49 protein-coding genes and 1 pseudogene (1 of these 50 running past the window's edge) are annotated in these 57671 nt (G+C 34.4%); 20 read left to right on the top strand and 30 right to left on the bottom strand.

Annotated features, from left to right (window positions below; all coding sequences use genetic code 11):
* Window positions 1–303, top strand: partial view of a chloride channel protein gene (locus VF726_RS27355; protein WP_440173367.1) — the 3' end only. The gene continues 930 nt to the left of window position 1, outside the view; 303 of the gene's 1233 nt are visible here — the last part of the coding sequence; the start codon falls outside the window, past its left edge; it ends in the stop codon at window positions 301–303.
* 41 nt (window positions 304–344) lie between these two features.
* Here the strand turns inward: VF726_RS27355 and VF726_RS27350 are convergent, their stop codons facing one another.
* Window positions 345–1040 (bottom strand): YjjG family noncanonical pyrimidine nucleotidase, encoded by a 696-nt coding sequence (locus VF726_RS27350; protein ID WP_440173365.1) that lies wholly within the window; start codon window positions 1038–1040, stop codon window positions 345–347.
* 106 nt (window positions 1041–1146) lie between these two features.
* Between VF726_RS27350 and VF726_RS27345 the strand changes: the two genes are divergently transcribed.
* Complete coding sequence (locus VF726_RS27345) at window positions 1147–1818, top strand: transcriptional regulator YeiL (RefSeq protein ID WP_440173364.1); 672 nt, start codon at window positions 1147–1149, stop codon at window positions 1816–1818.
* Between the two features lie 63 nt (window positions 1819–1881).
* Here the strand turns inward: VF726_RS27345 and VF726_RS27340 are convergent, their stop codons facing one another.
* From VF726_RS27340 to VF726_RS27330, 3 genes are all read right to left on the bottom strand, one after another.
* Window positions 1882–2508 carry an FMN-dependent NADH-azoreductase gene (locus tag VF726_RS27340; protein ID WP_063223945.1) on the bottom strand — a complete coding sequence of 209 codons (627 nt, stop codon included), beginning with the start codon at window positions 2506–2508 and terminating at the stop codon, window positions 1882–1884.
* A gap of 190 nt (window positions 2509–2698) precedes the next feature.
* Window positions 2699–3346 (bottom strand): response regulator, encoded by a 648-nt coding sequence (locus tag VF726_RS27335; protein WP_098089684.1) that lies wholly within the window; start codon window positions 3344–3346, stop codon window positions 2699–2701.
* A 20-nt stretch (window positions 3347–3366) separates the two neighbouring features.
* On the bottom strand, window positions 3367–4938 hold the full coding sequence (locus VF726_RS27330) for a sensor histidine kinase (RefSeq protein ID WP_440173362.1): 1572 nt from the start codon (window positions 4936–4938) through the stop codon (window positions 3367–3369).
* A 134-nt stretch (window positions 4939–5072) separates the two neighbouring features.
* Here VF726_RS27330 and pdxK point away from each other — a divergent pair, with 134 nt between their 5' ends.
* Entirely contained in the window at window positions 5073–5897 is an 825-nt protein-coding gene (gene pdxK / locus VF726_RS27325; RefSeq protein ID WP_000174252.1) for a pyridoxine/pyridoxal/pyridoxamine kinase, read from the top strand.
* 79 nt (window positions 5898–5976) lie between these two features.
* On the opposite strand, the gene VF726_RS27320 is transcribed toward pdxK, so the two are convergent.
* The 8 genes from VF726_RS27320 to VF726_RS27285 all read right to left on the bottom strand — a co-directional run bounded on the left by VF726_RS27320 (window position 5977) and on the right by VF726_RS27285 (window position 15251).
* Window positions 5977–7032, bottom strand: coding sequence for a GGDEF domain-containing protein (locus VF726_RS27320; RefSeq protein WP_440173360.1), 1056 nt, complete (start codon window positions 7030–7032; stop codon window positions 5977–5979).
* A gap of 147 nt (window positions 7033–7179) precedes the next feature.
* A complete protein-coding gene (locus tag VF726_RS27315; protein WP_016085393.1) occupies window positions 7180–7383 on the bottom strand; it encodes a YbdD/YjiX family protein in 204 nt (67 codons plus the stop codon).
* Window positions 7376–9451, bottom strand: coding sequence for a carbon starvation protein CstA (gene cstA / locus VF726_RS27310; protein WP_440173358.1), 2076 nt, complete (start codon window positions 9449–9451; stop codon window positions 7376–7378). The genes VF726_RS27315 and cstA overlap by 8 nt, the downstream gene beginning before the upstream one ends.
* A 121-nt stretch (window positions 9452–9572) precedes the next feature.
* The gene (locus tag VF726_RS27305; protein ID WP_440173356.1) at window positions 9573–10289 is read right to left on the bottom strand and encodes a LytR/AlgR family response regulator transcription factor; all 717 of its coding nucleotides are present in this window, start codon (window positions 10287–10289) and stop codon (window positions 9573–9575) included.
* A gap of 209 nt (window positions 10290–10498) precedes the next feature.
* Entirely contained in the window at window positions 10499–11698 is a 1200-nt protein-coding gene (locus tag VF726_RS27300; RefSeq protein WP_440173354.1) for an MFS transporter, read from the bottom strand.
* 217 nt (window positions 11699–11915) lie between these two features.
* Window positions 11916–12656, bottom strand: coding sequence for a WecB/TagA/CpsF family glycosyltransferase (locus VF726_RS27295; RefSeq protein ID WP_166704412.1), 741 nt, complete (start codon window positions 12654–12656; stop codon window positions 11916–11918).
* Between the two features lie 15 nt (window positions 12657–12671).
* A complete protein-coding gene (locus VF726_RS27290) occupies window positions 12672–13772 on the bottom strand; it encodes a glycosyltransferase family 4 protein (RefSeq protein ID WP_440173353.1) in 1101 nt (366 codons plus the stop codon).
* A gap of 78 nt (window positions 13773–13850) precedes the next feature.
* The gene (locus VF726_RS27285; RefSeq protein WP_440173351.1) at window positions 13851–15251 is read right to left on the bottom strand and encodes an O-antigen ligase family protein; all 1401 of its coding nucleotides are present in this window, start codon (window positions 15249–15251) and stop codon (window positions 13851–13853) included.
* A gap of 271 nt (window positions 15252–15522) precedes the next feature.
* Here VF726_RS27285 and VF726_RS27280 point away from each other — a divergent pair, with 271 nt between their 5' ends.
* The 3 genes and pseudogenes from VF726_RS27280 (at window position 15523) to VF726_RS27270 (ending at window position 17587) form a co-directional block, all read left to right on the top strand.
* Window positions 15523–16155 carry a trimeric intracellular cation channel family protein gene (locus VF726_RS27280; protein WP_429607155.1) on the top strand — a complete coding sequence of 211 codons (633 nt, stop codon included), beginning with the start codon at window positions 15523–15525 and terminating at the stop codon, window positions 16153–16155.
* Between the two features lie 130 nt (window positions 16156–16285).
* Window positions 16286–16783: pseudogene (locus VF726_RS27275) on the top strand (protoglobin family protein); the annotation flags it as partial.
* Window positions 16784–16846: 63 nt separating this feature from the next.
* A complete protein-coding gene (locus tag VF726_RS27270; protein WP_429607255.1) occupies window positions 16847–17587 on the top strand; it encodes a methyl-accepting chemotaxis protein in 741 nt (246 codons plus the stop codon).
* Between the two features lie 88 nt (window positions 17588–17675).
* Here VF726_RS27270 and VF726_RS27265 read toward each other — a convergent pair whose 3' ends face one another.
* The gene (locus tag VF726_RS27265) at window positions 17676–18989 is read right to left on the bottom strand and encodes an ArnT family glycosyltransferase (RefSeq protein ID WP_440173348.1); all 1314 of its coding nucleotides are present in this window, start codon (window positions 18987–18989) and stop codon (window positions 17676–17678) included.
* Between the two features lie 313 nt (window positions 18990–19302).
* Between VF726_RS27265 and VF726_RS27260 the strand changes: the two genes are divergently transcribed.
* The 5 genes from VF726_RS27260 to VF726_RS27240 all read left to right on the top strand — a co-directional run bounded on the left by VF726_RS27260 (window position 19303) and on the right by VF726_RS27240 (window position 25883).
* Entirely contained in the window at window positions 19303–19815 is a 513-nt protein-coding gene (locus tag VF726_RS27260) for an acyl-CoA thioesterase (RefSeq protein WP_048527968.1), read from the top strand.
* 176 nt (window positions 19816–19991) lie between these two features.
* Window positions 19992–20972, top strand: coding sequence for a glycosyltransferase family 2 protein (locus VF726_RS27255; RefSeq protein ID WP_440173347.1), 981 nt, complete (start codon window positions 19992–19994; stop codon window positions 20970–20972).
* A gap of 93 nt (window positions 20973–21065) precedes the next feature.
* Window positions 21066–22487, top strand: a complete 1422-nt coding sequence (locus tag VF726_RS27250; RefSeq protein WP_440173345.1) for a flippase — start codon at window positions 21066–21068, stop codon at window positions 22485–22487.
* Between the two features lie 294 nt (window positions 22488–22781).
* Window positions 22782–24335, top strand: a complete 1554-nt coding sequence (locus VF726_RS27245; RefSeq protein WP_000055404.1) for an ABC-F family ATP-binding cassette domain-containing protein — start codon at window positions 22782–22784, stop codon at window positions 24333–24335.
* A gap of 90 nt (window positions 24336–24425) precedes the next feature.
* Window positions 24426–25883, top strand: coding sequence for a glycosyltransferase family 39 protein (locus VF726_RS27240; protein WP_440173343.1), 1458 nt, complete (start codon window positions 24426–24428; stop codon window positions 25881–25883).
* A 78-nt stretch (window positions 25884–25961) separates the two neighbouring features.
* On the opposite strand, the gene VF726_RS27235 is transcribed toward VF726_RS27240, so the two are convergent.
* A complete protein-coding gene (locus VF726_RS27235) occupies window positions 25962–27422 on the bottom strand; it encodes a glycosyltransferase family 39 protein (protein ID WP_440173342.1) in 1461 nt (486 codons plus the stop codon).
* Window positions 27423–27791: 369 nt separating this feature from the next.
* Between VF726_RS27235 and VF726_RS27230 the strand changes: the two genes are divergently transcribed.
* Together VF726_RS27230 and VF726_RS27225 are read left to right on the top strand one after the other, a co-directional pair.
* Window positions 27792–28175, top strand: a complete 384-nt coding sequence (locus VF726_RS27230) for a GtrA family protein (protein ID WP_000413281.1) — start codon at window positions 27792–27794, stop codon at window positions 28173–28175.
* Window positions 28176–28211: 36 nt separating this feature from the next.
* Window positions 28212–29183: a glycosyltransferase family 2 protein gene (locus VF726_RS27225; RefSeq protein WP_440173341.1), complete on the top strand. Its 972-nt coding sequence runs from the start codon at window positions 28212–28214 to the stop codon at window positions 29181–29183.
* 30 nt (window positions 29184–29213) lie between these two features.
* Here the strand turns inward: VF726_RS27225 and VF726_RS27220 are convergent, their stop codons facing one another.
* A complete protein-coding gene (locus tag VF726_RS27220; RefSeq protein ID WP_440027437.1) occupies window positions 29214–30086 on the bottom strand; it encodes a TetR/AcrR family transcriptional regulator in 873 nt (290 codons plus the stop codon).
* 191 nt (window positions 30087–30277) lie between these two features.
* On the opposite strand from VF726_RS27220, the gene VF726_RS27215 reads away from it, so the two are divergent.
* Window positions 30278–33394, top strand: a complete 3117-nt coding sequence (locus tag VF726_RS27215) for an efflux RND transporter permease subunit (RefSeq protein WP_440173340.1) — start codon at window positions 30278–30280, stop codon at window positions 33392–33394.
* Window positions 33395–33422: 28 nt separating this feature from the next.
* Here the strand turns inward: VF726_RS27215 and msrB are convergent, their stop codons facing one another.
* From msrB to lytS, 6 genes are all read right to left on the bottom strand, one after another.
* A complete protein-coding gene (msrB, locus tag VF726_RS27210; RefSeq protein ID WP_098344643.1) occupies window positions 33423–34388 on the bottom strand; it encodes a peptide-methionine (R)-S-oxide reductase MsrB in 966 nt (321 codons plus the stop codon).
* A 101-nt stretch (window positions 34389–34489) separates the two neighbouring features.
* A complete protein-coding gene (locus tag VF726_RS27205) occupies window positions 34490–35524 on the bottom strand; it encodes an AI-2E family transporter (protein ID WP_440173339.1) in 1035 nt (344 codons plus the stop codon).
* A 328-nt stretch (window positions 35525–35852) separates the two neighbouring features.
* Entirely contained in the window at window positions 35853–36545 is a 693-nt protein-coding gene (gene lrgB / locus VF726_RS27200; RefSeq protein ID WP_000168869.1) for an antiholin-like protein LrgB, read from the bottom strand.
* Between the two features lie 36 nt (window positions 36546–36581).
* Window positions 36582–37013 carry an antiholin-like murein hydrolase modulator LrgA gene (gene lrgA / locus VF726_RS27195; protein WP_440173337.1) on the bottom strand — a complete coding sequence of 144 codons (432 nt, stop codon included), beginning with the start codon at window positions 37011–37013 and terminating at the stop codon, window positions 36582–36584.
* Window positions 37014–37147: 134 nt separating this feature from the next.
* Entirely contained in the window at window positions 37148–37888 is a 741-nt protein-coding gene (locus VF726_RS27190; RefSeq protein WP_440173335.1) for a LytR/AlgR family response regulator transcription factor, read from the bottom strand.
* Complete coding sequence (lytS, locus tag VF726_RS27185) at window positions 37866–39635, bottom strand: two-component system sensor histidine kinase LytS (protein WP_440173333.1); 1770 nt, start codon at window positions 39633–39635, stop codon at window positions 37866–37868. Before lytS ends, VF726_RS27190 begins: the two co-directional genes overlap by 23 nt.
* Window positions 39636–39963: 328 nt before the next feature.
* On the opposite strand from lytS, the gene VF726_RS27180 reads away from it, so the two are divergent.
* On the top strand, window positions 39964–41262 hold the full coding sequence (locus VF726_RS27180; protein ID WP_440173332.1) for an MFS transporter: 1299 nt from the start codon (window positions 39964–39966) through the stop codon (window positions 41260–41262).
* Between the two features lie 96 nt (window positions 41263–41358).
* Here the strand turns inward: VF726_RS27180 and VF726_RS27175 are convergent, their stop codons facing one another.
* On the bottom strand, window positions 41359–42927 hold the full coding sequence (locus VF726_RS27175) for a BCCT family transporter (RefSeq protein WP_440173331.1): 1569 nt from the start codon (window positions 42925–42927) through the stop codon (window positions 41359–41361).
* Window positions 42928–43291: 364 nt separating this feature from the next.
* Window positions 43292–44362: a nitric oxide synthase oxygenase gene (locus VF726_RS27170; protein ID WP_440173330.1), complete on the bottom strand. Its 1071-nt coding sequence runs from the start codon at window positions 44360–44362 to the stop codon at window positions 43292–43294.
* A 216-nt stretch (window positions 44363–44578) separates the two neighbouring features.
* Here VF726_RS27170 and sodA point away from each other — a divergent pair, with 216 nt between their 5' ends.
* A complete protein-coding gene (gene sodA / locus VF726_RS27165; RefSeq protein WP_440173329.1) occupies window positions 44579–45205 on the top strand; it encodes a superoxide dismutase [Mn] in 627 nt (208 codons plus the stop codon).
* An 88-nt stretch (window positions 45206–45293) separates the two neighbouring features.
* On the opposite strand, the gene VF726_RS27160 is transcribed toward sodA, so the two are convergent.
* Entirely contained in the window at window positions 45294–46175 is an 882-nt protein-coding gene (locus VF726_RS27160) for an NAD-dependent epimerase/dehydratase family protein (RefSeq protein WP_440173328.1), read from the bottom strand.
* A 105-nt stretch (window positions 46176–46280) separates the two neighbouring features.
* Window positions 46281–46871, bottom strand: a complete 591-nt coding sequence (locus VF726_RS27155) for an AmiS/UreI family transporter (RefSeq protein ID WP_000540540.1) — start codon at window positions 46869–46871, stop codon at window positions 46281–46283.
* Window positions 46872–47297: 426 nt separating this feature from the next.
* Between VF726_RS27155 and VF726_RS27150 the strand changes: the two genes are divergently transcribed.
* Window positions 47298–47699: a hypothetical protein gene (locus tag VF726_RS27150; protein WP_440173327.1), complete on the top strand. Its 402-nt coding sequence runs from the start codon at window positions 47298–47300 to the stop codon at window positions 47697–47699.
* A 124-nt stretch (window positions 47700–47823) separates the two neighbouring features.
* Here the strand turns inward: VF726_RS27150 and galE are convergent, their stop codons facing one another.
* Window positions 47824–48840 carry a UDP-glucose 4-epimerase GalE gene (gene galE / locus VF726_RS27145; RefSeq protein WP_440173326.1) on the bottom strand — a complete coding sequence of 339 codons (1017 nt, stop codon included), beginning with the start codon at window positions 48838–48840 and terminating at the stop codon, window positions 47824–47826.
* Window positions 48841–49062: 222 nt separating this feature from the next.
* The gene (gene trhA / locus VF726_RS27140; RefSeq protein ID WP_440173325.1) at window positions 49063–49710 is read right to left on the bottom strand and encodes a PAQR family membrane homeostasis protein TrhA; all 648 of its coding nucleotides are present in this window, start codon (window positions 49708–49710) and stop codon (window positions 49063–49065) included.
* A 164-nt stretch (window positions 49711–49874) separates the two neighbouring features.
* Here trhA and VF726_RS27135 point away from each other — a divergent pair, with 164 nt between their 5' ends.
* Window positions 49875–50435, top strand: a complete 561-nt coding sequence (locus tag VF726_RS27135; RefSeq protein ID WP_440173323.1) for a DUF1836 domain-containing protein — start codon at window positions 49875–49877, stop codon at window positions 50433–50435.
* A 37-nt stretch (window positions 50436–50472) separates the two neighbouring features.
* On the opposite strand, the gene dbpA is transcribed toward VF726_RS27135, so the two are convergent.
* Both dbpA and VF726_RS27125 read right to left on the bottom strand, forming a co-directional pair.
* A complete protein-coding gene (dbpA, locus tag VF726_RS27130; RefSeq protein WP_440173321.1) occupies window positions 50473–51918 on the bottom strand; it encodes an ATP-dependent RNA helicase DbpA in 1446 nt (481 codons plus the stop codon).
* Between the two features lie 187 nt (window positions 51919–52105).
* The gene (locus tag VF726_RS27125; protein WP_440173319.1) at window positions 52106–53137 is read right to left on the bottom strand and encodes an acyltransferase; all 1032 of its coding nucleotides are present in this window, start codon (window positions 53135–53137) and stop codon (window positions 52106–52108) included.
* A gap of 240 nt (window positions 53138–53377) precedes the next feature.
* On the opposite strand from VF726_RS27125, the gene guaC reads away from it, so the two are divergent.
* Entirely contained in the window at window positions 53378–54361 is a 984-nt protein-coding gene (gene guaC / locus VF726_RS27120) for a GMP reductase (protein WP_048527944.1), read from the top strand.
* Window positions 54362–54496: 135 nt separating this feature from the next.
* Window positions 54497–56314 carry an oligoendopeptidase F gene (gene pepF / locus VF726_RS27115; RefSeq protein WP_440173317.1) on the top strand — a complete coding sequence of 606 codons (1818 nt, stop codon included), beginning with the start codon at window positions 54497–54499 and terminating at the stop codon, window positions 56312–56314.
* A 38-nt stretch (window positions 56315–56352) separates the two neighbouring features.
* On the opposite strand, the gene VF726_RS27110 is transcribed toward pepF, so the two are convergent.
* Window positions 56353–57231, bottom strand: coding sequence for a radical SAM/SPASM domain-containing protein (locus VF726_RS27110; RefSeq protein WP_429601705.1), 879 nt, complete (start codon window positions 57229–57231; stop codon window positions 56353–56355).
* Window positions 57232–57671 lie beyond the last annotated feature (440 nt).

Raw genomic sequence — 57671 nt, 5'->3', positions numbered from 1 at the left:
TTAAAATTATTTATTACTGCCGTTTGTTTAAATACAGGTTGGCGCGGCGGACATATTTTCCCAATCATATTTGCTGGATCTAGTATCGGATATGCTATAGCTTCCATTATCCCGATAGATCCAATCGCTTCGGTAGCCGTCGTCACGACAGCAATTTCAAGCTATGCATTAAGAAAACCAATTGCTATAACATTACTACTACTCATGTTTTTCCCGCTCAATTTATTATTACCGATGCTTGGAGCGGCAGCGATTGGTAATGCATTTCCACTTCCTAAAAACAACGAAGCTACAAACGAATAAAAATAGGCAGTAGGGACTAAAGTTCCACTGCCTATTTTTTATTACACACGTTGCTTCAATAACGCGTATAACTCTTCAAAATTTTGCACTTCATATGTCGGCACAATCTTGCTATCATTTAATTTCTTTTCTGGATTAAACCAACAAGTATCAATTCCCGCTACATATCCACCTTTCATATCAGCACTTAACGAATCTCCAATAATGAGCCCTTCTTCAGGGGAAAAATTAGGAATTCGTTCAAAAACGTAATCAAAATACTCTTTCATCGGTTTTTGGAATCCCGTATCTTCAGAAACGAAAATATCTTTAAACAAGGCATATAATCCTGCATTACGTAAACGTTTATCTTGTGTCTTAGAAATACCGTTTGTCACTATATATAAATCATACTCACTTTGAATTTGACTTATAAATTCAAATGCGCCTTGCATGAGCTGATTTCCTTCTTCTAAGTAGCTGCGATAATTATTTTCGAATAATATTCCATCTACCTCTTCCCCGTATTCTTTCAACAAAATCGAAAAACGTGTATTTACAACCTCCTCACGGTTTATTTCACCTTCCTCAAAAGCATCCCAAAGGCTTTTATTAATTTTTTTATACCGCCCTTCAACCTCGCTAGTTAGAGGAATCCCTTTCTCTTCAAACAGCATACGTAACGCCACTTTCTCCGCCTTCTGAAAATCTAACAATGTATCATCTACATCAAATAACAGTGTTTTATATTTTTTCATAAGCCCCTCACACTCTCTTTTCTACAAAAACAAATTTACGTAAATCGTATCATTCCTTCTTGTAAAAATAATAGGAGATATCTCATACTAAACATGAGGTGAAAACATGAAAGTTAGCAAAAATAACGAAGAAATCTCTCATTACATGCAAACTTCCAACTTCCATACTCTTTTTTCTTTTAATGTCTTACCGTATGCTGAACTACATTCCTTTCAAAAGAAAGAAAGGATATGTAGTGAAGGAGTTGACGTTCCTTATCTTTATTACTTAATTTCCGGGAAGGCGAAAATATATATGAGTCACAAGAACGGGAAGGTCTCCTTAATTAACTTTATTCAAGCACCTTCGTTCATTGGAGAATTAGGGTTAATTGGGGTGGAATCTGTTACAAAAACGGTAGAAGTGATTGAAGATTGTATATGCTTAGCTCTTCCTCTTAAAGATTGTCAGCACCTTTTGTTGCAAGATACTACCTTTCTACAGAAACTATGCAAATTTATCGGCGAAAAAACAATTACCCGAACAGAAAGTTACGCCAAAAATAATAGTTATCCGTTCGAAAACCGGTTAGCAGCATTTATTCTATTAACAGAACAAAATAACAGTTATACAGAAAAACATACCGAGGCTTCGGAATACTTAAATGTTAGCTACCGTCATCTTTTATATGTATTAAACCAGTTTTGCCAACAAAATTATTTAAAAAAAGACGGCAGAACCTATTACATACACGACCGAATTCAATTAGAAAAACTGGCTGACGAACTTAAAGTATAAAAAAAGTAGCATTAACGTTTATGTGTTAATGCTACTTTTTTCGAGTGACGATTCAATTTTTAATTAAAATTTACTTGCTACTTTAGCTGCTTCTTCAAGACCAGCTGTAATGATTTCTTCTGCTTTATCTGGGAACTGGTTATGTCCTTCAATAACTACTGTTTCCATATTCGTTGCGCCGAAGAAGCCCATCATGCTTGCTACATATTTAACAGCCATTTCTACTTCTGCTGCTGGACCTTCAGAATATACGCCGCCGCGCGCGTTTAATAATGCAATCTTCTTATCTCCAATTAAACCAACTGGACCTTCTGGCGTATATTTAAACGTTTTACCAGCTCGGTTTAAATAATCAATATATGTGTGCAATACTGCTGGAATCGTTAAGTTCCATAATGGGAAACCGAAAACGACTTTATCAGCTTCTAAGAATTGATTTAAATACTTATCAGCAACCGCTACTGCTTTTGCTTCCTCTTCCGTTAAATCAAATCCTTTACCTGCTTTGAATGTACCATTAATCATATCTACGCCTACATATGGTAATTCTTCTTTATATAAATCAAGTTCTACTACTGTATCATTTGGATGTGCTTCTTTATAGTTTGCTAAAAATGCCTCGTATAATTTCACACTAACTGCTTGTTCTGCTGGACGATTGTTTGCTTTTACGAATAAAACTGTTGTCATTATCTTTCCTCCTACTACTCACTCTTCTGTTGTTATATGCTTTCAAAAAAGGTATCCCTTGTAATTGTTGTTTTGTTGCTTACAAATATATTTTATCTTTATATCAAGACAATTTCGTCCTCACATAGACGTATTTTTCCATAAAAAAAGTCCACCTTCTAAAGGCGAACTAGGTCTTACGACTTTTGTCTTATACAATTCCATTTTTCACTGCATATAATGCAGCTTGCGTGCGATCAGATAAATTCAACTTACTCAAAATACTACTTACATGAGCTTTTACCGTTTTTTCAGTAATAACTAAAACAGAAGCGATTTCTTTATTACTCATCCCTTTCGCTAATAGCTGCAACACTTCATTTTCTCTCGCTGTTAGCACATCCACTTGAATAGAGGGTTCTTCCTCCTTTTCTTCTACAGGTAATGTTTGAGAAAGAAGAGCATTTGCTATATCAGGATGTAATTGAATATTACCTTTATATGCGCTTCGAATCGCTTCAACAAGTTGATCCGGTTCTACATCTTTTAAAATATAGCCGCTTGCTCCTGCCCTTAATGCTGGTAAAACATGTGCCTGATCAGAAAAGCTAGTTAATACAATTACTTTCACATCTGGATATTCTTTTTTAATACAACCTGTCGCCTCAACACCATCCATTTCGGGCATATATAAATCCATTAGTACAACATCAGGATGTGTCTCCCCTACTTTCACTAATGCTTCTTTCCCATTACTTGCTTCTCCAACTAGCTCTAAATCTTCCTGTGTACTTAAGAAAAATGCTAATCCTTTTAAAACAACTGTATGATCATCAACTAACAATACTTTTATTTTCACGAAATTCCCTCATTTTCACATCATAATGGTACGTTTACTTTTACACTTGTTCTTTTCTTATCACTTACAACTTTAATTGTTCCACCGACTAATTCTACTCTTTCGCGCATCGTAGTCATGCCAAGTGATTTCTTCTCTTTTATATCCTTTTCTACAAAGCCGTTTCCTTGATCGACTATTTCTAATGATACATTCTTCTCCGTCACTTTGAAATAAATCGTCGCTTCTCTAACATTCGCGTGTTTACTTACGTTATTTAAAGCTTCTTGTCCAATTCTCCATAGCGCTTCCTCTACTACGCGCGGCAAATCACGAACACCTTTAACTTGTTCCCGAATTTTCAAACCCAAACTTTCACCATATTGCTTTAAAGCTGGTAATAATCCTTTCTCTAAACCCGCTGGACGTAATTGCCAAATTAACGTCCTCATTTCTTTTAAAGCTCCTTGCGCTAGTTCACGCATGTCATACAAAGATTGATCCACTTTTTCATTTTGACCTTTTAAAACTGCCTCAGCACCTTTTGTCATAAAGGTTAACGAAAATAGCTTTTGTGAGACGGAGTCATGTAAGTCCCTTGCTAACCGATTTCTTTCTTCCATTCGTACAAGTTCGCGTCGTTGCTCATTTAACCTTAAATTTTCTATCACGAAGGAAATATGATTTGTTATTGCTTGAAGTACATCTATCGTATTTACATCAAATTCACCATTATTTGAACTAACACATAAAACACCAAATATGTGAGTTTGAATCTGTATTGGTGTGGCAATAACCGTCCTATTAGAGGCTACCTTATGACTGATTTGCTGATTTAATAAAATAGGTTCACCTTTTTCTAATGCTTCTTTCGCTGCTTCTTTTATACCCTCTTGCAATTCTTCCTGGCAATAAGATGCCCGCAAGGATAATTCTTTCTCTTCCCTAATAAAAAATGCGATTTGATTCCACTGGAACACTTCACCTAATTGATTTACAACTTTTTCAGGCAATATATTAAATTGATGAATCGTTCTTAAAACTTGAATGAACCGTTCTAATTTTACATAATAATGTGCTCTTCGCTTTTCATTTTCATATAACTTTGCTCGTTTTAAAGCCGTTCCAATTTGGAAAGCAACTGATTGAAGCAATACTAATTCTTCTTCTGAAAAATGTGTTTTACCTGGGCTTGCCACATTTAACAGACCAAATTTTTCTCCTCCAGCCTTTAAAGGAACCGTAGCATGATGAAGAATTCCTTCTGTATCTCCCCAATTATATTCAATAGCATTATTAATTCTTTTACATTCAATAATATTAACTGCTCGCTCTAATTTTCCATCCACAAAGCCACGTAAACACCAACATTCCCCTTCACACATCGGGCGTTTTTTTTCATATGTAAGTGCCTCTGGTAATTGATAATCAATTAACTTTGTATATCTACCATTTTCATCTGCAAGAAATATCCATCCTGTCGTTAAACCTGTTACACTAAGTAATTTTTCTAGCACTGCTTGCAGTACATGGTACGTATCATTTGATGTATTTAATGTTTCTGCAATTTCTTTTAATATAACTAATTCATTTGTACGATTATCTCGAAACATACTCAATCTCCTACACACAAGATTTTAAAGTGCCTCTAAAGTAAATCATCTACTTTTCACTTTGTACTTATTCGTAACATTGATATAATGGTGAAAACATAGTTTTCATTATATCACCTGAGGGGGCTTTCATAATGACATTAAATAAGGCACTTACTATCGCTGGTTCAGACACAAGTGGCGGTGCTGGAATACAAGCAGATTTAAAAACATTCCAAGAACTTGGTGTATACGGAATGACATCTCTTACGACAATCGTAACGATGGATCCACATAACGGTTGGGCACATAACGTATTCCCAATCCCGGCTTCTACATTAAAACCACAATTAGAAACGACAATTGAAGGTGTTGGCGTAGATGCTTTAAAAACAGGTATGCTTGGATCAGTAGAAATTATTGAAATGGTTGCAGAAACAATCGAAAAACATAATTTCAAAAATGTAGTAGTTGATCCTGTTATGGTATGTAAAGGTGCTGATGAAGCATTACATCCTGAAACGAATGATTGCTTACGTGACGTTCTTGTTCCAAAAGCATTAGTTGTAACACCAAACTTATTTGAGGCTTACCAATTAAGTGGCGTAAAAATTAATTCTCTTGAAGACATGAAAGAAGCAGCGAAAAAAATACACGCTTTAGGTGCGAAATACGTCCTAATTAAAGGCGGTAGCAAGCTTGGTACAGAAACTGCAATCGACGTCCTATATGATGGAGAAACATTCGATCTTCTAGAATCAGAAAAAATCGATACGACAAATACGCACGGCGCAGGTTGTACATATTCTGCTGCAATTACAGCAGAACTTGCAAAAGGAAAACCTGTGAAAGAAGCAGTAAAGACTGCTAAAGAATTTATCACAGCTGCTATCCGTTATTCATTCAAGATCAACGAATACGTAGGCCCAACACATCACGGTGCATATCGTAAATTCGTTGTATCAAAAGAACTTGTCTAATATATAAATGAAAACACCCACAGAGTGTGTATTTCCTCTCTGTGGGTGTTTTTTATAAATTCTTCTGGTCATCCTATCTTTAAGATACAGAACTAACCTGATTTCTACCATTTCTTTTGGAGTAATATAATGCATCATCAGCTGCTTGAATAAATTGCTCCGGTGATTCTTCATACACTGAAATACCTACTGAAACTGTAATTTTTATGCTTGTTCCATTTAACAATTGGAATGAATGGTTTTCAACAACTGTGCGAACTTGTTCCCCCATACGTATTCCATAAGCTAATCCCTTCTTTGGTATCAAGAGCGCGAACTCCTCTCCGCCCTTTCGAAAGGCCAAATCTGGAAACGTTGAAATTTCTCTTAAAATATAACCTATTTGTTTTAGCACTTCGTCTCCTGCAGGATGCCCATACGTATCATTTACAGATTTAAAGTGATCAATATCTATAAGTAGTAAACAAAGTGAATCATTTTTCATACGCTTATTACCAATATGACGATTCATCTCTAAATCAAACTGTCTTACGTTTCCTAAACCTGTCAGGGCATCTATCGTTGCATATTGCTTCATCGTTTGAAATAACTCATTGGATTGCAATACATAATTTGCGCTTAGAAATGTGATATATGCTGCAACACTACTACAAACTACATATAATGCTACTATAGACGTATCCTTAAATAAAATAGAAAGTGGCACTACTAAAATAAATAAACTATATACATTAAACCATATCCACCTTGTAAACATAGAAGCTTTCATCCGCCAAATGAAAGTAATTCCAACACCTATCAATACAATAGTATAACAAGCCAATTCAGAGGCTAAAGAGTATTCGGTTAAAAATAATCGGGTAATTAAAATAATAGTAACTGTTATACTACTAGCTATCGGGCCTCCGATTATAATTGCTAAAATAACCGCTAAATAACGTAGATCCAACATAATATTTTCAATATGTACACCAAAATACATCAACAGTACACTTAATATTCCAGTAAGAATCCCTACTACACATTTCTGCCAAAAAGAGAACCCTTCTTCTAACGGTTTATCTCTTAAAAGCTGACCTCCAATAAAAATAAAGGAAAGAATAATTGTTGTGTTTACAAATAAGTCCCTTAACATAAAATAATCTCCCTACTTTTCTATCTATCCTTTTCCTTATTTTATTGTATACGAAATGCCTATAATTCCCAAAGGTTTTTATTTATTTTTTGCTGTTCCACGTGAAACAGCAAAAAAAATAAAAAGGACGAAAATTCGTCCTTTTCACTAACAACAGCGCGATATCTTTCCACCCTTTGCATTAAACCTAGCTTCTTGCGCTTCTGCAAAAAACTGTTTTTGACATACAACTTCTTCTTCTGGATGATGCTTTTTCATATGCTCTACATATGTTTCATAGCTTGGTACTCCAACGAGTAAACTAATAAAGTGTTTTCTTTGTCCCCATACTTGCCGCAATTTTTTAAGCATAGTTCCTCGACTCACTTTCATCTCTAGGTATATATGGTGCCTCTTTTAGTGGCATCGGCTTATTTCTTAACACTTGAATCCAAATTCGAATTGCAGAAATTAATACAGCAATTACAACAATCATAAAAATCCCGCAAAGCGCTGCATCAATATAATCATTAAAAATAATTTGTTTCATTTGAGCGACATTTTTAGCTGGTGCTAACACTTTTCCTTCATCTAATGCTCCCTGAAATACCTTTGCATGAGATAGAAATCCTATTTTAGGATTTTCATGAAATAGCTTTTGATAACCCGCCGTCATCGTTACAATAAGCAATCCGACAGTCGGAATAAGCGTCACCCAAACATATGCCTTTTTCCCCATTTTGAACAAAATTGTCGTTCCAAGTAATAAGGCAATACCTGCTAACATTTGGTTTGCAATACCGAAAAGTGGCCATAATGTATTAATTCCACCAAGCGGATCAACTACCCCCTGGTATAAGAAATAGCCCCATCCTAATACGCATAACGTTGTAGCTATTACATTTGCTAATGTAGAATCGGTTTTTCCAAATGGCTTATATACATGCCCTAAAATATCTTGAATCATAAATCGGCCTACACGCGTTCCGGCATCAATTGTTGTTAAAATGAATAGCGCTTCAAAGAGGATTGCAAAATGATACCAAAATGCCATCATGGCCGTTCCACCTATTACTTGTGAGAAAATATATGCCATACCTATCGCTAACGTTGGCGCACCACCTGTACGCGATAAAATCGTTTGCTCACCAACGTTTACAGCGAGATCTTTTAGTTCATTTGGTGTAATAGCAAATCCCCATGAAGAAATAACTTGAGCTGCCTGCGAGACATCCGTACCGATAAGCGCTGCTGGACTATTAATTGCAAAATAAGTGCCTGGTGTTAATACACAAGCTGCAATCATCGCCATTGCCGCTACAAATGATTCCATTAACATTGCTCCGTAACCGATTGGCTGTGCGTGTCCCTCTTGTTCAATCATCTTTGGCGTCGTACCTGATGAAACGAGAGCATGGAATCCAGACACCGCACCACAAGCAATTGTAATAAATAAGAACGGGAATAAGTTTCCGGAGAATACTGGACCAGTTCCATCGATAAATTTCGAAACTGCTGGCATTTGTAAATCTGGCGCTACAATTAAAATACCGACCGCTAACCCTACAATTGTTCCGACTTTTAAAAATGTACTTAAATAGTCACGCGGTGCTAAAAGCATCCAAACCGGCAATGCTGATGCGATAAATCCATATACAATAAGCATAATAGCAATTGTTTCACCACTAAATGTGAACATACTTGCAAGTGTTGGATGTTCTGCTACATATTGTCCTCCGATAAGAGACAATATAAGTAGAATAATTCCGATTGCTGATCCTTCACCAACCCGTCCTGGCCTAATGTAGCGCATATACACTCCCATTAAAATAGCGATAGGAATTGTCGCTGCTATTGTAAACATTCCCCAAGGGCTTCCGACAAGCGCCTTTACTACTACTAATGCTAATACCGCTAATAAAATAATCATAATACCTAAAATACCTATCATTGCAATAAGCCCTGTAACAGGACCGATTTCATCTTTAATCATTTCTCCTAAAGATTTACCATTTCGTCTCATCGAAGCAAATAAAATTACAAAATCTTGCACAGCTCCAGCGACAACTACACCAACAATAATCCATATTGTCCCTGGTAAATATCCCATTTGTGCCGCCAAAATCGGCCCTACTAAAGGGCCTGCTCCAGCAATTGCTGCAAAATGGTGGCCAAATAATACCCACTTATTTGTCGGAACATAATCTTTTCCATCGTTTAATGTATGGGCTGGCGTTTGCCGATTATTATCTAAACCAAATACCTTTCTCGCTATAAATCTACTATAAAAGCGATAAGCAACTGCATACACACATACCGCAGCTACTAAGAGCCACACGGCATTAATAGTTTCACCTTGCGATAAAGCTATTACACCAAAAGCACCTGCTCCTACTGCTGCAATAACTCCCCAAAGTAAAATCGACTTCAATGTTTTCACATACAATCCCCCCAATACTATTTCTTAGTGGGATTGTACTAAATTTTCTGAATATTTAACTTGAATCCTCCCTATCATGAAGGATTTTTAGTTTATCATGTTAAAAATTTCGCGTTATCTGCTACAATTCAATTTTATTTCGGAGTTTTTTCACATAATTACGACTAACTGGAATCGGTTGCTCATCATATTTATCTAAATACAAATTATATGTGCCATTATAATAAGGTTTTAGTTCTTGTACATATGACATATTAATTAAATAGCTTTTATGCACGCGTAAAAAATCATATGCATTCAGCTTATTTTCCAGCTCCTGAAGTGTATATGTTGAAATATACTGATTATTTGTTGTATAAATTGAAACCGTTTTGTTCTCCTTATTTTTGCTTACATATACAATATCTTCAGGGAAAATATACCGAATCCCCTCTTGACCTTCTATCGGTAGTTTTCGTAAATAACTCTTTGCTTTTGCGCCTTGCTCTTTACCCATTCTATATAAAAGGAATTGCAAATCTTCTTCGCGAAACGGGCGTAGTAAATAATAAAATGCTTGAAAACGAAATGCCATAATGGACTCTTCGATATCTTCACCCATAAAAATAAATTTCGTATAACAATTTACTTCACGTAATAAACTTGCATATTCAAAACCTGTTCCATCTAGTAATTTTGAATTTAAAAAAACAAAATCCGGTGTATGCTTTTTCATGAGAAATAATGATTCTGTTCCTGTATTTGCTTCAAAACATTCTACATTCCTTATATTTTCAGTGAATTTTTCAGCTAAACTTCTTCGCTCTTCTGCTTCTTCCATGATTAGTAAAATTTTCATTTCTTCAACCACCTAATTCTTTTGTCCGTATGTCCTGTTGTATACATTCGCTTTTATAAAGAACATTCCCTTTTTCTTACTATACCATTATTTATCTAAAAAAACAGAAAAAAGGAAACCTTCACGGTTCCCCCTGCCCTTTTATTCCGCTATTGGTAAGAACCCATAATCAGCGCGGGAATAAATCTCTCACTGATTCAAGTTTTACCTTATACTAATTCTCGTTGTTTCGTTTCTTGTCCAAGTAGAATGACAGCAAATACACCAATTAAAATTGATCCACAGAAAATCGTAAATATTAGTGATAGTGAAGCCTGTGAAGCAACTAAATATCCTACTAATAGCGGCCCAAGAATACCACCAATACGACCAAATGCTGCTGCCATCCCTGCACCTGTACCACGAATAACTGTCGGATACTGTTCAGGTGTATAGGCGTATAATGCACCCCAAGCACCTAAATTAAAGAAGGATAGTAACATACCTGCTACGATTAATACTATTAATGACTCTGCCACTCCAAACAAGTAAGCACTGCACGCTGTACCGATTAAATACGTAACTAAAACAAACTTCCGACCAAGACGTTCAATAAACCAAGCAGCTGTGAAATACCCTGGCAATTGAGCTAACGTCATAATAAGTACGTATTGAAAACTTTTTATTAAACTAAACCCTTTTAATACCATTACACTAGGTAACCAAAGGAACATTCCATAATAGGAAAAGACAACAGAAAACCATAGAATCCATAACATAATTGTTGCCTTACGGTATTCCCCAGACCAAACTGATTTTATATTTTCGATAACGGACGGTCTTTTTTCAACCTTTTGGAATCTCGGAGAATCCGGTAAATTCCATCTTAAATATAAAGCATATAGTGCCGGAACCGCACTCAATATCATCGCAACTTCCCAACCATATTTCGGAATAACAAAATACGAGATAAGAGCTGCAATTAGCCATCCACCTGCCCAAAAACTTTCTAATAGCACAACTATTTTGCCACGTTCATGCGCTTCAACGCTCTCTGATACTAATGTAGAAGCAACCGGAAGCTCTCCGCCAAGCCCCATACCAATTAAAAATCGTAACACAAGGAACATCGCAAGTGTCGTCGTTAAAGCAGTTAAACCACTACCGATAGAAAATAGTAATAATGTAATAATAAAGACTGATTTCCGTCCTATTTTATCTGATAGTATTCCAAAAACGAGCGCTCCAACTGCCATACCAATTGAATTAATGCTGCCTATCCAGCCCATTTCTTGCGTACTTAATCCCCAATCTTTTTGCAATGCTACCATTACGAATGAAAGCATTCCAACATCCATTGCGTCAAATAGCCATCCAAGCCCGGCTATACCAAGTAGCTTTCGCTTCGAAATTTCTTTCACCTTGCCCACATGAAGTCCTCCTTACACAGCTGTCTTTACACATCATTTTACATGTGTGAATTGTATAAGTAAAATACTTTCGTGTAAAAAATTCTCCTTCATCATTCCCGAAAAATAAAATACTTATCCCACTACCTTAGGGCAATAAGACTCCTACCTCAAAATTCAGCTAGAACAAAGCCTCACTTTATTAAAAATGGCTAAATAAAAAAGTAGCGATAGGACGCTACTTTTTTGAACGCATGACTTCTTTTAAAAATTCCGCTAATACTAACTGACGACGCCAGCGCGTTGGATTACTGCACAATCTATAAAACCACTCTAAATGGATCGCTTGAATCCATTTGGGTGCGCGTTTTACCTCTCCAGCCCATACGTCTAAACTTCCACCCACTCCAACAGCCATTTTTGTTTCTAAGCGATGCCTATTAGTTTGGATAAAGTTCTCTTGTCTTGGGAAACCAAGTGCGACAAGTAATAAGTCTGGCTTTGCTTCTTGAATACGAGAAACAATATTCTCTTCTTCTTCTTGTTTAAAATACCCATCTTGTATACCCACAATAGATACAGCTGAATACGTCTTCGTTAAATGATCTGCTGCAGCTTGTACAACATGTGGTTTTGCACCAAGTAAGAAAACAGATACTGGTTTATTCTCTTCTGATAGCTTCGCAAATAAATTACACATTAAATCAAAACCTGCTACACGTTCCTTTACAGGTGTACCTAACATACCACTTGCTTTTACAACTCCAATACCATCAGGTGTAATTAAATCTGCATTTAATAATGTTTGATGGAATGCTTCATCCTTTTTTGCACACATAACAATTTCAGGATTTGCCGTTACTACCTGAAAAGTATGCGTTCGCTCCAATTCTAGTTGAGCCTTCAAATACTGGATTGTTTCATCCATTGTCATTGTAGAAAAAGGAACACCTAGAATATCAACCGTTTTTACTTCCATGTTTAACTATCCTCTCTATTTCAGTAAAAGTTTTTTATATGCATTATAAGTATCTTCATACAAATTCTTTAGCGAGAAATGAGTAGATGCGTGAGTATATAAACGATTTCCCATCGCTTCTAATTCACCATTCAACCATTTTTCGTAAGCATTTTCTAACGCTTTTGCTAACGAATCTACATCACCAATCGGTACAATCCATCCATACGTATCATCAACTATTAACTTTTTCATATCACCTACATTTGTTGCAATAGATGTTAAACGTTGATTAGCTGCTTCTAATAAAACGAGAGGGAAACTTTCGCTATAAGAGGTTAGCAAATTAATGTGTGCAGATGCATATAGTTCTTTTGAATCTGTACGAAAACCTAGAAACATCACCTTATCCTCTAAGCCTTTTTGTTTCACCATCTCTTTTAATTCTGCTTCTATAGGCCCATCACCAAGCAAGAGTACTTTTATATTTGGAATTTTAATTTTTTGCAACGCTTCAAATAAAATATCATGACCTTTAACAGGATGAAGACGCGCTACTTGAATGGCTGTAAATACTCCTTCACCGATGCCAAATTCACTCTTATTATAAGGTTTTACTGGCGTACTATCGTACTCAATCCCATTATAAACTGTACAAATCTTCTCTTCTGGTACACCTAGTTTTATTATATTTCTCTTAAAGTTCTCCGTAATTGCAAAGAACAAATCTACCTTCCTGAAAGAACGTAAATTTAACTTCGTAAATACCCATCCTTTTAATCCCCTCTTCATAAAATCCAAAGTTGGATCACTGTGGACAGTCATTATCCATTTCGCTTTTATACCTTTTTTCAAGAGGGAGAGATAGAAATTTGCTCGTGCGCCATGTGTATGCACAATGTCAAATTGATTTTCATTAATAAATGCTTTTATTTTTGAAAGAATTGATAGGTCGTACCGAGATGATTGGGTAAAAACATGCACTTGAATACCAAGGTTTCTCGCTTCTCTAGCAATCGCACCTTCTTCAAATACCATTAATTCCACTTCTTCCTTTGAAAACTGAGATAAAAGTGAAATAATATGTGTTTTCCCCCCACCTTCTTCTGCACCAGCATTCATATGCAACACTTTCATTTCTTACATCCCCCATTTTTTTCTTTTTATTTACTATAACAAAATAAAAGCTAACATATGCTAGCTTTTATTTTTCTATCATTCAATTTCCAAGTCAACTATTAAATATGCCATGATTAATACTAAGAAGAAACTCACTCCAGGTGACATTAAAATATGACCAGCTATAAATGAGATACCTAATCCGAGAAGTATCGATGCAACTACCATTGCATATTTGACGGTGAATATTTCTTTAAACTTAGTAAATATACATGCAATAAATTTAATACCGAAGTATAAGAATGGAATTACGAGTAAAATGAACCCTATGATTCCGAAAGAATAGAACCAATCGTGGAAGTCACGTTCAATTAATTTCGGCTCGGCTTTATAGTTACCAGCATAACCCATACCTAATAATTTTTGAGACATTGGGGCTTCTTTATAGAAATCTTTATACATTTGCTCAAATAATTGACGCCCACTGAAAATAATAGCTTGCGTTTCTTCTTTTTTCTCTGCAACTTTTTCTTTTTCTTTTTCTTTCACTTTTTCTTTTTCTGTAACAGGAGGTTTATGCTCTTTAGCTTCCTCTTTCTTTTTCTCTTCCTTTTTCGCTGTCTGTTGTTCTTCAATTAATTGAACATGAATTCCCATATTTTTTAGAAATGGTGAAAAAGGTGTATATGCCATGATTCCTACAAAAACAGTCATTGCAATAAAACCATTTAATAAATATATATTTTTCTTTCCTTTTTTACCTTGTATAAAGGCTTGAATAAAGCACATAACAACTGCAATAGCCATTGTTGCATAGATTGCTCCTATACCAACCTTCGTACCAACTGCAAATAATGAAAAAACAACTAAAATAGAAGGAATCCAATAGTATATTTTGCCCATACTTTTTGTTTTTTCAATTGAATATAAAATAACAATCGGACACATGATGGCTAAAATAGATCCTAACTCATTACCTGCATAAAACCAACCGCGTGATCCTAATTTTAACCATTCATAATTATTGTAATCTGTTCCAGTTGCAATCGAAGCTACCATTACTATTCCAATAATTAATGATGCATACGTAATATAGTCACGCATTTTTGAATGGCCTTTTTCTTTTAAAGACTTAAATACAAACACATAACAAGTAAGCATAACAAACGGATATAAAGCTTTTGCTATAAACTTAATTTCTTCCGTAAGTACCATAGGGTTTTTTGTAAGCTTGTTATTTACCAATCCGATAGTGAAGACTATTCCTACTAAGATTATATACAATATATATTTTATATTTCCTTGTTTCTTCGTTTGAATTAAAATATATATCCCGCCTAGGAACATAACGAATAAGCGTGTAATAACTCCAATGGTCGTATCAATTTTTAAAACCATGATACAGAACGCTGTAAGTAAATCTAAAATCGGTTGCAACAAAATAAAGATTAGTAGAAAATTTTCAAATTTATTACTTTTACTATTTTCGCTTAACATCTAGAACCTCCATAACTATTACCTAATTTCAATCTATACAGTTAATATTTTTTTCTTATCTCAAATATTTATTATAACATATATTTTTTAATTAAACGTCTCACATTTCTCTCTAACCCTCCCCTTATAGAAAAAGCATATTTGCATTTTCAAGCGCTTTCTTTCCTCATTTTTTCTTTTTTTCTACATGTAACGAAAATGCATTGTTATTTACATAACTTTAGTGTATATTTTTTCTCTGGAACATCTTTAGGAGGAAGGGATTACAGCAATGTTATTAATCGACATATTTACGTTTCTTGGCATTATCGCCGCTGCTATTTCCGGTACATTAGTTGGTTTAAAAAAAGATTTAGATTTATTCGGTGTCCTTTGTTTAGCTGTAGCTACTGCGCTCGGCGGCGGTATTATTCGTGATATTATGATCGGTAACCTACCTCCCGTCGCATTTGTTAAACCCATTTACTTTTTCGTAAGCGTATTATCAGCATTATTTACTTGTATGTTTTTTGAACGTATCAATAAACTGCAAGTCGTTATTATGCTTTCTGATGCTGTTGGCTTAGGTGTTTTTACAGCTATTGGTGCAAATGCCGCAATGTCACATCATGTTGACGCCTCATTTTTAGTTGTTTCAATGGGAGTCATTACAGGTATTGGAGGCGGTATTTTGCGTGACATTTGCGCTCAAGATATCCCCTACGTATTCCGAAAAGAAATTTACGCAATCGCTTCTATTTTAGGGGCAATTAGTTTCCTAATCACATATTCAATGGGGGCACACGTATTAGCTTTCTATGTTTGTTTACTAGTAACATTCATTATTCGTGTTGTCACTGTCATATATAATGTACATTTCCCCGTTTTCTTTAAAACACATGCTAAAATTAATAAGGGTCATTAAGAGAATTCTACATAGAATTCTCTTAATTTATATACTATTCTACACACTAATATAGAGTAATTGTATATAAAAATATATAATTATATTAGAACTTAAAAATGAAAACGCTTTATAAACAGGGGGAAGAACGATGCTTGGGGTTTTTAAAAAACATAACAATAAAACAAATACCAGTATAATGGAATTAAGTAAGGATCAAAAAATTACTTTTAACGTGCCTACTAATTCTGAACTGAAAATTCAAATGGATATGCTACATATTTCAAGAGAAGATTTACAAATTGTAAAGGTACTACAGCCTTTTATTTATGAAGAAATTGATTGGATTACGGAAAAATTCTATGCCAATATTACAAAACAACCTAATTTAATTAATATTATTGAACGTTATAGCTCTATTCCAAAACTAAAGCAAACTTTAAAAACGCATATAAAAGAATTATTTAGCGGAGATATGCATGAAGACTTTATTGAACAACGTGTTCGAATTGCCAAAAGACATGTACAAATTGGGTTACATAGAAAATGGTATACTGCCGCTTATCAAGAATTATTCCGCTCTATCATGAAGATTTTACAAACAAAAATTAAAACAATTGACGATTTTTCTTATTCTATAAACGTAATAAACAAATTATTCACTCTTGAACAAGAGCTTGTTCTTGCTGCTTATGAATCTGAATACGAAAGAATGCAAAAAGAACATGAAAAAGAAAAAGAAATAACAGCTATGACAATTACACATATTGCAACAGAACTAGCATCTGTATCTGAGAAAACGAGCGCTTCTATTCAACAGTTAACCGCTAAATCTGAAACGATTGTAGGAATTGCCAAAACAGGTACATCATTAGCTACAACATCAGAAGAAAAAGCAAATAAAGGCAAAGAGCAATTAAATCAGCAAAATAAACGAATGGAATACATTCAAGCGAACATGGAAACGATTATTACAGATACTCATGAACTTCTCGATATTTCTAACAAAATTAACGAAATTATAGATATTGTAAAATCCATTGCAGAGCAAACAAATTTACTAGCGCTAAATGCTGCCATTGAATCTGCACGAGCTGGGGAATTTGGTAAAGGCTTTTCCGTTGTAGCTGGAGAAATTCGAAAGTTATCAGAGCAAACGAAAGAATCTATATTCAACGTTACAAAACTCGTCGAAAAAACAAATGAACAAATTATTCGTGTCTCTTCTTCAGTGAAACAAATTAGTTCCCTCGTATCTGAAGGAACGGATAGCATGTCTGCAACAGATCAATACTTCCAAGAAATTGTAAAGGATATGTCTAACTCGAAAGAACAGAATAAAAAAATTGAAAATGAGTTAGAAACCATTTCACAAGTAATGAAAGGAATTCAAGAAGATTCCTCACAAATGGCTCTAACAGCTGATAGTTTACAACTAGAATTAAACCGATAGAGTGAAGCTTATGTCAGTAGAGATTCTTCATCTCGGCTGACTCTCAGCCCTCATCTTCCATAAAAAAAGAATCCAAACTGGATTCTTTTTATTTTCGGAAGAATATTTTTTGACAGTACACATAACTCATATAAACACCAAAGCTTTGCAAAATAAACAAGGCTGGCACGATAAGGTTGTAGTATGCCATATTTACTTGGAAGAGTCTTAACAATACATAGCCGCTAATTAACAATAAGAACAACATATATCCTTCGGTTTGTTGTTTCTTAATAAGAAAGTGTAATAAAGCTATCGACATAAACAATGTTACCGCTATGTATATAAGTTTTTCACATTTAAATAGAATAGAATGTATTCCCTCACCTGAGAATTGATTTATTACTGGCTTTAAAAGTTTAAATCTTTCTTCTTCAATTTCTTTTAGCTTTTGATCAATATGCTCTGTTACGCTTTGATTCTTAGTTATTTTTTCCTCATTTTTACCTTTTCCAATTAAAACAGATTGAACATACGTCTCATTTGAAATTGTATATTGTGCCATTCCCATTGTCTGAATTCCATAACTCACACCAAAATGAGCACTATAAAATAGAATAAGTATCCCTATCATCTTTAATAATACTTTTTGCTTCATTGCTGATTGAAAGAATTCAATTAACAACACATATACAGCAATAAAAATAGGAAGAAATAACCCCATTGGGGAAATCATATTACTACATGCAAATAAAATTGCTGAAAGCACCCACATATAAGGATGATCTAAACCTTTATATAAAAGTATGTAACAAGCCAAATAAAATAAAAATATTGCAAGCGATTCTGCTGTTAATAAGGAGCTCATAAATATATTTGGTATATATAAAGCGTAAAACACAGACGCAATACGGCCGCATTCTTCTCCAAAAATCATTGCTGCAATACGATAAATGAAAAATGCAGTCCCTGTGCAAAATAAAATATTAAATAACTGCAATGCAAATACTGTATCGCCAAATACACGAATAATAATTGATTCATAAATAATAAAAGGTAATTGCGCTACATTCTCTACACTATTACCAATCGCAATCTGCTTTGCAGACTCAAACATCGCTTTCATATCACCGATTATCGGGATATCTACAAATAAAACCATACTAAGTCTCACAACTATAGATGCACTAATCAGAAAAACAAGGAATTGTTTATCTGTAAAACGATACTGTAAAATCGATGCCACTAACAGCATGAGAATAACAAAAATAACCAATACGATTGTTACACTTGTTGTACTGTCTCCAAAAAATTGTTTGCTTGTTTCAAACGCAGACCAACAACTATAAACAAAAAATGCGAGCATCGCACCGATCATTACTTTACTGAAAAAAGACGAAAAATTTGTTTGTATATGATTCATATGTCCATTGCACCTCTATTTCCATTCATAACAAAACGATTCTATCATGAATAGGCGTACCGCTGATAGGGAATTTCTATGACAAATATAGGGTCCTAATTTTTTCACTTGCAATGTAAGCGAATCCTCTTTTACACTACACTTTATATAATGATAAATTTTCTTTCAGTTACATGAATACAAATACAGAAGTTTTGCTAACCCTCTTCTGGAATTCTTTACTTCATTAAATATCTATTGATTTTTAATATTTTTGTACTCCACTTACAATACATGTCATTCTGATCGAAAACAGAAAATAGGGGCTGACCATATGGAAAAGAAATTCATGCGAGAATCCAAAGCAATTAAAACAACACGTGTTTTTCCAAATGATTTAAATAATCATCAAACACTTTTCGGAGGAAAACTATTAGCAGAAATTGATAGTATCGCTTCAATTGCAGCTGCAAGACATAGCCGTAAACATTGCGTAACAGCATCTATCGATTCTGTTGATTTTTTAACTCCCATTCACCAAGCAGATTCTGTTTGTTACGAGGCATTCGTATGTTATACAGGAAAATCTTCAATGGAAGTGTTCGTAAAAGTAATTGCTGAGAATTTATTAGCAGGCGAGCGTAGAATAGCTGCAACATGTTTCATTACATTCGTTGCATTAAAAGATGGAAAACCTTCATCTGTTCCACAGGTACTACCTGAAACGGAAGAAGAACATTGGCTACACACAACTGGTTCAGAGCGTGCAGAAAATAGAAAAAAAGGACGTTTAAAAAGTAAAGAAATGGCTGAAGTATTAACATTGAGTAAACCTTGGAGTATGTAATAACTGATTTACCTTCCTTTTTACAAATCCAAAAGGAAGGTTTTTTTTATAAAATACATAGTGTTGATTTACAAAGTTTATATGCGGTAAACTTATACAGATGTTCTTGTAATCTTCTTCCTTGCAAAAGGCCTATATAGTGTACAACATAAAAAATTTGAGGAGATAATAATTATATGATGGAACAAACTCAACTCGTTTCCGTTATTGTCCCGCTGTATAATGCGGAAAAATACATTGAAGAAACGATGGAATCAATACTGAATCAAACATATAAAAATATTGAAATTGTAATTGTTGATGATGGAAGTAAAGATCGATCATCTTCTATCGTTAAAAATCTCAAGAAAAAATACCCTGAACAAATAAAATATATCTTACAAGAAAATCAAGGCGTGTCCGTTGCTCGTAATACAGGAATTGAAAATGCAAGTGGAGAATATATTTCGTTTCTTGATAGTGACGATTTATGGCATCCAACAAAAATAGAAAAGCAAATCACAAGCATGCAGAAAAATAATATGAACGCCTGCTATTGTGGATATATGAACTTTTACGAAGAGACTGGTGAAAGAGTTGAAAACACGACAAACTTTGTAAAAGGGAATATGACAAAGGCTTTCTTAACACATCAAGTTTTTGCTCAAACAAGTACATGGATTTTCAAAAAATCTATCGTAATGGATCATAACATTCGTTTCACACCAGGTTGTAGCTGGGGAGAAGACTTAGAATTCCTTTTTAAATTAATGAGTGTAACAAATGTATGTTATGTGGATGAATATTTAACATATTATCGAATCCTATCAGGAGGAAATCTTTCTTCAAACTATAAAGATTATGAGTTAAAAACGACAAAAGAATTAGAAGTATTTAATCGAATGAAAGATTGGATTCATAATAAATCAAAAGACTTAATCACCGATGATTCTACGGAACTGATTGAAATCCTAGAAACTTATCTATTCCCATATACAGTCATTAACAATGCTTGTATATACATTAAAGGACATCCTAAATTAGATAAATCAAAGGTCCAGCTAATTAAAAGCGATATAAAGAAATATTGTCGCAAAATCTATTCAAAAAATGGGAAACGAAGCAAAAAGTTATATGCGATGCTTTGGTTTGTACGCATCAAATTTTTATTTTCTTAAATAAACGAATATGCTTTTAAACAGTCATTCCGTAAACAAATTAAATTTACAAATAGGACAAGCCTGTCCCGACGAATAGAAAGGTCTTTTTCCATGAAAACAAACAAAATCCTTAAAAATGCCTCCTACCTCTTTGTAGGAAATATTACTGTTCGATTTGTACTTGCTATTGCGACCATTCTCTTTGCAAGATATGTTTCACCAGATGAGTATGGGATGTTTACAGTTGCATTAGCAGTTTCCGCTGTCATTTGTTATTTTACAGATGCAGGTTTGACACATACGTTTATGCGTGAAGGAACGAGAAGCGACGCTAACATTAGCGTATTAATAAGTAGTTATTTACGTATTCGTTTAGTATTAGCTATCGTAATTTCTGTACTCTTCGCTATTTTCGCTCAGTTCTTCTACACTGATGCTTACTTACGCGCCATGGTATATTGGGTCGTACTACCAACCATGTTTGGAGCCACTTTACAAGGTGTTGGGATGGCTTATTTCCAAGTAACAGAGCGTATGCAATTTACAGCAATTATTTCTGTACTACAAGGTGTGACAGCCGCAGCCGCTCTTCTGCTAGGAATGTCATTTCAATGGTCACTTATGATGGTCGCTGCCATGTACGGAATATCTAGCCTTGTAACAGGAGTCATTGCTTTTATCATGACAATCCGCTATACAACAATTCATAAAGGTTGGGATAAAGGCATATTAGATCAACTGCTTATTTTCACAATCAATGGCGTTATCATTATGCTTTTGCCACAGTTAGGTCCCATTATATTAGAAAAAGTTTCAGCGAATGAGCAAGTTGGATTCTTTGGGGCTGCCTATAAAATACCTGCTGTACTTTACCAAATACCTGGTGTAATTGCAGCAGCCTTTTATCCAAAATTATTTGCTTTTGGGAATGAAAAGAATATTGATGAACATAAAAAACTATCTCAGTTCGAATTAAAACTTATGTCCTTCTTAGGTATGGGAATTGCTATTCCATTTATCGCTGATCCAAGTTTTTGGATTATTACTTTATTAGGTGAAAAATATGCACCAGCTGGTGACGCTCTTGCAATTTTAGCCTTTATGGTCATTTTGCAATCTATCAACTATCCACTTGCCGATAACTTAACAACAATTGGACAACAGTGGAAGCGTGCGACAGTAATGGGAATTGGATTGGCTGTTGGTATCATAAGTTACATCATCTTAGGTAGTAAATTTGGAATGATGGGGGCTGCTATAGCAGCTATCCTTACTGAGGTTACTTTATTAGTTGGATTTACTTTATTTGTCCGTAAAGGTTTCGAGCTATTATTTAAAGGAATTATATTTAATAGTCTCGCATTTATAATTAGTTACGTTCTATACCGTACAATATTAATTAGCTTACCACCACTAGTAGCTTTAACGCTTACTGGTATATTGTACGGCATTATCGGCCTCGCCATTGATCCACAAATACGCGGGTTACTTTTAGGGTTCGTAAATAAAAAGCTCGGCAAGAACATAGCATAAAGCGAAACTTTAATCAGTGGCAGTTTCACTTTCCGTTCATACGGAATAAAAGTCGCTTTCTTTCTCATAAATTCGAGAGAGAAGGCGGCTTTTTATTTACTGTTATTACTCATATATAAACTTGTTTCTTTTAATCCTTCATAAATATGGAGTTTTAGATAGAACGCCTATATATTTTTCCGAAATAATAAAAAAATCTATTTTTAAAAATATACATTTTTGAAATGATAGCATTATATCAAAGAATTTAGTATCATGATTCAAGACACTATTTAGAAATGAACGGAGGACATTATGAGCTTATTAACAGTTGAGAAATTAGGCCATACATTTGGTGATCGCACATTATTTAAAGATGTATCCATGCGCTTACTTGCAGGAGAACACGTTGGATTAGTCGGAGCAAACGGTGTTGGTAAATCAACATTTATGAATATAATCACTGGTCAGCTTATCCATGACGAAGGGCGCGTTGAATGGACGCCTGGTACAAATTATGGGTATTTAGACCAACATACAATTTTAACGCCTGGTCGCACAATTCGTGAAGTATTAGCAGATGCATTTTTACCTTTATTTGAAAAAGAAAAAGCATTAAATGAAGTTACAGAAAAAATGGGAACTGCTACACCAGAAGAATTAGAAGAACTACTTGAGCAAATGGCAGAAATACAAGATGCTCTTGAAGCAGGCGGTTTCTATTTATTAGATATTAAAATTGAAGAAGCAGCACGTGGTCTTGGAATTGATGCAATCGGTCTAGATCGTGATGTTGCAGCATTAAGTGGTGGACAACGTACAAAAGTATTACTTGCAAAGTTACTACTTGAACAACCAGAAGTATTACTATTAGATGAGCCTACCAACTATTTAGACGTTGAACATATTCATTGGTTAACAAATTATTTAAAAGAATACCCACATGCATTCCTATTAATTTCCCATGATACGGAATTTATGAATAAATGTGTTGATGTTATTTTCCATCTAGAATTTACAAAAATGACGCGTTATACAGCGACATATGAAAAATTCTTAGAGTTAGCAGAAATCAATAAAAATCAACATATCAACGCTTATGAAAAGCAGCGAGAATTTATTAAAAAACAAGAAGATTTTATTGCAAAAAATAAAGCTCGTTACTCAACGACAGGCCGTGCAAAGAGCCGCCAAAAACAACTTGATCGCATGGAGCGTATCGATCGTCCTGAAACAGCTATCAAGCCTGAGTTCTCCTTTAAAGAAAGTCGTGCAAGTAGCCGATTTGTCTTCGAAGGGGAAAATGTAGAAATTGGATATACACATCCGTTATTACCGAAATTAACGATGACAATTGAACGTGGTGAAAAAATTGCAATTGTTGGATGTAATGGTGTCGGTAAGTCAACACTATTAAAAACGATTTTAGGTAAGATTAAACCATTAAGCGGGAAAACTAGTCTTGGTGACTTCTTAAACCCATCATACTTCGAGCAAGAAGTAAAAGCTGATAATATAACACCAATTGATGATGTTTGGAATACATTCCCTAGCTTAGACCAACATCAAGTACGTGCAATGTTAGCGAAATGTGGTTTAAAAAACGAACATATCTCTCGTCCGTTGAATCAATTAAGCGGTGGCGAACAGGCAAAAGTTCGTTTATGTAAACTAATGGGTGAAGAAAGTAACTGGCTACTCTTTGATGAGCCAACAAACCACCTTGATGTTACAGCAAAAGAAGAGCTGAAAAAAGCGATGAAAGCATACAAAGGAACAATTCTTCTTGTATGCCACGAACCGGAATTTTATGAAGATTGGGTAACAAAAACTTGGGATGTAGAAAAATGGTCCCAAGAAAATTCTTAATCACCTGAAACCATCCTTTTACACACCTATTGTGTAAAAGGATTTCCCCTTAAAATAGCAATTAAATTCAATAAGGAGTTTTTACTTATAATGCAAAGTCCATTTTTTCTAAAACTTAATACATTTTGTGTGAAATCCTTGTTAGTGCTATGTCTCATTATTTCTGCAGCTATTACATGGCAATCAGTATACGTAGTTAGAGGACAAGCCCACACTCGTTTACTTATTATAGTCCCAATTATTATTATGATAGGGCTTCTATTTTTATTAATCGGCTATATTTCCAACAAATATATGTCAAAACTAACATTCACTATTTCACTTATTATTTTAGCTTTCTCTATTCGATTAATCTGGGTTCTTAATATCCAAACTCCTGTCGAATCGGATTTTGCTATGATGTACAATGGTGCCGTGCAAGCAACTAAAGGAGATTTTAGTTTCGCCCAAAGTACATATTATACTTCATGGGTTTATCAACTTGGATTCACAATGTACCAAGCTTTAATTATTAATTTCTTTGGTGAAGGAACCTTCCTTCTAAAGTTCTTAAATGTATTATATTGTACAGGAACAACATTCCTCGTTTACAAAATAACTTCTCATATATTTAATGAGTGGTCTGGACGTATGGCTGGTTTACTATATGCAATCTATATCCCAAGCATCGTATTAAGCTCAGTCCTAACAAATCAACATTTGGCTACCTTCTTATTTTATCTTGGGTTTTATTTATTAATTACAAAAGGCTTAAGCCATAAATATATGTGGATTTTTATAGGGATTTCGCTTTCTTTAGGCGATATAATGCGCCCACTTGGTGCGATCATCCTAATTGCAGTAACTATTTATGTCTTTTTACAAGGTATGTTAGGGAAATCAAAACAAGATATCTTCACTTCCATTAAAAAACTTTGTGGAATTTTCGTCGTATTTTACCTTGTACATTACATTATAAGTTATTCATTTATATCTGCTGGAATTACACAATATCCGCTATCTAACCGTGACCCTCTCTGGAAATTTACAGTAGGGTTTAACCATGAAACAAAGGGTGGCTATTCTGCAGCAGATGCAGAATATATTATGTCCCTTGAAATCGGTGAAGAACGCAAAGCTGCTGAAAAGAAGCTGATTCAAGAACGACTGGCTGATCCACAAAAAGTTTTATCTTTATTTGGTGATAAGTTCACACTCATGTGGGCAGATTACGACTCCGCTCCATTATGGAGTTTACTGACACTTGGGGACACAGATAATGATATGATTACTTTAAAAGATGGCCTTACGAAATATGAAAAGTATATGTACATTACAGCTATGCTCTTTAGCACATTAGCGCTTCTTTATCTCGTGTTGACTAAGCAAAATAACACGCATTATACACTATTTTTATTATTGATAATCGGTTACATAACTGTTCATTTCTTAATTGAATACCAAACAAGATACCGATACTTCATCATTCCTAGCTTTACGATTATTCAAAGTTACGGGCTATATTTATGCTATCGATTTATATCGAACAGAAAGTCTTCAAAAGTGTAATTTTAATTAATAAAGATTTGATTATTAAAATAAACGAAAATGAAATAGAAAAGGCATGAGCCCGGTGTAATACCGAACTCATGCCTTTTTATTTATATCTATATTTTCTTTTTTATTGTAAGCATAATTTATACCAAAAGCAGACAAAATTATCATAGGTATTGTAGCCGAATAATGATATCGTGATGCCACTTCTACTAATAACTGCGCCATTGTTAACCCTATTGTATATAAGCAAATCATAAATAGGATAGATTTAGTTTTATTCTTTATCATTATTAATACACCTAATATTGAAGTCACAATTAAGAAGTAATAAAAAATATTAGATGCCACGGTATATCTTACTACATTATCTAGTGCAGGCTCGGCGTAAGAAACTGCCGCACTATCTTCACTTAAAAAGACAAAGAATTTATCCGAAAATAATTTCATAAAATCGATATTGTCGTTTAGTATTCTGTTCTTCGCCTCTTCTAGCATTTTTTGTTGAGAATCCTCAGCAGTCCACCCTGGTTTATTATTATACTCAAACAACAATTCTGCATCTGGCATATTCCATTTTCCGGATTCAGCCTGATTGAACCCTACATAAACATTATATCCTGGTGCTGATGCTATCTCTTCACCTAAACGTAATGTTATATACTGATTGATCGCCGAGGAAAAAATAACATATCCAATAACGATAACTCCTACATATACTACCTTGTTTAATAATATTTTTTTATTTCCTATGTGCTTCGTGTTAATAATAAATAGCCATATGACTAGGGCTATAATTGGAACAGCTGCAATTGGTCGTACCATATTCATTAATGCAAGTAGTGCCGCTAATAAAATCGAGTATACAAGTAATTTTTTTATACTTATATTGTGAATCTTCTCATGAACGCTTATCATAACTGCCCAAATTAATAATAGTATTGTACAATACAACGGCTCTGACAATACAAACATGTTATAAATCGTTTGTGAAGGCAATGCTATCCATAAAATACTAGCTGTTATGGCTGTTCTAACTCCACCAATTTTTCTAGATATAACATATATTAATCCCATTGATATTGTAGTTAAAACAACATTTACGATAGGCGCTACCATATGACTAGCTCCAAATATTTTTAAGAAAATACTTAAAAATGAGGCGTAACCAAAAATATGTGGAAATAATGCAATATAATTATTATCAATAACAAATTCTTTACTCAATGCTTCTGCAGTATAATAAAATGTAGCGTAATCAACTAATGGCTGAATTTTGTATGTAAGAACCCACGTTAATTTAACTGCTAAGCAAATAATTACTAACACAAAAAAGCATTTTTTCTCATTTAATTTTTCTAGATATAAAGAACTTTTTCTAAGTACATAAAACCCAATTGTACATAAAAATACGACCCCAGTTACTATCATTGTGTAATTATATTTTTGCGTATCCGAAAAATAATCCACAACTAATATTGAGGCAAAAAAGACATATATCATGTATACTGCACGTGTAGAAAGAGTCGATAACCCTTTTAAAAATAATTTCAATACAATCTACTCCTTTAAACATTGGTACAAAAATACCGTTATATACTGTATAAAACTGAAGAACTTTATCATCTTAATAAATGTTCAATTCCCCCCGATAATAACGTACAAACCACATCACACATCACTATACATGAATCAGGTTGATATTTCCATATTCAATTCTTTTCATCCAATCAATTGAATAAATAGTTATACAAATAAATATATACACATTTGATTATACGTTTAAATTACAAAAACATTAGATTTACTCAATTGCATTAACGTTTCAATATAAACTATGCTATAATTGATAGTTGTTATGTAGGATAACCTTCCTACATTTCCTGTTTTATTTATATATTTTATAAAGTTGAGGATACTATTATGGAGAAACTCTTAAAGTTTGGTTTAGTAGGGATCTTTAATACACTCATTACAATTATTAGCTTTTGGATATTATTAAAATTTGGGATGAACTACCTTATTGCGAATACCATTGCCTATTTAATTGGTGTTGCCAATAGCTACTATTGGAACAAGAATTGGGTGTTTAAACCTAATAATAAAAGCACGTCAATGTTCTTTAAATTTCTAACTGTAAATTTAATTGTATTGGCTTTTAATACATTATGTTTATTTATATTAGTAGATAAACTTACCTTTAATGCATTAATTGCACAGATCTTCGCAATTGGTGTCGGAATGGTTATCAATTTTGTCCTTAATAAAATTTGGACATTCAACCAAACTGAAAAGGCTACTAATTAAACTGAAACAACTTATTAAAATTACGGAGGATACAACATGCAAAAATTAATTTCGGTTGTAGTTCCTATGTACTTCGAGGAAGAAGTAGCACAGGAATGTTATAACCGTCTAAAGTCCGTTATGCTTCAAAATAATATTAACTATGAATTTGTCTTTGTAAACGACGGTAGTACAGACCGTACAATGGAGATTTTATCTGAGATTGCGGCAAATGATTACCGAACAAAAATCGTTAATTTTGCCCGAAACTTTGGACACCAAATAGCTGTTACAGCTGGTATTGCTGCTGCAAAAGGTGACGCTATCGTAATTATTGATGCAGACTTACAAGATCCACCTGAAGTTATTCCTGAACTTATTGCAAAATGGGAAGAAGGATATGAAGTTGTTTATGCAAAACGTAAACAACGTAAAGGTGAAACTTGGTTTAAACTTTTAACAGCTAAATATTTCTATAAATTCTTAAACTACATGTCTGATATCGATATCCCAAAAGATACTGGTGATTTCCGAATCATCGATCGCAAAGTAGCTGATGTTTTCAATCAAATGACTGAGCGAAATCGCTTCATCCGCGGTATGATGTCTTGGGTTGGCTACCGCCAAACGTATGTTGAATATGAACGCGATGAGCGCTTTGCTGGTGAAACAAAATATCCATTAAAGAAAATGATTAAATTTGCATCTGATGGCATTATTGCATTTTCAACAAAACCGTTACGTATCGTTATGACTTTAGGCCTATTATCTGTTCTCATTTCAATAATTGTTTTACTATATACAATCACTGTAAAAATTATTGGCACTAGTACGCAAACAGGTTGGGCATCTATTATGGTCGCTATTACATTCTTTAGCGGTATTCAGTTACTTGGTCTTGGAATCGTTGGCCAATATATTGCTCGTATTTATGACGAAAGTAAAAACCGTCCGATTTATATCGTAAAAGAGACAATCAATATTGAGCAAGAAGAGACTACTCAAACAAAAGAAAAAGTGAATGCATAATAAAAAAGGTAACAATGAAAACTATCATTGTTACCTTTTTATATTGTAATAGCCCATGAGCCTCAAACGAAATTCTTTTAAAGTTGGATATGCCTCTAAATTAAACAACATCCCTTGGATAACTGGAATTCTTGGATTTTGCATTCTCATTTCTGCCTCCAAGACATCTAATGTAACAAGCAATTCCTCATCTTCAAGTTGATCAGCTAATGTGCGTTTAAAAACAATAATTTCCTTTAAAAAATGTTCCTTCACCTGCTCTTTAATAAGCTCTGATTTACAAAGGAATTCCCCAAGCTTTTCTTCATGTAACACGGGTTCTTCTGAGGATTCTACCAATCCATCTACTAAATCATCCACCCTTTTCAAAATAAAAGCAGAAACATAGGATAAATCAATTTCTGGAGCTTGTAGAATAATTAATTCTAAATACCCACGGTAGATCCCTTCTACCATAATTACTAAATCTAATAAATATGGCATAACCTTTTCACCATAAATGGACAATAAACTATTCCGATAAAATGCGTGGGACTCCAATTTCATCCGCATCATAAATTCTTCCACATCTTTATTAAAAGGAATAGCATTTTCCCGTGCATGCATAATAATAAATTCTTTATGCTTTTGTATATCGTTAAACTGACAATGCAATTGCTTTGTGAATTTTTCACGCGGCAATAACGATTCTTTTTCAATATCCATCATTTTATTTTGAATCTTGTCATAATAATATCGAAGTGTCGCTAATAAAAGCTCGTCTTTCGATTTAAAATATAAATAGAAAGCTCCCTTAGATATACCGCAAGCTGTTACAATTTCCTGCACTGATGTCGCATTTACACCCTTATTCGCAAATAACTTCATAGCCAACTCTATAATTAAGCGCTCTTTTTCTTTCATGTTGTCTCTCCTAAATTTAATCTCGCATCTTACCATAAATATATCTCGCTACTTACAGATAGTAAATTATTCACTGATTAAAGTTTCACTTTTATTATACCATCTCTTTTCATTGACTACTGACCAATCAGTCAGTTATATTATGTATTAGACTGACCAGTTGGTCAATACAATACAAAGGGAGCGCAAACATGAACAAGATCATTAATTTCTCGTTAAAAAATAAGTTCGCGGTTTGGCTACTAACCATTATCGTTACCATTGCAGGTATTTATTCTGGGCTGAACATGAAGCTGGAAACAATTCCTGATATTACAACACCGATTGTAACAGTAACTACGGTTTATCCTGGTGCTACACCGGAAGAAGTAGCTGATAAAGTTTCAAAACCGATGGAAGAGCAACTGCAAAATTTAAGTGGTGTAAACGTTGTTAGTTCATCATCTTTTCAAAACGCATCTTCTATTCAGGTAGAATATGATTTTGATAAAAATATGGAAAAGGCTGAAACAGAAATTAAAGAAGCTCTCGCAAATGTGAAAATGCCAGAAGGCGTAAAGGATCCGAAAGTTTCACGTGTAAACTTCAATGCCTTTCCTGTTATTTCGTTAAGCGTAGCAAGTAAAAATGAATCTTTAGCTACCTTAACTGAAAGTGTAGAAAAAAATGTTGTTCCGGGATTAAAAGGACTTGATGGGGTCGCATCTGTTCAAATTTCAGGTCAACAAGTAGATGAGGTACAACTTGTCTTCAAGAAAGATAAGATGAAAGAATTAGGTTTAAGTGAAGATACTGTAAAGAATGTAATTAAAGGATCGGACGTATCTTTACCACTTGGCTTATATACATTTAAAGACACGGAAAAATCAGTTGTTGTAGATGGAAATATTACAACAATGAAAGCATTAAAAGAATTAAAGATCCCGGCTATACCTTCATCGCCGAGCGGTCAAGGTAGTCAAAATGCTGGCGCTAATGCACAAATGCCACCAATGAATCCAGCCGCTATGAACGGGATTCCGACAGTTACATTAGACGAAATTGCTAACATTAAAGAAGTCGGAAAAGCAGAATCTATTTCCCGTACAAATGGAAAAGAAGCAATTGGAATTCAAATTGTAAAAGCTGCTGATGCAAATACAGTTGATGTTGTAAATGCAGTGAAAGATAAAGTAAAAGAACTTGAGAAGAAATATAAAGACTTAGAGATTATTTCAACATTTGACCAAGGTGCACCTATTGAGAAATCAGTAGAAACAATGCTGAGCAAAGCTATTTTCGGTGCTATCTTTGCGATTGTTATTATTATGCTGTTCCTACGAAATATCCGAACAACATTAATCTCTGTCGTTTCCATACCACTTTCTTTATTAATTGCTGTATTAGTCATTAAACAAATGGATATTACACTTAACATTATGACACTCGGAGCAATGACAGTCGCTATCGGGCGTGTTGTGGATGACTCCATTGTTGTTATTGAAAATATTTACCGACGTATGTCGTTATCAGAGGAAAAGTTGCGCGGGAAAGATTTAATTCGTGAAGCTACGAAGGAAATGTTTATCCCAATTATGTCTTCTACCATTGTAACAATTGCTGTATTTTTACCGCTTGGATTAGTAAAAGGTATGATTGGTGAAATGTTCTTACCATTCGCCTTAACTATTGTCTTTGCTTTATTAGCATCGTTACTAGTAGCAGTTACAATCGTACCAATGCTAGCTCACTCTTTATTTAAGAAAGAGAGCATGAGGGAAAAAGAAGTACACCATGAAGAAAAACCAAGTAAATTAGCAAACATTTATAAACGTATACTTGCATGGGCTTTAAATCATAAAATCATTACATCAAGTATTGCTGTCCTTCTATTAGTTGGTAGTCTTGCACTTGTGCCAGTGATCGGTGTAAGCTTCTTACCATCTGAAGAAGAAAAAATGATTATTGCAACGTACAACCCTGAACCAGGTCAAACGTTAGAAGACGTTGAAAAAATTGCAACGAAAGCTGAGAAGCATTTCCAAAATAATAAAGACGTCAAAACAATTCAATTCTCATTAGGTGGCGAAAACCCAATGAGTCCTGGTCAATCAAATCAGGCAATGTTCTTCGTACAATATGATAACGACACGAAAAACTTCGAAAAAGAGAAAGAACAAGTCGTTAAAGATCTACAGAAGATGTCTGGAAAAGGCGAATGGAAAAACCAAGATTTCGGAGCAAGTGGCGGTAGTAACGAAATTAAACTATACGTTTACGGGGATAGCTCAGAAGACATTAAGCCTGTCGTAAAAGATATTCAAAATATCATGAAGAAAAATAAAGACTTAAAAGATATAGACTCTAGTATCGCAAAAACGTATGCCGAGTACACTTTAGTCGCAGATCAGGAAAAATTAAGTAAAATGGGTCTAACAGCTGCGCAAATTGGAATGGGACTTTCTAATCCACATGATCGCCCTGTTCTGACAACAATTAAAAAAGACGGTAAAGACGTCAATGTATATGTAGAAGCTGAAAAGCAACAATATGAAACAATCGATGACTTAACAAATCGAAAGCTTACAACACCACTTGGTAATGAAGTGGCTGTGAAAGATGTGATGACTGTAAAAGAAGGGGAAACTTCAAATACAGTGAAACACCGCGATGGTCGTGTTTATGCGGAAGTAAGCGCAAAACTAACATCTGATGATGTTTCAAAAGCATCTGCCGCTGTTCAAAAAGAAGTAGATAAAATGGATCTTCCTTCTGGCGTAGATGTTTCTATGGGCGGCGTTACAAAAGATATTGAAGAATCATTCAAGCAACTTGGCTTAGCGATGTTAGCTGCGATTGCCATTGTATACTTCGTTCTTGTCGTTACATTTGGAGGTGCCCTTGCACCATTCGCAATTTTATTCTCGCTACCATTTACAATTATCGGAGCACTTGTTGCCTTATTAATCTCCGGTGAAACATTAAGTGTATCTGCAATGATCGGTGCGCTTATGTTAATCGGTATCGTTGTAACAAACGCAATCGTGCTTATCGACCGCGTTATTCATAAAGAAAATGAAGGTCTATCAACACGTGAAGCTTTATTAGAAGCTGGTGCAACACGCCTTCGCCCGATTTTAATGACTGCAATTGCAACAATCGGGGCTCTTATCCCGCTTGCATTAGGATTTGAAGGTAGCGGCTTAATTTCTAAAGGACTTGGTGTAACAGTAATTGGTGGATTAACAAGTTCAACGTTATTAACACTTCTTATTGTTCCAATCGTTTATGAAGTATTAAGCAAGTTCAAAAAGAAAAAAGCAAAATAACAAAAAAATAACCTCGCTAACTGCGAGGTTATTTTTTATTTCCGAACAAGATTAGGAAATCACCATATCCTTCTTTCTCTAATTCCTCTTTTGGAATAAATCGAAGGGCTGCGGAGTTAATACAATAACGAAGACCCTCTGGTCCTGGACCGTCTGGAAATACGTGTCCAAGATGTGAATCTCCTTCCTTACTTCTCACTTCTGTACGCGTCATATTATGACTTACATCCATTTTTTCTTTCACACTAGCTGACATAACTGGCTTCGTAAAGCTAGGCCATCCACACCCGCTATCAAACTTATCTAAAGAAGTAAATAACGGTTCTCCTGAAACGATGTCTACATAAAGGCCTTCTTCTTTATGATTCCAATACTCATTTCGAAATGGTGGTTCTGTACCATTTTCCTGCGTTACATAAAACTGCATCTCATTTAGTTTTTCTTTTAAATGAGCATTATCTTTTGGCCAATGTTGCTTAATAAAAGCATCTCGTCCCGAGCCTTTACGGTATAGCTCGTAACGGAATGTATTTTTCTTATGATATCCTTGGTGATAGTCTTCAGCTGGATAAAACGTAGCTGCTGGCAATATTTTTGTCGCAATTGGCTTTGAAAAGCGTCCACTCTTTGCAAGCTCTTCTTTTGAAGCATCTGCTTTTTTATGTTGTTCTTCATTATGATAAAAAATCACTGTTTCGTAAGACTGTCCGCGGTCGTGGAATTGCCCACCTACATCAGTCGGATCAATTTGTCTCCAGTATATATTTAATAACTCCTCATACGGCATTTTATTTGCATCAAATGTAATTTGTACTGCCTCATAATGTCCCGTCGTTTCTGAACATACTTCTTTATATGTTGGACTCTCTTTATGACCACCTGTATAGCCAGAAACAACCTCTATAATTCCTTCCATCTCTTCAAATGGTGAAACCATACACCAGAAGCACCCTCCAGCAAATGTAGCTAACTCTACCTTTTCATTTACAGCCATTACTTCACCCCTATTCTATGTTCTTCTTACAGTATGGCATAAGGAACGTCATGTTATAAAAGAAAAAGCATCGAACATCGATGCTTTTTCTTTACTTCACCTTATTTTGTTCCAACGTCCTTCTCCATTTCATCACTTGTCACATCTAATACATCTAATAAGAAAATGAAGATTGGGATACCGATAATTAATCCCCATACACCTAAGAAGTGTTCTGAGAAGATTAATACCATAAATGTATAGAAAATCGGTAGGTTTGTTTTTTGCGACATGAACTTTGGATTTAACACGTAACTTTCAAGCGCATGAATAACTGTTACGATAACTAAAATATAAACAACGTACATAATACCGCCGATATTGTAAGCAATCATACAAAGCGGGAATAACGAAATGATAACCCCAGCTACTGGAATTAAGCCGAGTAAGAAGATCATTAACGCTAAACCTAATAATTGCGGGAATCCTAATATCCATAGTGCAATAACGGATAGAACACAGTTAACAACTGCAATTAAAAATTGTGCTTCGATTACTTTTCCGAATGAACGTGCGAATTTCTTACCGAAGTACTCAATTTCAGTATAGAAAATTGCAAGTCGGCTTTCTTTAAATTTTGAAGTAAAAGCAACGATACGAGCTTTCTCCAATAAGAAAAATAGGCTTAAAATTAAAGAAAGTAACACTTGAAGGCCAAATTTCCCAACATTCGTAATCGATTTATACAAAATGTCAACGCCTTGCCCTACATACTTAGAAAGTTCCATATGATTGACAGCATTCACTGCATACTTAATTAATTCACTATCTGGTGGGTTTCTTAAAAATACGTTAAATTGATAAATTAATTGTGAAATTTGTATCGTTAATACTGGTAAATATTTAAATAGGGTAATAGCAATTCCACCAATTAACATTACATATAGAAATGCTATAATAATCTTCCTATTAATGGGCATGAAATGATCTAATTTACGAGAAATAAACTTTTGGAATCGATCCATTAAATACGTGAGAATAAACGTAATTAAAATTAAATTTAACATACTTTGCAGCCCGTATAACACGAGAGCAAGTATTACTAATACGAGAAACCTCTGAAATCCTTTGCTTTGAAACAGGTTTTTTATTTGCATAATCGACGAGTACTCTCTCCTGTCCTATAAAGTAAAACGTTAATAAGTAGATTTTTTCTCTCTTCTCTACCTTTAATTATTCATTCATATAAAGATTTTTATAAGCTTATTATATGTCTCTCTTAGCAGACCTTATAGTAGCTTACTTCTTATTTTACAATACAATGGCCTAATTCAAAACGTATTCTCCACAGTATTAATGAAGATTTAAGGAAACTTACATTTTATTAAAATAGGTCTTACCACTACTGTAACATAAAAAGCAAGCTATCAGTAGAAATCCGTCCTACAAATAGCTTGCTTTTCTCATTTTTTTAAGTAAGTTTTACTAGCCAATGAATGGCATAAACATCGGTATGACAACTACAGTTACAACCCCAACTACTGTTACAGCAATACTTGCCATAGCTGCCTCTACTTCACCCATTTCAATTCCTACTGCCACTCCTAATGCGTGACCTGCTGTTCCAAGTGCTAAACCTTTTGCAATTGGATGTTTTACTCTAAATGTTTTTAAGAATAATGCTCCTAATGCGTATACAATAACTGCGTTAAAAATAACTGCAAACGATGTAATTGCTGGTATACCACCAATACTTTCAGAGATTGGTAACGCAATTGCTGTTGTTGCTGCTTGTGGTAACATTGAATTCATTACTGCTGTATCTAAACCAATTGCTTTTGCAACAATGAATACGACAATTACTGAGCAAATAGATCCAACTACGATAGCCGATAAAATTTGCCACCAATATTTTTTTAACTTATCCACTTGTTTATATAATGGAATTGCAAACGCGATTGTTGCTGGCTCTAAGAAGAAACTAATCATTTTTCCACCAGTATTATATTCTTCGAAAGTAAAATTACCGACTTTTAGAAAGACAATTCCTAATACCATCGCTACGAATAATGGTGTGAATAAGAAGAATCCTTTTGAATGCTTAAATAATAATGTTCCGATTCCGTATGCGATCAATGAAACTACAATTCCGAAATATGGAGTCATTGTGCTTGCCATGTTCATTCCCTCCTAACAATATATACGCTACATTGGTTACGCAACTTTTCCGTGCTTGCGTCCTTTATGTACTACTTTCAATTCTTTTTTATCTTCTGTTTGTTTGTCATCTTTTCCTAAAATAAATTGTGCAAATAGCCCTGTTACAGCGAGTAAAATAATTGTTGCTACAACAATTACAGTTAGAATTTGTACAAAATATTGTCCCATTACACCAAGAGAATTAATAACTGAAATACCTGATGGGACGAAAAGGAATCCGATAATACCTGTTAAAGCTGTTCCAAGTGATTCAACTTGCTCCAATTTAATAACCTTTAAACATAATAAGCTAAATAAAATGACTAATCCAATCACCGATGAAGGCATTGGAATTGGTAAATGTGTTGCAATAATATTAGAAACTAACATAATAGCTGAGAATATGAATGCTTGTGATAAGAAACTATATACTTTTTTCGTACTCATTTTGGCCACCTCTTTCGATTTGGTACCTTTATTGTATAAGATACAAACAAAACTGTAAGCGTTTGCATGGTGGAACGTCAAATATTCAAAATTAGTTACAAAAATAGGTAGATGAAATACAAAAAAGCTACTTCTTAAATACGAAGTAGCTTTTTGAGTTCTTTTGCATATGTACGACTAACGGGTACTTTTGAACCTTCTTTCATAATTAAATTATAAGTAGAATTGAACCACGGTTGTATTTCTGTAATATGATTAATATTTGCAATAAAACTGCGATGGACACGCATAAAACTTGCTTGCGGCAACTTCTTTTCCAAAATAACAAGTGTATCATGTGTTGCATATGTTTCCTTCATCGTTTTTACTGTCACTTTTCCGTCCACAAGTCCTACAAATATAATATCTTCAATATTCACAAGTACGATTGATTCCTCAATTGGTAATGCTAATTTATGCATCTCGTTCGTTACGTCTACACTCTTTACTTCCTGTTTTGTTTCTAATTTTATTTGTTTTTGCTTTTTATATTTCTTTAATGTCTGTACGATACGTTCTTCATCAAATGGCTTTAAAATGTAGTCTAACGCATCTACTTCAAATGCTTGCAGTGCGTATTGATCGTAGGCAGTCGCAAACACAATTGCAGGTGGATTTTTCATCTTCTTTAATATATTTGCGATTTCAAACCCGTTATCATCAGATAACTGAATATCTAAGAAAACAATATCTGGTTTGTTTTTCATTAGCTCCTCTAATGCATCCTCTACACAATCAGCCTCACCAATTATTTCTACTTCTTTCGTTTGTTCTAATAAATATTTCAATTCATCCCGCGCTAACATTTCATCGTCAACTACTAATACTTTTAACACTCCGTTTTTCCTCCCCTACTTTTTTCGGGATTACGAAGGAGATTTTTGTCCCTTGCTCTAATTCACTTTCAATTTGAAGCATTGTCTCTTTCCCAAATAACCCGATAAGTCGTTCATTAATGTTATATAAAGCCGTTCCAGTCCCTTTCTTTGATGGAACTACCATTTTTCCTAATTGTCCTAGGCGTTCACTCTCAATCCCTTGTCCATTATCTTGCACTTCAAAATGAACCATCTCCTCTTCTTCAAACACATGTACCTCAACTTGGCACACTGGCTGCTTTTTCGGAAAAGCATGGCGCAATGCATTTTCAACTAATAACTGCAGTACGAATGGTGGAACTAAGGTCGTCTTTAGCTCTTCCTCAATGTACATCTTCACTTCATACTTATTCGGAAACCTCGCTTGTTCTAACGATAAATATGCATGTACATGATTTAACTCTTGTTCTAACGGAATAAGCAATTGGCGTGCCCCTTGCAAATTACAACGGAAATACACGCTAAGCTGTAATAATAATTTTCTCGCTTTCTCTACATCTGTTCGGCATAAAGCTGATACGGTATTAATTGCATTAAATAAAAAATGCGGATTGATTTGTGCTTGTAACGCTTTTATTTCGGCATCTTGCAATAACTTACTTTGTAACTCTGCTTCACCTAACTCAAGTTGTGTAGAGAATATTTTTGCCAACCCCTCCGCTAACTCTTCTTCCACACGACTTAATTGATTAGAGTTCTTAAAATAAAGCTTTAATGTTCCTATCGTATTTCCATGTGAAGTAAGTGGAATAACAACCGCCGCCTGCAATGGACACCTTTCATGCTGGCAATTAATACTCTCACGTGATTGTGCTTTCATTATTTTCCCTGTTTTTAATACTGATTTTGATAAACCTGTTATTAAACTGTGCGAAGGAATATGATGATCTGATGCTAATCCAACGTGAGCTAATATTTTCTCTGTATCTGTTAAGGATACCGCATCTGTTCCCGTAAAGCGGTGAATAATTTGTGCCACATGTTTACAAGACTCTTCTGTTAATCCGCGGCGGAAATATGGTAATGTTTTGTCAGCAATTCGTAATACTTTATGCGTTTGCAAAGCTTTCGCATTTTCTTCTTGGCGCAAAATAGCTTGTATCATAGAAAGTAAAATAAAGCTTCCGAAACTATTTACAAGAATCATTGGTATCGCAATTGTTTTCACAATGCTAATTCCATCCTCTACAATTAATAGGATCATCATCATTTCTAAAGAAACGATAAATACACTTAAAATCGCTGAAAATTTAGGTGTAATTGCACGATTATATTTTTTAAAAATGTATCCAATATACCCCGTTATAACACCTGCCAAAATTGACGAGATTGCACAACTTAGCGCTGTCGTTCCACCAAGCATATAACGGTGAATACCAGCAATCGATCCTACTCCAATGCCGACGATAGGACCACCAAGCAACCCACTAATTCCAACACCCATAATACGTGTATTCGCAATGGTACTCGATGACGAAACACCTTGTAGCCAATTTTCATTCATAATTGTATTCCCTGCAATTTCAATTCCCGTGTAATTGCTTACAATTGTAAACACTGAAAAAACACAAATAAGCTTAAGCTTATCTACATACCCATCTTGCTTATGAAGAAGGCGCCTGAACGTTTTAATATGAGAAAGTAAAAATCCTAAAATAACAATAAGTCCGACACGTTCAATCATCATAAGTACTAAATTTAGCATCTGTGATTCATTCCTTTTTATATGAGTTAGTTTTATTATGGGAAAATAATGAAGTGGACGTCAAGAAGAATGACATACCTTTTGAAATATTTTACACATAACAATTCCCTCTTTATTTGACAATGTAATAGAAGAGTGCTAAAAATAAAGTAATATAATACAGTCCTTTAACCCAACCCCGTGAGGTTGAGAAGGAAGTCGGAATATACTATACGTATGTCCTTTTTTAGGGATACGTATGACTTTTTGGCCTTCTCATCATATCAGGTGAGAAGGCCTTTTGTTATTCTTCCATAGCGACTGTAGAAGAAAATAAGGAGGAGTAATGATGAACGTCACTACTGATGTACAATCAACAACAGAGGAGACGAAAGAGAAAAGATATAAAACATTATTTGGTTCTGCGCTAGGATATGCAGCAGAAGGTTTAGATATGTTGCTCTTATCTTTCGTACTCGTCTACATTTTAAAAGAATTTCATTTAAGCCCTGTTGAAGGTGGAAACTTAACATTAGCTACTACAATAGGGATGCTAATCGGGTCCTATTTGTTTGGATTTATCGCTGATTTATTTGGGCGTATCCGTACAATGGCCTTCACAATCTTACTATTCTCACTCGCAACAGCACTTATTTATTTCGCAACAGATTATTGGCAATTATTAATTCTTCGCTTTTTAGTTGGAATGGGAGTTGGTGGTGAATTTGGGATTGGGATGGCCATCGTAACTGAAACATGGTCGAAAGAAATGCGCGCTAAGGCGACATCGGTTGTTGCACTTGGATGGCAATTTGGCGTACTAGTCGCTTCACTTCTTCCAGCGTTTATCGTCCCGCATTTTGGATGGAGAGCTGTTTTCTTATTCGGACTCATTCCCGCTTTATTAGCTGTTTATGTACGCAAAAGTTTAAGTGAACCGAAAATATGGGAACAGAAACAACGATATAAGAAAGAGCTGTTACAAAAAGAGGTTGAAGGTAATTTAACAACTACTGAAGCAGAACAACTAAAACAAATGAAAAAGTTCCCACTTCGAAAGCTGTTCGCAAATAAAAAAGTAACAATAACAACAATTGGTCTTATTATTATGTCATTCATCCAGAACTTCGGATATTATGGCATCTTTACATGGATGCCAACTATTTTAGCAAATAAATATAACTACACATTAGCAAAGGCGAGCGGTTGGATGTTCATCTCTACGATCGGCATGCTGATTGGGATTGCAACTTTTGGTATTCTAGCCGATAAAATTGGTCGCCGTAAAACTTTTACAATCTATTATATCGGTGGTACTATATACTGTCTCATTTACTTCTTCTTATTCACAGACTCAACATTATTATTATGGGGAAGCGCATTGCTTGGATTCTTTGCAAATGGCATGATGGGAGGATTCGGAGCAGTTTTAGCTGAAAATTATCCTGCTGAAGCTCGCTCTACAGCAGAAAACTTTATTTTCGGTACAGGGCGTGGTTTAGCTGGATTTGGACCGGTTATTATCGGATTGCTTGCTGCAGGTGGTAATTTAATGGGAGCATTATCTCTCATCTTCATTATCTATCCAATCGGTTTAGTTACGATGCTATTATGTGTTCCAGAGACGAAAGATAAAGTATTAGAATAGATTGAAACTGTATCCTTCAAGAAAAATAGTTGGATAAATAGGAAAGAGGAAGTATCTCAAATGAGATGCTTCCTCTTTTTATATACATACAATTATTTATTTTGATTTACTAGCTTTTTGGAACAAGAAAGAAGTTTTCTCTTCTTCTTTTACAATACCTTGCTTTAAAGCTAATTCTCCTGCAACTTTTGGCGCTAGCCATAGCATTGGGAATAACAGAATGGATACCGGGACAGCTGTTACTACGATGAATGATTGCAGCGCATTAATACTTCCCTCACCCATGTATAAAAGAATCGCTGCAACTGTTCCCATAATAAGCGACCAAAACACTCGCAAGCTAATTCTAGGATCTCCATCTCCAGTCACTGCCATTGAAATCGAATACGCCATTGAATCTCCTGTTGTTACTACAAATAAAATTGTTAATAAAAGAAACGCGGGTCCAATAATATTTGAGAGTGGCAGTTGCTCTGTAATTGCAATCATAGCTGCTGGCATACCAGATTCACTTAATGCTGTCGATATAGAACCAGGCTTCATTAACTCATAAAACACACCTGATCCCCCTAGTATTGTAAACCAAAACGTTGTAATAATAGGTGCAATAATTCCAATTGCAATGATAATTTCTCGGATTGTTCTTCCTCTTGAAATACGGCTCACTAAAATTGCCATCATCGGTCCATATCCAATAAACCATCCCCAGAAAAAGATTGTCCACGACCCTAACCAACCTGTATCACCACGATATGTGCTCATCGGAATAAATTCATTTATATAAAATCCAAACGAAGAAACAAATGAGTCGATAATAAACCCACCTGGTCCAAACAGTAATACGAATACCATTAATAAAACTGCTAACCTAACATTTAAATTACTTATAATTTGAATCCCTTTATCAATACCAGTTACCGCAGATATAGTAGAAACCGCTACTACACAAACAATAATAGCTAATTGAGTAGTAAACACATCAGGAATATTAAACAATGCTTGTAACCCATAACTTGCTTGTAGTCCTAAAAATCCGATTGGACCAATCGTCCCTGCAGCTACCGCAATGATGGCAAATACATCGATCATTGTTCCAAGCCAACTCTTTCGCAATTTCTCTCCAAAAATAGGATATAAAAGCGTTCGAGGTTTTAACGGCATACCTTTATGATAATGTCCGTACATCATAACTACCGCACTAATTGTACCTAAAATCGTCCAAGCGAGGAAACCCCAGTGCATATAACTTTGTGCTAAAGCAGGCATTACCGCTTCTTTCGTTCCAGCAGTTATACCTTCATGTATCGGTGGCACTGTCATCAAGTGGTACATCGGCTCTGCTGCTGCCCAAAAAACGCCACCTCCAGCCAGTAATGTAGACATAATAATAGCAAGCCATTTTGTCGTACTAATCTCAGGTTTTTCTAATCCCCCAAGTTTAACTCTCCCATATTTGGAGAACGCCATACACATTGCAACAATAAATGTACCAATTAGTAAAACCTGCCAAAAGGCACCAAAGTATTTAATTGAAGCTGCAAAACTGCTATTAATAACTCCCTCTACGTAACTTTTATTTAAGAAAACTGCAATTACAAATAATAAAAGTGAGCCACCACTAATAAGAAATACAGGCCAATCTGTTTTTCGACTCTTCATCCTCATTTACACTTCCTCCTTCCTCAGCAATCTAAAAAAACAACTTTATTATGTTTTATCGTTTACACCCAAAACATAATGATTATATAAGTATAATAATTCATCAATTTTTCCACACACTTATGTTGTCCCTAAAAATATGCTAAATCCCTTATTTAAAAGAAAATTTCTATTCCTATTACATAAAAAAGCAAAATAAAAGACCTTATATTTCTATAAGGTCTTCGAAACAGAAATTTGATTATAACATAAGGAACTGCTTGGTTCAAAAAGCACCTTCCAAAAATAACCGAGCGTAAAGGCTTCCATTTGCTACATAACAGTAATTAAAAAAAATTATATTTTTACAGAAAATACCCTATACTACAAACTATTTATGAAAGAAATTCGGCTTCAAAATCTCATTCGGATACGGTTTATGATAAATATGAGTGGTAGCTGGAGATAACGGTGGAATGAGCCACACCCAATTCCCTGTTACAACCCGTCCACAAGCAGCTTCTTGTTTCTCAAATTGCTGAAATTGTTGTGCAGCAGTATGATGGTCCACAATACTAACTCCTTGTTTTTTAAAAGAGTGTAGTACGGCAATATTCAACTCAATTAACGCCTTATCTTTCCATAACGTACCGTTTCTAGATGTATCGAGATTCATCATTTCTGCAACAGCTGGCAGTAAATTATAACGATCATGATCCGCTAAATTACGAGCCCCAATTTCCGTACCCATATACCATCCATTGAACGGAGCAGCAGTATAAGAAATACCACCAATCTCTAGGCGCATATCTGAAATCATCGGTACTCCATACCACTTTGCTCCAAGTGATGAAATCGGGTATTCTGGATGTTCAATTGGTACTTCTTTCACTTCTTTTTTAGGAATTTCTTTATATACAGTTGTTTTTCCATCGATAGAAAATACAAGTGGCAATACATCGAAATTCGTACCTTCTCCTTGCCAGCCAAGCTCCTGACAAAAATCCGTGAACGCAGCGGAATGAGAGTCACCAATTACTCCCATTTCTGTTTTATATCCTGCATATCGAATCAATTGGTGATTATAAATTCGTATATTATTTTCCTCACCTTGATATTGCTTAAAAATTGTAATTGTCGGTTTCACTTTTCCGTCGTTCGTTGCATATTTAATATGATGAATTAATGCATTATATACACCTTCCTCATCATTTACTTCACGTGCATCTAATATGTGCATCTTACTCCAAAATAGTCTTCCGATACATCGATTACTATTGCGCCATGCCATGCGCGATCCATGAACAAGTTCTTCAAATGTATGCTCATACGTCCCTGTCTTCTCTATCTCAACTTGAATTTCTTTCATGCGTTCTTCTATGAATTGTTCTTTATTAAGCTCTTTGTAGCAAATCGTAATAAACTGACTCGCTTCCTCTATTAATTGTTTCGTTTTACTCATAAACGATCTCCTTCTATTTCAACAAAACGTTACTACTTTACAGTATAAGCAAAAAGAATAAGAGTCACAAATGAAAGTCGAAGTGTTACTTTTATTGTAATATTTTTCAGAAAATTAAAGAGATTACTATTGACTTGTATAAAAAATAGGTGTATTTTTGACTCAGGTAAATTATTTTTACCTAGACCAACTTTTAACGAGAAAGGAGGGAATATCATGTCTTCATTTCAATTGCCAAAGCTTTCATATGACTATGATGAACTAGAGCCATATATTGATAGCAACACACTTTCTATTCATCATGGAAAACATCATGCGACATACGTAAATAATTTGAATGCTGCTTTAGAAAACTATACGGAATTACATAATAAATCTTTAGAAGAGTTACTATGTAATTTAGAAACTTTACCAAAGGAAATTGTTACAGCTGTCAGAAATAACGGTGGTGGACATTATTGTCATAGTCTGTTTTGGGAAGTAATGAGCCCACGCGGTGGCGGCGAGCCTAATGGAGACGTTGCAAAAGTAATTGATTATTATTTCAATACCTTTGACAACTTAAAAGATCAATTGTCCAAAGCAGCGATTAGCCGTTTTGGAAGTGGCTATGGTTGGCTTGTCCTTGATGGTGAGGAACTTACTGTTATGAGTACACCTAATCAAGATACACCTCTGCAAGAAGGTAAGATTCCATTACTCGTCATCGATGTATGGGAGCATGCCTATTATTTAAAGTATCAAAATCGGCGTCCAGAATTTGTTACCAACTGGTGGCATACGGTGAACTGGGACCGGGTAAATGAAAATTATTTACAAGCAATTCAATCACAAACACATTAGTCGTGCGTATAAGGTAAATTTGGTAATGTAAAATTAGTATTTTCGAAATCCTCCAGAATCCCCCGGATTGCCACCGGGGGATTTATGATTATTCCATTGCATGTAAGTAATAACGTAATACCTTTTCTAGTTCTATTTTCAACTCTCGGAACGTGAATCCTAGTTCATTAGCTTTTCCATTATGTAATGTACAATTAATCACTTCATTATAAGGTGCTATATGATCTCCTACCTGTTGAACAAGTGCTTTTATTCCCGTATTTTCTTCTATGAAATGAATCATTTCTCGAGTAGAAACTACTCCGTTACTACAAGCATTCATTGGCCCTTCTATACTTTCTATCCCGCACCAAGCTAAAAATTCTCCAGCTTCTTCTTCATGTATAAATGACAACTCTCCATCTAGATGATTCACAGCGATAGGTTCTCGCCTTACAATATGCTCAGCATAAAATTGTAACCTTTTCGTATAATCATTTTCTCCAATAACAACTGGAAAACGCACTGCAACAACTGGGAATGTTGCTTGTTGAAATACAACAGCTTCAGCTAATCGCTTGCCTTCACCATAATTAAAATCCTTCCTATCCCCATATGTAATAACATACTCATACGGATTAAAGTCCTCTTCTAACAAGCCTATCGCTGGCTCATAAACAGCCATTGAAGATGTCATAACGTATTTCTTCGTTTTTCCTCGTAATACTTCACATATTATCTTCGCCGCATTCGAGCTATAGCATAAATTATCGTATACGATATCATAACTTTTATCTTCTAGACGCTCCGCTAGTTGTTTTCCATCTTCTCTATCTACAATAAGTCTTTTTACTCTACTGCCAAAAGAAGCCTCCGTAATTCCTCTTGTCGCAATCGTTACATCGTGTCCATTTTGCAAAAGTGCTTCTACTAAATGTTTACCAAAAAATCTTGTTCCCCCTAGCACCAATACTTTTTTCAATTTCATCATCCCCATTTTGATAAATTGTAAAATACTCCCTCTCCATTATAAATGCTAATATAAAAAAAGCATGAAATTCGTTTAACGATTCCATGCTTTTCTACAGAACATATATTAACGTACGCGATATTTATAAATACAATAACAGAAGTATAAAATAGAAATTACAGATACATAAACCCATAGCTCATATACGAATCCCTCTCCCCATACTCCCATAAAATAAAAGAGTGAAGGCAACGTCAATGTTACCCATGATTGTACGAAGGCAATTCTTCCAAGATATTGATTGATATTCTTTTTTTGTGTATTTAATACAAAGAATAAGTACCAAAGTAATGCCCACATAAACCATGTTAATGCATTAACAACATCGTGAAATTGAACAAATGAAACAACCATATAGAATAAAGCAATAATTGCTACCCAAATACAAAACCACCCTAGACCGCTACTATCCATTCCTTTTATAAAAGTAACACCTACATATAAATAGGTTAATCCAAATAAGAAAGTAGCTGCATATGAATATACCGTCCAATTGCTTTGGTCAGAAATCATGATCAAATAGAACGGAATAATAATTTGTAGTGCACCCACAAATAAATTAAAAACACCCGCACTTTTCATCTCTGCTTTTCCTAATATAACAAGACTATTTAAAAATAAAGCTGCACCCGAAAGTAATAATCCTATATAACCCATATATCCTCATGTGAAAACCTTATATTTTCACACCGTACCCTCCCTATCTTATAAAAATTATATTATTCCTTATTTTCCTTCTTACTTACAACTACATACAAAGTTTTTTCAAAAATAAGTCAGACTTCCTACCTTAAAAAACAATAAAAAAATCCCTTTCATATATGTCATACAGTAACGATTCCCATCAAAATGTACCACTTAATAAAAACGCTTTCAATAATACGTAATCCAATTAAAAAGCTAATAGGATTATTTGATTATAAACGCACTTTAACAATGATACAAGTATTGGAATATTATTCAATATTACATTTTTGATTTCTATAAAAAATTGATAGAATAATGCATTTTACCTATCTCCTTCTATCAATCATTTGCATAGAATATTGTACAAGCATATTAAATTAGAAAGGTCTGATATTTATGCCTCTTCATTATCCGCATCAATCTGTTATTCATTCAACAGGTGTATTAACAAGAGAACCTGCAACAGTTTCAGCGGTAATAAACATTGTAAATTTAGATGCATATTACGCACACTATGTAAATATAGAAGTATGGGATTGGTCTAACTACTCTAATCCTGTAAAATTACCTGTACTCATTGGTGAAGATACAGTGGTAGAATTCCCATACCTTTTACAAGGTAACAACCTAGCAGTATTTTATGCTAATTTAGATGAAGCTATTAATTTGTATGAAATTCGTATTTCTTATCCTCCTCACTCCAACATTATTGCAAATTGTTTCGGACGAAGCCTACCGCCTTATACAAGCCAAGAAGGTAATACAGTTTATCATAAACAACTTGTTCGCATTCATTAAGAGTTCTTTCTTCTATAGAACTAGTTGTTATTCAAACGCTATGGTCAGTAATATGTTCTCTTTCCTACATTGAACATATTACTGATCTCAAGCAACGAAATAAGAGGACGCTTTACTAACTACCTTAAATCATTTGATAGCCGTTTTTATTATTTACCTGCCATCTCCAAGAATCTATGCACATCTCTTCTAACCCATATTCCGCTTCCCACCCTAATTCTTGTTTCGCTTTAGATACATCAGCAAAACATATTGCTACATCACCAGGACGACGCCCAATCACTTTATAAGGGATCTTTTTACCCGAAACCTTCTCAAAAGCCTTTACCATCTCCAACACACTATACCCTTTACCTGTGCCAAGATTATACGCCTCGATTCCTTTCGTCCCAAGTACTTTCTCAAGTGCTTTTACATGTCCTTTTGCAAGGTCAACAACGTGAATATAGTCACGGACACCGGTCCCATCTTTGGTTGGATAGTCGTTTCCGAATATATTTAGCTCCTTTAACTTACCTACCGCTACCTGCGTTACATATGGCATTAAATTATTTGGAATCCCATTTGGATCTTCTCCAATACGGCCACTTTTATGCGCTCCAAATGGATTGAAATAACGAAGTAATGCAATACTCCATTCATCATCAGCTTTTGCTACATCACGCATCATTTGCTCAATCATTAGTTTTGTTTGTCCATATGGATTTGTCACACTCAGCGGAAATTCTTCTGTAATTGGTGATGTTTTTGGAATTCCATATACAGTTGCAGATGAACTAAAAATAATTTTTTTAACATTATGTTTCTGCATCACATCACATAGTATGATTGTACTTATTATATTATTATAATAATATGTAAGAGGAATTGTAGTGGATTCCCCTACTGCTTTAAATCCAGCAAAATGTATAACCGCTTCAATGTTATGTTGTAAAAAAATCTCATTCATTTTTTCATGATTTAGAACACTTTCTTTATAAAATTCAAATTGTTTTCCTGTTATTTCTTTTACTCGGTTTAAAGACTCGATTGAACTATTTGAAAGATTATCTACGACTATAATTTTATAATTATTATTTAATAATTCTATACAAGTATGACTACCAATATATCCTGCTCCACCCGTTATAAGTATCGCCATATATAGTCCCCCACTAATTATTAATTATAAAATTTTATAACCTCAATACACATCTATCCTACCACAAAATACTGATAATTCTAAAAATTTATTTTTTATTATGATTTATATAAAAAAAGAGCTACATAACCTTTACGTTATGCAACTCTTCAACATACATATGTGTCTATATCTTTTTTTATTAATCAAGAAAAATAAAAATCAATTGGAAATTTCATATCGTTAAATTACGTAGCAATATACACTTAAAAAGTGGGCAAGGCTTCCTAATAACACGAACACGTGAAAAATTTCATGATGCCCCATATGTTTAAACTCTAACCATTTTGGTTTTGTTCCATAAATAAATCCACCAATTGTATAAAGAATGCCTCCAATCACTAGAAGCACGATACCTCCTGCACTTAAGTTAGCAGCTAACGGTGCAAAAAATAGAACAATTAACCAGCCCATTGTAATATAAATTGCTGTTGATAACCATCTCGGACAACTAAACCAAAACATTTTAAAAACAATACCACAAACGGCAGTTGCATACACTAAACAAAATAATAATAGACCGTTTGCAGAATGTAATGTAATTAAACAAAATGGTGCATATGTACCTGCAATCAATATAAAAATCATAGAGTGATCAAGCTTCCTAAAGAAATAAATAACACGTTCACTGGCTACAACACTATGATATACAGCTGATGCTGTATACAAAACCATCATTCCGATACCAAATAAAATAACAGCTGTAATTGCCGCAAAAGACGGCATATTAATAGAAACTTTTACAAGCATAGCTAATAATGCAATAAATGATAATACAGCTCCTCCCAAATGGGTAAAAGCATTAACCGGTTCTCTTATATAAGCATTCATATAAACACCCCTTGTATAATTACATGTAGTTTCGATAACTACATGTAATTATATACACATTATTACTATAGGTCAACATTTACAATTCATTTGTTTCGTAATACCATATTTAGAGATAAACTAAACATTATGCTCCACTAAGTTATAAAAGTGAGGGGTTCTACGTGGAAAATATAAATAAATTACTTGAAACATTACATTTAGAAAAGAATATTACGCTTGAAGATATTCCAAATGTCGACTTGTATGTAGATCAGGTTGTCCAACTATTTGAAAATACTTATGCAGATACAACGAGAACTGATGACGAAAAAGTATTAACAAAAACAATGATTAACAATTATGCAAAAGGGAAATTATTTATTCCAATCAAAAATAAAAAATACTCAAAAGAGCATATGATTTTAATCAGCCTAATTTATCAATTAAAAGGGGCTCTTTCCATTAATGACATAAAAAGCTCCTTAGAAAATATAAACGAATCTTTATTACACGACGATTCATTCAAATTAAATACACTATATAAAGAGTATCTTTCTATTACCGAAAATAACGTCGAAAGCTTTACACAAGACGTAAATAGCCGTGTTTCAGAGGTAAGTGAACTTTCTTCCTTAGAAGATCCAAAGCTAGAAAAGTTTTTATTACTAAACTCCTTAGTGAACATGAGTAATATGTATAGACGTTTAGCAGAGAAATTAGTCGATGATTTAAAAGAATCTTAAATAAAAAACTATCCACTTATGAAAGTGGATAGTTTTTTTACTTATTTGCCTCATGAACTTTCAACTGCTTACCTTTTATCGTCGTATTTCTCATAACCTTTAAAACGAGTGGTCCTTTTCCGTTCAATATTTCAACATAAGAAACATTATCTTGTATTGTAATAATGCCTATATCTTCAGCCGAAACACCTTGGATTTTAGCAATGGTACCTACGAAATCCACCGCCCTAATCTTCTTTTTCTTCCCGCCATTAAAGTACAGTTTCATAATTCCTTTATTTATATCCGCGTTTTTATCTTTCTTTATAATTGGTTTAGCATGTATTTTTTCCTCAAATACAGCTTTCCCTTTTATAACTTCTTCTTTTGAAGGTGCCAATACTTTTGGAATTTCAAATCCGATATATTCTTCAATTTCTTCTAAAAATCTATTTTCATAAGGCGTTATAAATGTAATGGCCTTTCCGCTATTACCAGCTCGTCCCGTTCTTCCTGTACGGTGTACATAGCTTTCTTTTTCTAATGGAATATCGTAATTAATAACATGTGTGATATTATCAATATCAATTCCTCTTGCAGCTACATCTGTTGCTACTAAATAACGGAACTTTCCTTTTCTAAAATCATCCATAACTTCAAAACGATCTTCCTGTACCATACCACCGTGTATTTTGTCACAAGGATAATTAACTCGTTTTAGCTGTCTATATACATGGTCTACATTTTCTTGTGTACGACAAAAAACAATGCAGCTGTCGGGATTTTCAATCATCGTTACATCTTTAAGAAGTGAAAACTTCTCTTCTTCCCTTACTTCAAACAGAGTATGTTCAATTTTATCCGTTGTAATCCCAGCCGCTTTAATTTCAATATGAGTTGGTGCATTCATATATGTACGTGATAATTTTTCAACATCTTCCGGTAATGTTGCTGAAAATAGCATTGTCATTCTTTTTGTAGGTAATTCATCAATAATTGCCTCTACTTGATCGATAAAGCCCATATTTAACATTTCATCTGCTTCATCAATTACTAAATATTTTAATCGCTCTAAAGAAAGAGTTCCCTTTTCAATATGATCCAACACACGTCCTGGAGTCCCTACTACAATATGCGTCTTTTGTTTTAGCTCTAATTTTTGACGTGCAAATGGAGATTTACCATAAATTGCAGCGGCTTTAATTCTTTTGAATCGCCCTATATTCGTAATATCTTCTTTCACTTGAACAGCAAGTTCTCTCGTTGGTGTTAAAACTAACGCTTGTGGTTTATTTTCTTCCCACTCTACCATTTCACAAAGTGGTATACCGAACGAGGCCGTTTTCCCACTACCCGTTTGTGATTTTACAACAAGGTCCTTCTTTTGCAATGCAACTGGAATAACCTCTCCTTGCACTTCTGTTGGATGCTCATATCCTAAACCAGTAAGTGCTCGTCTTACTTCTTTACTTAATGCATAATTACTAAAGCTTTTTTTACTCATATATTAACCTCATTTGATTTTATATTTAACCTATTCTATTCTTCATACCTCACTTTAGACTATAGTAAGATACTATATTAATCCACTGTTTTTAATTCGTTTCAGCCTAAATTTATCTACGTATAATTTTAAAATAGCAAAGGGCAGCCTTAATTATAAGTCTGCCCTATCTATACCATATTCATTTTTACGGAACCAGTTTTTTCACAACTGGTATTCTTTGCAATACTAACGTAATTACCATACTAAGAACAATTGTAATCGTTACATTAATAGGTATTGCCAATATTGCATGTACACGCTCATTTACTTTCGGGAAAACCATGTACAACAAGTTATTTAATAAGAAGAAGTGAAGAATATAGATTCCAAGGCTTGCTTGATTTATAAAACGGAATAACAATGGTAATTCTCTTTCTGATTTTTGGAAAGCATATTTGAAAAATACAAATAATCCAATCGCCATCAGTACAACGCCTGGCGCAAAATATCCATACCAAAAATGCTCTAATTGTCCATTTGCTTTTACTGTATAGTAATACGTAATAAAGAATGTACTAATAAATCCTACAAGTCCTCCAACATAAGAAATATTTCTCCATTTTTTCGAAATATCGTAATTGGATAAGTAATAACCAAGTAGGAAGTACCCTACATAATTCGTAACATAAAATAATTCAATATTAAAGTTGATAGGATAATAATGTTTCACTAAATTGACTATAACAGACGCATATAGCCATAAAATTAAAAAGTATTCTATTTCTCTTTTTTTAGCATTCTTCACAAAGATTTTCAGTAGAGGTGTAATTAAATATATCCCTACAATCATGTATAAGAACCATAAATGTCCCCCAATAGTATCCGTTAAAAAGTGCTTAATCCCTTGCTTTAAAGAGGCCGGGAAATAGCCTGCATATGCTCCATATGCATAAAATATAGCGCTCCAAGCTACAAAAGGTATAATTACTTTACTCGCGCGCTTTTGTAAAAACTCCCCGACTGAAATATCTTTCGTTCCTTTTAACAATAAAGCTCCACTAATCATTACAAAAATCGGCACACTCGCACGTGAAATCGATTCAAATAGATTACCAGCCATCCAGCGTGAAGCGTTATTTGCATCTAATACTGAAACATAACCAGCAGCAACGTGAATTGTAACTACTGCAATTGTTGCTAATACTCGCAACCAATCCATATATACTAGACGCTTCATTAGTACCCCTCCTAAATTTACCTATTAAACTTTTATTTTCCAAACATAATTTTACATCAAATAATACTATGTTTAAACACATTTTCATTACATGAACTTACAAAATACGTAGCTAAAATTTAATTTTCAAATATAAACATGAAAACCTTTGACTTATGAGTGAAAATAATGTAAATTATCCTTTGGACGAACATTTTTAAACAAACTGAATAAAATATTCGTATTTTAGGGGTGTAAATGATGGAAAACGTATTCGACTATGAAGATATTCAATTAATTCCTGCAAAATGTATTGTAAATAGCCGTTCTGAATGTGATACAACTGTCACTTTAGGTAAACATAAATTTAAATTACCTGTCGTACCTGCAAATATGCAAACGATTATTGATGAAAGAATCGCAACTTATTTAGCTGAAAACAATTACTTCTATATCATGCATCGTTTCCAACCAGAGAAACGTATCTCATTCATTAGAGATATGCAATCACGTGGATTAATCGCTTCTATTAGTGTTGGTGTAAAAGAGGACGAATATGAATTCGTACAGCAATTAGCTGCTGAGCACCTTACGCCTGAATACATCACGATTGATATCGCGCACGGACATTCTAATGCTGTAATCAACATGATTCAACATATTAAAAAGCATTTACCAGAAAGCTTCGTTATCGCTGGAAACGTTGGAACTCCAGAAGCGGTAAGAGAATTAGAAAATGCTGGTGCTGACGCAACAAAAGTTGGTATTGGACCTGGTAAAGTTTGTATTACTAAAATTAAAACAGGCTTTGGAACTGGCGGTTGGCAGCTAGCTGCACTTCGCTGGTGTGCAAAAGCTGCAAGTAAGCCAATTATCGCTGACGGTGGTATTCGTACACACGGCGACGTAGCTAAATCTATTCGATTTGGGGCGACTATGGTTATGATTGGTTCTCTATTCGCTGGTCATGAAGAGTCTCCAGGGGAAACAATCGAAAAAGATGGCAAACTTTATAAAGAGTACTTCGGTTCAGCTTCTGAATTCCAAAAAGGCGAGAAGAAAAACGTTGAAGGTAAGAAAATGTTCGTTGAGCATAAAGGTTCTTTAGAAGACACTTTAGTTGAAATGGAACAAGATCTTCAATCTTCTATCTCTTACGCTGGTGGAACAAAATTAGATTCAATTCGTACTGTAGATTATGTAGTCGTGAAAAACTCTATTTTCAACGGTGATAAAGTATATTAATTTTTAAATTTAACTCGAAGGACAAGCATTTGTATGCTTGTCCTTCTTTTATATATAAAAATGTAAAATATTTTCATTTTACTGAATTTTCTAGTATCATATTTTTATATACTTATACTAAGGGGGATATAACAAATGAAAAATATAATTGAGAAACGCCATATTCGCGCGGAAGTCCCTACTGAACTGACATGGGACCTCTCTGATTTATACGAATCTGATAAAGAGTGGGAAGCTGCATTACGTGTATTAACAAACGATATAAAAAAACTTGATGTGTTTAAAGGCCAATTACACACTAGCTCCACTAGCTTATTACATTGCCTACTTTTAGAAGAAGAGCTTTTAATGAAGTTAACAAAACTATACTCCTACGCAAATTTAAAAGAATCTACCGACCGTACAAATCCAGTTGTTCAAGCTAACTCTTCCAAAATTGCTGCTTTATGGACGAAAGTATATACTGCACTATCCTTTATCCATAATGAAATCCTCTCATTTGACGAAGGTACAATTGAAAAATATTTAACTGAAGAAACAAAACTCGAACCTTTCCGTAAATCATTACTAGACATACTACAAAAAAGGCAGCACACGCTCTCTCCTGAAACAGAAGAAGCTCTTGCTGCACTTGGCGAGGTACATAGTTCTCCATACAAAATTTATGGTATGACTAAATTAGCCGATATGGATTTTACCTCCATACAAGATGAACAAGGAAACGAACTCCCTGTATCATTTGCATTATTTGAAAGTAAATATGAGTTTTCCCCAAGCGTAGACATACGTAGGAAAGCATACTCATCATTTGTTTCCACGTTGAAACGATATAAAAATACAGTGGCAACAACATATGCGACTGAAGTAAAAAAACAAGTGACACTTTCTCGCTTACGCAAATTTGAATCTGTTACTCATATGCTTCTAGAACCTCAAAAAGTTCCACTTGAAATGTATAACAATCAACTTGATATTATTTATAAAGAATTAGCACCTCATATGCGCCGTTTTGCAGATTTAAAAAAGAAAGTATTAGGACTCGATCAAATGCTTTTCTGCGACTTACATGCACCGTTAGATCCCGAATTTAATCCGGCAATCACTTATGAAGAAGCTGGAAAACTCATTCAAGACTCTTTACAAGTGTTGGGCGATGAATATAGTTCTATTATCGAAAAAGGATTCAAAGAAAGATGGGTCGATCTTGCAGATAATGTAGGGAAATCAACCGGGGCATTTTGTTCAAGCCCGTATGGTTCTCATCCATACATTTTAATTACATGGCAAAATACGATGCGTGGTTGCTTCACATTAGCTCATGAATTTGGGCATGCTGGTCATTTTTATTTAGCAAATAAAAACCAGCGTATTATGAATGTACGTCCATCTATGTACTTTGTTGAAGCACCATCTACAATGAATGAATTACTATTAGCCCAGCATTTATTAGCAACGAATGACGATAAGAGAATGCGCAGATGGGTGATTCTGCAACTACTCGGCACATATTATCATAACTTTGTTACTCATTTACTTGAGGGAGAATATCAAAGAAGAGTATACACGCTAGCAGAAGAAGGCGGAGCACTTACAGCTACAACTTTAACTGAAATAAAAACAAATGTACTTTCTACATTCTGGGGGAATTCTGTAGAAATTGACGAAGGTGCTGGCTTAACTTGGATGCGTCAACCTCATTATTATATGGGCTTATATTCTTACACCTATTCCGCTGGCCTTACTGCATCTACTGCGGTAGCTCAAATGATTAAAGAGGAAGGACAACCTGCTGTTGACCGCTGGTTAAATGTACTTCGCGCTGGTGGTACGATGAAACCACTTGAATTAATGAAACATGCCGGAGTCGATATGTCAAAACCAGATGCAATCCGCAGGGCCGTTTCTTACGTCAGTTCCTTAATTGATGAATTAGAGCGCTCTTATCAAGAATAAAAAATAAGCCCTCGCTTTATGAGGGCTTATTTTCATATTTACTTTCCAAATCTTTTACGGTATCCACATTTTCTGCATAGCTCTTCAACTGCAACCCTTTTCGAAAATCCATCGACAATGTTTGTCGCTCTTTCACCTTCTATAATGTTAGAAAATGAGTCAGTATTAATATTTCCAAGGTTAATAATCCCTTCACCATCTAAACAGCAAGGAATAACTGTTCCATTCGCTAAAATTCCAGCCTGATTTCGAAGACCGTGACAGAATCCTTTTCCATCATCCTCTTCTTCATGTAATGCTGGCCACTGGAATTCATAGTCTTGATTAATAAAGACACGTTCCGCAATTTTTATACCTTTTCCCGGTGTAAGCTTCTCTTCGATTTGATAAGATAGACCAAACTCATTTTCAATGATGGATAGTAACTCTCTATTTTTCTGGATTTCAGCATTTGTTTTATTATCCTGCGTTAAATTCCATAATCTAAGTGAAACAATTAAATCTGATTGACTCGTCGCCTCTCTAATAAAGGAAAGTATACTTCTTACATAACCCTCTTTATCTTGAGAACCTGGGTGTCCATCAAAACTGTGCAATGAAAAATTCATTTGTCTTAGAGCAGGCTTATTTAACAGTCTATGCCTTCTCTTATTAATTAACGTTCCGTTCGTTGTAATATTCACTTTAAACCCTTTTTCATGGCTTAAATCTAACAGTTGATCTATTTTTGGATGAAGCAATGGCTCACCCTTCACGTGCAAATAAATGTAGTCTGTGTGAGGCTTAATTTGGTCTAATCTTTTCGCAAAATCCTCCACAGAAATGAACTGCTTCTGCCTTTCCGTCGGCGGACAAAAGCTGCACGCAAGATTACATACACTCGTAATCTCCAAGTAAAACTTTTTAAACTTCTTCACCTTTAATTCCTCACTTCTATGACTACTTATACTTTTTTCCTCTTCATATTACATCACACTTTTTTAAAAATAGAAACATACTTATTTTAGGAAATCTATATATCACCTATTCATGTGTAAAAGACCATTGGTGATTTTTGTCCAATGGTCTTTTTTACTCCTTATATACAAATGAAAAATTTATTTATAATACGGTTCACCGTTATAACATTAAGTGAGATTTTATTTGTTAAACTGCCACTGAAACAGAAAGAAAAGTAGAAGAAATATACTCAGACATTTCTCCAACTCCTGGGTGTAACTCTTGTAAAACTTCGTTATTCAATTTGATATGCTAGTATCCTTCATCTTCATCCTCTTGATAATAGTTCGTCTCTGATTCTCCAGATTCTTCTGTTTCAGGTTCTTCCTGTTCCAGTTCTGGCTCTTCTTCTGGTTCT

Origin of the sequence: Bacillus sp. Brlt_9 (assembly GCF_051948935.1) — a bacterium.
Classification (GTDB): domain Bacteria; phylum Bacillota; class Bacilli; order Bacillales; family Bacillaceae_G; genus Bacillus_A.
Note: the sequence above shows the minus strand (reverse complement) of the source record. Positions and strands in the feature narration are given on the sequence as shown.

What these genes read in the sequence shown, in the direction of transcription:
- VF726_RS27350 (WP_440173365.1), bottom strand. Translation starts at nt 1,040, where the DNA reads ATGAAAAAATATAAAACACTGTTATTTGATGTAGATGATACATTGTTA.
- VF726_RS27345 (WP_440173364.1), top strand. Translation starts at nt 1,147, where the DNA reads ATGAAAGTTAGCAAAAATAACGAAGAAATCTCTCATTACATGCAAACT.
- VF726_RS27340 (WP_063223945.1), bottom strand. Translation starts at nt 2,508, where the DNA reads ATGACAACAGTTTTATTCGTAAAAGCAAACAATCGTCCAGCAGAACAA.
- VF726_RS27330 (WP_440173362.1), bottom strand. Translation starts at nt 4,938, where the DNA reads ATGTTTCGAGATAATCGTACAAATGAATTAGTTATATTAAAAGAAATT.
- pdxK (WP_000174252.1), top strand. Translation starts at nt 5,073, where the DNA reads ATGACATTAAATAAGGCACTTACTATCGCTGGTTCAGACACAAGTGGC.
- VF726_RS27320 (WP_440173360.1), bottom strand. Translation starts at nt 7,032, where the DNA reads ATGTTAAGGGACTTATTTGTAAACACAACAATTATTCTTTCCTTTATT.
- VF726_RS27315 (WP_016085393.1), bottom strand. Translation starts at nt 7,383, where the DNA reads ATGCTTAAAAAATTGCGGCAAGTATGGGGACAAAGAAAACACTTTATT.
- VF726_RS27305 (WP_440173356.1), bottom strand. Translation starts at nt 10,289, where the DNA reads ATGAAAATTTTACTAATCATGGAAGAAGCAGAAGAGCGAAGAAGTTTA.
- VF726_RS27295 (WP_166704412.1), bottom strand. Translation starts at nt 12,656, where the DNA reads ATGGAAGTAAAAACGGTTGATATTCTAGGTGTTCCTTTTTCTACAATG.
- VF726_RS27290 (WP_440173353.1), bottom strand. Translation starts at nt 13,772, where the DNA reads ATGAAAGTGTTGCATATGAATGCTGGTGCAGAAGAAGGTGGGGGGAAA.
- VF726_RS27285 (WP_440173351.1), bottom strand. Translation starts at nt 15,251, where the DNA reads ATGTTAAGCGAAAATAGTAAAAGTAATAAATTTGAAAATTTTCTACTA.
- VF726_RS27280 (WP_429607155.1), top strand. Translation starts at nt 15,523, where the DNA reads ATGTTATTAATCGACATATTTACGTTTCTTGGCATTATCGCCGCTGCT.
- VF726_RS27270 (WP_429607255.1), top strand. Translation starts at nt 16,847, where the DNA reads ATGCAAAAAGAACATGAAAAAGAAAAAGAAATAACAGCTATGACAATT.
- VF726_RS27265 (WP_440173348.1), bottom strand. Translation starts at nt 18,989, where the DNA reads ATGAATCATATACAAACAAATTTTTCGTCTTTTTTCAGTAAAGTAATG.
- VF726_RS27260 (WP_048527968.1), top strand. Translation starts at nt 19,303, where the DNA reads ATGGAAAAGAAATTCATGCGAGAATCCAAAGCAATTAAAACAACACGT.
- VF726_RS27255 (WP_440173347.1), top strand. Translation starts at nt 19,992, where the DNA reads ATGATGGAACAAACTCAACTCGTTTCCGTTATTGTCCCGCTGTATAAT.
- VF726_RS27250 (WP_440173345.1), top strand. Translation starts at nt 21,066, where the DNA reads ATGAAAACAAACAAAATCCTTAAAAATGCCTCCTACCTCTTTGTAGGA.
- VF726_RS27245 (WP_000055404.1), top strand. Translation starts at nt 22,782, where the DNA reads ATGAGCTTATTAACAGTTGAGAAATTAGGCCATACATTTGGTGATCGC.
- VF726_RS27240 (WP_440173343.1), top strand. Translation starts at nt 24,426, where the DNA reads ATGCAAAGTCCATTTTTTCTAAAACTTAATACATTTTGTGTGAAATCC.
- VF726_RS27230 (WP_000413281.1), top strand. Translation starts at nt 27,792, where the DNA reads ATGGAGAAACTCTTAAAGTTTGGTTTAGTAGGGATCTTTAATACACTC.
- VF726_RS27225 (WP_440173341.1), top strand. Translation starts at nt 28,212, where the DNA reads ATGCAAAAATTAATTTCGGTTGTAGTTCCTATGTACTTCGAGGAAGAA.
- VF726_RS27220 (WP_440027437.1), bottom strand. Translation starts at nt 30,086, where the DNA reads ATGAAAGAAAAAGAGCGCTTAATTATAGAGTTGGCTATGAAGTTATTT.
- VF726_RS27215 (WP_440173340.1), top strand. Translation starts at nt 30,278, where the DNA reads ATGAACAAGATCATTAATTTCTCGTTAAAAAATAAGTTCGCGGTTTGG.
- msrB (WP_098344643.1), bottom strand. Translation starts at nt 34,388, where the DNA reads ATGGCTGTAAATGAAAAGGTAGAGTTAGCTACATTTGCTGGAGGGTGC.
- VF726_RS27205 (WP_440173339.1), bottom strand. Translation starts at nt 35,524, where the DNA reads ATGCAAATAAAAAACCTGTTTCAAAGCAAAGGATTTCAGAGGTTTCTC.
- lrgB (WP_000168869.1), bottom strand. Translation starts at nt 36,545, where the DNA reads ATGGCAAGCACAATGACTCCATATTTCGGAATTGTAGTTTCATTGATC.
- lrgA (WP_440173337.1), bottom strand. Translation starts at nt 37,013, where the DNA reads ATGAGTACGAAAAAAGTATATAGTTTCTTATCACAAGCATTCATATTC.
- lytS (WP_440173333.1), bottom strand. Translation starts at nt 39,635, where the DNA reads ATGCTAAATTTAGTACTTATGATGATTGAACGTGTCGGACTTATTGTT.
- VF726_RS27180 (WP_440173332.1), top strand. Translation starts at nt 39,964, where the DNA reads ATGAACGTCACTACTGATGTACAATCAACAACAGAGGAGACGAAAGAG.
- VF726_RS27175 (WP_440173331.1), bottom strand. Translation starts at nt 42,927, where the DNA reads ATGAGGATGAAGAGTCGAAAAACAGATTGGCCTGTATTTCTTATTAGT.
- VF726_RS27170 (WP_440173330.1), bottom strand. Translation starts at nt 44,362, where the DNA reads ATGAGTAAAACGAAACAATTAATAGAGGAAGCGAGTCAGTTTATTACG.
- sodA (WP_440173329.1), top strand. Translation starts at nt 44,579, where the DNA reads ATGTCTTCATTTCAATTGCCAAAGCTTTCATATGACTATGATGAACTA.
- VF726_RS27160 (WP_440173328.1), bottom strand. Translation starts at nt 46,175, where the DNA reads ATGATGAAATTGAAAAAAGTATTGGTGCTAGGGGGAACAAGATTTTTT.
- VF726_RS27155 (WP_000540540.1), bottom strand. Translation starts at nt 46,871, where the DNA reads ATGGGTTATATAGGATTATTACTTTCGGGTGCAGCTTTATTTTTAAAT.
- VF726_RS27150 (WP_440173327.1), top strand. Translation starts at nt 47,298, where the DNA reads ATGCCTCTTCATTATCCGCATCAATCTGTTATTCATTCAACAGGTGTA.
- galE (WP_440173326.1), bottom strand. Translation starts at nt 48,840, where the DNA reads ATGGCGATACTTATAACGGGTGGAGCAGGATATATTGGTAGTCATACT.
- trhA (WP_440173325.1), bottom strand. Translation starts at nt 49,710, where the DNA reads ATGAATGCTTATATAAGAGAACCGGTTAATGCTTTTACCCATTTGGGA.
- dbpA (WP_440173321.1), bottom strand. Translation starts at nt 51,918, where the DNA reads ATGAGTAAAAAAAGCTTTAGTAATTATGCATTAAGTAAAGAAGTAAGA.
- VF726_RS27125 (WP_440173319.1), bottom strand. Translation starts at nt 53,137, where the DNA reads ATGAAGCGTCTAGTATATATGGATTGGTTGCGAGTATTAGCAACAATT.
- guaC (WP_048527944.1), top strand. Translation starts at nt 53,378, where the DNA reads ATGGAAAACGTATTCGACTATGAAGATATTCAATTAATTCCTGCAAAA.
- pepF (WP_440173317.1), top strand. Translation starts at nt 54,497, where the DNA reads ATGAAAAATATAATTGAGAAACGCCATATTCGCGCGGAAGTCCCTACT.